General features: G+C 46.6%; 60 protein-coding genes (2 of these 60 running past the window's edge). 26 read left to right on the top strand and 34 right to left on the bottom strand.

Going from position 1 to position 57,671, the window contains the following annotated elements:
* Positions 1–51 carry the beginning of a hypothetical protein gene (locus K6Y21_RS06790; protein WP_233071026.1) on the bottom strand. It extends 264 nt beyond the left edge of the window, so 51 of the gene's 315 nt are visible here — the first part of the coding sequence; the start codon lies at positions 49–51; its stop codon lies off the left edge, out of view.
* Positions 52–66: 15 nt separating this feature from the next.
* Entirely contained in the window at positions 67–870 is an 804-nt protein-coding gene (locus K6Y21_RS06795; protein ID WP_233071027.1) for a PhzF family phenazine biosynthesis protein, read from the bottom strand.
* 292 nt (positions 871–1,162) lie between these two features.
* On the opposite strand from K6Y21_RS06795, the gene K6Y21_RS06800 reads away from it, so the two are divergent.
* Positions 1,163–2,542, top strand: a complete 1,380-nt coding sequence (locus tag K6Y21_RS06800; RefSeq protein ID WP_233071028.1) for a winged helix-turn-helix domain-containing protein — start codon at positions 1,163–1,165, stop codon at positions 2,540–2,542.
* A gap of 125 nt (positions 2,543–2,667) precedes the next feature.
* Positions 2,668–3,834, top strand: a complete 1,167-nt coding sequence (locus K6Y21_RS06805) for a PQQ-binding-like beta-propeller repeat protein (RefSeq protein WP_233071029.1) — start codon at positions 2,668–2,670, stop codon at positions 3,832–3,834.
* Positions 3,835–4,037: 203 nt separating this feature from the next.
* On the opposite strand, the gene K6Y21_RS06810 is transcribed toward K6Y21_RS06805, so the two are convergent.
* From K6Y21_RS06810 to K6Y21_RS06830, 5 genes are all read right to left on the bottom strand, one after another.
* Positions 4,038–4,535: a GNAT family N-acetyltransferase gene (locus K6Y21_RS06810; protein ID WP_233071030.1), complete on the bottom strand. Its 498-nt coding sequence runs from the start codon at positions 4,533–4,535 to the stop codon at positions 4,038–4,040.
* Between the two features lie 110 nt (positions 4,536–4,645).
* Positions 4,646–5,146 (bottom strand): hypothetical protein, encoded by a 501-nt coding sequence (locus K6Y21_RS06815; RefSeq protein WP_233071031.1) that lies wholly within the window; start codon positions 5,144–5,146, stop codon positions 4,646–4,648.
* Positions 5,147–5,376: 230 nt separating this feature from the next.
* A complete protein-coding gene (locus K6Y21_RS06820; RefSeq protein WP_233071032.1) occupies positions 5,377–5,583 on the bottom strand; it encodes a 2-hydroxymuconate tautomerase family protein in 207 nt (68 codons plus the stop codon).
* 9 nt (positions 5,584–5,592) lie between these two features.
* Positions 5,593–5,976, bottom strand: a complete 384-nt coding sequence (locus K6Y21_RS06825; RefSeq protein WP_233071033.1) for a nuclear transport factor 2 family protein — start codon at positions 5,974–5,976, stop codon at positions 5,593–5,595.
* Positions 5,976–6,578: a glutathione S-transferase family protein gene (locus K6Y21_RS06830; RefSeq protein ID WP_233071034.1), complete on the bottom strand. Its 603-nt coding sequence runs from the start codon at positions 6,576–6,578 to the stop codon at positions 5,976–5,978. The genes K6Y21_RS06825 and K6Y21_RS06830 overlap by 1 nt, the downstream gene beginning before the upstream one ends.
* 112 nt (positions 6,579–6,690) lie before the next feature.
* Here K6Y21_RS06830 and K6Y21_RS06835 point away from each other — a divergent pair, with 112 nt between their 5' ends.
* On the top strand, positions 6,691–7,590 hold the full coding sequence (locus K6Y21_RS06835; RefSeq protein ID WP_233071035.1) for a LysR family transcriptional regulator: 900 nt from the start codon (positions 6,691–6,693) through the stop codon (positions 7,588–7,590).
* Positions 7,591–7,645: 55 nt separating this feature from the next.
* Here the strand turns inward: K6Y21_RS06835 and K6Y21_RS06840 are convergent, their stop codons facing one another.
* From K6Y21_RS06840 to K6Y21_RS06885, 10 genes are all read right to left on the bottom strand, one after another.
* Positions 7,646–8,017: a nuclear transport factor 2 family protein gene (locus K6Y21_RS06840; protein WP_233071036.1), complete on the bottom strand. Its 372-nt coding sequence runs from the start codon at positions 8,015–8,017 to the stop codon at positions 7,646–7,648.
* Between the two features lie 349 nt (positions 8,018–8,366).
* Positions 8,367–8,693 carry a hypothetical protein gene (locus tag K6Y21_RS06845; protein ID WP_233071037.1) on the bottom strand — a complete coding sequence of 109 codons (327 nt, stop codon included), beginning with the start codon at positions 8,691–8,693 and terminating at the stop codon, positions 8,367–8,369.
* Positions 8,694–8,703: 10 nt separating this feature from the next.
* Positions 8,704–16,197: a DUF4347 domain-containing protein gene (locus K6Y21_RS06850; protein WP_233071038.1), complete on the bottom strand. Its 7,494-nt coding sequence runs from the start codon at positions 16,195–16,197 to the stop codon at positions 8,704–8,706.
* Positions 16,198–16,261: 64 nt separating this feature from the next.
* Complete coding sequence (locus tag K6Y21_RS06855; protein ID WP_233071039.1) at positions 16,262–17,086, bottom strand: sulfotransferase family protein; 825 nt, start codon at positions 17,084–17,086, stop codon at positions 16,262–16,264.
* A gap of 71 nt (positions 17,087–17,157) precedes the next feature.
* Positions 17,158–17,772 carry a phage tail protein gene (locus K6Y21_RS06860; RefSeq protein WP_233071040.1) on the bottom strand — a complete coding sequence of 205 codons (615 nt, stop codon included), beginning with the start codon at positions 17,770–17,772 and terminating at the stop codon, positions 17,158–17,160.
* 61 nt (positions 17,773–17,833) lie between these two features.
* Positions 17,834–18,436, bottom strand: a complete 603-nt coding sequence (locus K6Y21_RS06865) for a phage tail protein (RefSeq protein ID WP_233071041.1) — start codon at positions 18,434–18,436, stop codon at positions 17,834–17,836.
* 4 nt (positions 18,437–18,440) lie between these two features.
* Positions 18,441–19,415, bottom strand: a complete 975-nt coding sequence (locus tag K6Y21_RS06870; protein ID WP_233071042.1) for a methionyl-tRNA formyltransferase — start codon at positions 19,413–19,415, stop codon at positions 18,441–18,443.
* Entirely contained in the window at positions 19,408–20,733 is a 1,326-nt protein-coding gene (locus tag K6Y21_RS06875) for an SAM-dependent methyltransferase (RefSeq protein WP_233071043.1), read from the bottom strand. The genes K6Y21_RS06870 and K6Y21_RS06875 overlap by 8 nt, the downstream gene beginning before the upstream one ends.
* Before the next feature lie 49 nt (positions 20,734–20,782).
* Positions 20,783–21,265 carry a GNAT family N-acetyltransferase gene (locus tag K6Y21_RS06880; RefSeq protein ID WP_233071044.1) on the bottom strand — a complete coding sequence of 161 codons (483 nt, stop codon included), beginning with the start codon at positions 21,263–21,265 and terminating at the stop codon, positions 20,783–20,785.
* An 18-nt stretch (positions 21,266–21,283) separates the two neighbouring features.
* The gene (locus K6Y21_RS06885) at positions 21,284–22,255 is read right to left on the bottom strand and encodes an NHL repeat-containing protein (RefSeq protein WP_233071045.1); all 972 of its coding nucleotides are present in this window, start codon (positions 22,253–22,255) and stop codon (positions 21,284–21,286) included.
* A gap of 339 nt (positions 22,256–22,594) precedes the next feature.
* Between K6Y21_RS06885 and K6Y21_RS06890 the strand changes: the two genes are divergently transcribed.
* Positions 22,595–22,822, top strand: coding sequence for a type 2 periplasmic-binding domain-containing protein (locus tag K6Y21_RS06890; protein ID WP_233071046.1), 228 nt, complete (start codon positions 22,595–22,597; stop codon positions 22,820–22,822).
* 69 nt (positions 22,823–22,891) lie between these two features.
* Here K6Y21_RS06890 and K6Y21_RS06895 read toward each other — a convergent pair whose 3' ends face one another.
* From K6Y21_RS06895 to K6Y21_RS06905, 3 genes are all read right to left on the bottom strand, one after another.
* Positions 22,892–23,521, bottom strand: a complete 630-nt coding sequence (locus tag K6Y21_RS06895; RefSeq protein ID WP_233071047.1) for a DUF1294 domain-containing protein — start codon at positions 23,519–23,521, stop codon at positions 22,892–22,894.
* Positions 23,522–23,534: 13 nt separating this feature from the next.
* Positions 23,535–23,879, bottom strand: a complete 345-nt coding sequence (locus tag K6Y21_RS06900; protein WP_233071048.1) for a hypothetical protein — start codon at positions 23,877–23,879, stop codon at positions 23,535–23,537.
* A 945-nt stretch (positions 23,880–24,824) separates the two neighbouring features.
* Positions 24,825–25,205: a DoxX family protein gene (locus K6Y21_RS06905; RefSeq protein WP_233071049.1), complete on the bottom strand. Its 381-nt coding sequence runs from the start codon at positions 25,203–25,205 to the stop codon at positions 24,825–24,827.
* A gap of 124 nt (positions 25,206–25,329) precedes the next feature.
* Between K6Y21_RS06905 and K6Y21_RS06910 the strand changes: the two genes are divergently transcribed.
* The gene (locus tag K6Y21_RS06910; protein WP_233071050.1) at positions 25,330–26,211 is read left to right on the top strand and encodes a LysR family transcriptional regulator; all 882 of its coding nucleotides are present in this window, start codon (positions 25,330–25,332) and stop codon (positions 26,209–26,211) included.
* A gap of 16 nt (positions 26,212–26,227) precedes the next feature.
* On the top strand, positions 26,228–26,542 hold the full coding sequence (locus tag K6Y21_RS06915; RefSeq protein WP_233071051.1) for a hypothetical protein: 315 nt from the start codon (positions 26,228–26,230) through the stop codon (positions 26,540–26,542).
* 34 nt (positions 26,543–26,576) lie between these two features.
* Here the strand turns inward: K6Y21_RS06915 and K6Y21_RS06920 are convergent, their stop codons facing one another.
* Together K6Y21_RS06920 and K6Y21_RS06925 are read right to left on the bottom strand one after the other, a co-directional pair.
* Complete coding sequence (locus K6Y21_RS06920) at positions 26,577–26,849, bottom strand: hypothetical protein (RefSeq protein ID WP_233071052.1); 273 nt, start codon at positions 26,847–26,849, stop codon at positions 26,577–26,579.
* Positions 26,850–28,625, bottom strand: a complete 1,776-nt coding sequence (locus K6Y21_RS06925) for a M61 family metallopeptidase (protein WP_233071053.1) — start codon at positions 28,623–28,625, stop codon at positions 26,850–26,852.
* Positions 28,626–28,757: 132 nt separating this feature from the next.
* On the opposite strand from K6Y21_RS06925, the gene K6Y21_RS06930 reads away from it, so the two are divergent.
* The 7 genes from K6Y21_RS06930 to K6Y21_RS06960 all read left to right on the top strand — a co-directional run bounded on the left by K6Y21_RS06930 (position 28,758) and on the right by K6Y21_RS06960 (position 34,946).
* The gene (locus K6Y21_RS06930) at positions 28,758–29,447 is read left to right on the top strand and encodes an HAD family hydrolase (RefSeq protein WP_349629474.1); all 690 of its coding nucleotides are present in this window, start codon (positions 28,758–28,760) and stop codon (positions 29,445–29,447) included.
* Between the two features lie 204 nt (positions 29,448–29,651).
* Positions 29,652–30,959 (top strand): protein kinase, encoded by a 1,308-nt coding sequence (locus tag K6Y21_RS06935; protein ID WP_233071054.1) that lies wholly within the window; start codon positions 29,652–29,654, stop codon positions 30,957–30,959.
* A 227-nt stretch (positions 30,960–31,186) separates the two neighbouring features.
* Positions 31,187–31,495: a hypothetical protein gene (locus K6Y21_RS06940; RefSeq protein ID WP_233071055.1), complete on the top strand. Its 309-nt coding sequence runs from the start codon at positions 31,187–31,189 to the stop codon at positions 31,493–31,495.
* A gap of 548 nt (positions 31,496–32,043) precedes the next feature.
* On the top strand, positions 32,044–32,841 hold the full coding sequence (locus tag K6Y21_RS06945) for an ABC transporter permease (RefSeq protein ID WP_233071056.1): 798 nt from the start codon (positions 32,044–32,046) through the stop codon (positions 32,839–32,841).
* Between the two features lie 554 nt (positions 32,842–33,395).
* Positions 33,396–33,914, top strand: a complete 519-nt coding sequence (locus K6Y21_RS06950) for a methylated-DNA--[protein]-cysteine S-methyltransferase (protein WP_233071057.1) — start codon at positions 33,396–33,398, stop codon at positions 33,912–33,914.
* Positions 33,915–33,924: 10 nt separating this feature from the next.
* Positions 33,925–34,188 (top strand): nicotinamide mononucleotide transporter, encoded by a 264-nt coding sequence (locus K6Y21_RS06955; RefSeq protein ID WP_233071058.1) that lies wholly within the window; start codon positions 33,925–33,927, stop codon positions 34,186–34,188.
* Between the two features lie 377 nt (positions 34,189–34,565).
* The gene (locus tag K6Y21_RS06960; protein WP_233071059.1) at positions 34,566–34,946 is read left to right on the top strand and encodes an MmcQ/YjbR family DNA-binding protein; all 381 of its coding nucleotides are present in this window, start codon (positions 34,566–34,568) and stop codon (positions 34,944–34,946) included.
* Positions 34,947–34,960: 14 nt separating this feature from the next.
* Here K6Y21_RS06960 and K6Y21_RS06965 read toward each other — a convergent pair whose 3' ends face one another.
* The gene (locus K6Y21_RS06965; protein WP_233071060.1) at positions 34,961–36,937 is read right to left on the bottom strand and encodes an alkaline phosphatase D family protein; all 1,977 of its coding nucleotides are present in this window, start codon (positions 36,935–36,937) and stop codon (positions 34,961–34,963) included.
* A 413-nt stretch (positions 36,938–37,350) separates the two neighbouring features.
* Between K6Y21_RS06965 and K6Y21_RS06970 the strand changes: the two genes are divergently transcribed.
* Entirely contained in the window at positions 37,351–37,992 is a 642-nt protein-coding gene (locus K6Y21_RS06970; protein WP_233071061.1) for a DUF2189 domain-containing protein, read from the top strand.
* A gap of 187 nt (positions 37,993–38,179) precedes the next feature.
* Positions 38,180–38,428, top strand: a complete 249-nt coding sequence (locus K6Y21_RS06975) for an uL4 family ribosomal protein (RefSeq protein WP_233071062.1) — start codon at positions 38,180–38,182, stop codon at positions 38,426–38,428.
* Between the two features lie 62 nt (positions 38,429–38,490).
* Here the strand turns inward: K6Y21_RS06975 and ubiK are convergent, their stop codons facing one another.
* The 3 genes from ubiK to ilvY all read right to left on the bottom strand — a co-directional run bounded on the left by ubiK (position 38,491) and on the right by ilvY (position 40,648).
* A complete protein-coding gene (gene ubiK, locus K6Y21_RS06980) occupies positions 38,491–38,775 on the bottom strand; it encodes a ubiquinone biosynthesis accessory factor UbiK (protein ID WP_233071063.1) in 285 nt (94 codons plus the stop codon).
* 66 nt (positions 38,776–38,841) lie between these two features.
* A complete protein-coding gene (locus K6Y21_RS06985; protein ID WP_233071064.1) occupies positions 38,842–39,663 on the bottom strand; it encodes an AAC(3) family N-acetyltransferase in 822 nt (273 codons plus the stop codon).
* A gap of 106 nt (positions 39,664–39,769) precedes the next feature.
* Positions 39,770–40,648, bottom strand: coding sequence for an HTH-type transcriptional activator IlvY (ilvY, locus tag K6Y21_RS06990; protein WP_233071065.1), 879 nt, complete (start codon positions 40,646–40,648; stop codon positions 39,770–39,772).
* Positions 40,649–40,817: 169 nt separating this feature from the next.
* Here ilvY and ilvC point away from each other — a divergent pair, with 169 nt between their 5' ends.
* Positions 40,818–42,305 carry a ketol-acid reductoisomerase gene (gene ilvC / locus K6Y21_RS06995; RefSeq protein WP_233071066.1) on the top strand — a complete coding sequence of 496 codons (1,488 nt, stop codon included), beginning with the start codon at positions 40,818–40,820 and terminating at the stop codon, positions 42,303–42,305.
* Between the two features lie 173 nt (positions 42,306–42,478).
* Positions 42,479–42,850, top strand: a complete 372-nt coding sequence (locus tag K6Y21_RS07000; RefSeq protein ID WP_233071067.1) for a DUF2799 domain-containing protein — start codon at positions 42,479–42,481, stop codon at positions 42,848–42,850.
* Between the two features lie 35 nt (positions 42,851–42,885).
* Here K6Y21_RS07000 and K6Y21_RS07005 read toward each other — a convergent pair whose 3' ends face one another.
* Complete coding sequence (locus K6Y21_RS07005; protein WP_233071068.1) at positions 42,886–43,728, bottom strand: substrate-binding periplasmic protein; 843 nt, start codon at positions 43,726–43,728, stop codon at positions 42,886–42,888.
* A 297-nt stretch (positions 43,729–44,025) separates the two neighbouring features.
* Between K6Y21_RS07005 and tcdA the strand changes: the two genes are divergently transcribed.
* Positions 44,026–44,829 (top strand): tRNA cyclic N6-threonylcarbamoyladenosine(37) synthase TcdA, encoded by an 804-nt coding sequence (gene tcdA / locus K6Y21_RS07010; RefSeq protein ID WP_233071069.1) that lies wholly within the window; start codon positions 44,026–44,028, stop codon positions 44,827–44,829.
* On the opposite strand, the gene K6Y21_RS07015 is transcribed toward tcdA, so the two are convergent.
* Positions 44,810–45,241, bottom strand: a complete 432-nt coding sequence (locus tag K6Y21_RS07015; protein WP_233071070.1) for a SufE family protein — start codon at positions 45,239–45,241, stop codon at positions 44,810–44,812. The two genes, tcdA and K6Y21_RS07015, sit on opposite strands and share 20 nt — an antisense overlap.
* A complete protein-coding gene (locus tag K6Y21_RS07020; RefSeq protein ID WP_349629476.1) occupies positions 45,241–46,461 on the bottom strand; it encodes an aminotransferase class V-fold PLP-dependent enzyme in 1,221 nt (406 codons plus the stop codon). Before K6Y21_RS07020 ends, K6Y21_RS07015 begins: the two co-directional genes overlap by 1 nt.
* Before the next feature lie 135 nt (positions 46,462–46,596).
* On the opposite strand from K6Y21_RS07020, the gene acuI reads away from it, so the two are divergent.
* A complete protein-coding gene (gene acuI / locus K6Y21_RS07025; RefSeq protein ID WP_233071071.1) occupies positions 46,597–47,583 on the top strand; it encodes an acrylyl-CoA reductase (NADPH) in 987 nt (328 codons plus the stop codon).
* A gap of 235 nt (positions 47,584–47,818) precedes the next feature.
* A complete protein-coding gene (locus K6Y21_RS07030; protein WP_233071072.1) occupies positions 47,819–48,841 on the top strand; it encodes a GGDEF domain-containing protein in 1,023 nt (340 codons plus the stop codon).
* Here K6Y21_RS07030 and K6Y21_RS07035 read toward each other — a convergent pair.
* Both K6Y21_RS07035 and dacB read right to left on the bottom strand, forming a co-directional pair.
* Positions 48,838–49,533, bottom strand: coding sequence for a hypothetical protein (locus K6Y21_RS07035; RefSeq protein ID WP_233071073.1), 696 nt, complete (start codon positions 49,531–49,533; stop codon positions 48,838–48,840). The genes K6Y21_RS07030 and K6Y21_RS07035 overlap by 4 nt on opposite strands.
* A 131-nt stretch (positions 49,534–49,664) precedes the next feature.
* A complete protein-coding gene (gene dacB, locus K6Y21_RS07040; protein ID WP_233071074.1) occupies positions 49,665–51,167 on the bottom strand; it encodes a D-alanyl-D-alanine carboxypeptidase/D-alanyl-D-alanine endopeptidase in 1,503 nt (500 codons plus the stop codon).
* Between the two features lie 190 nt (positions 51,168–51,357).
* Between dacB and K6Y21_RS07045 the strand changes: the two genes are divergently transcribed.
* The 6 genes from K6Y21_RS07045 (at position 51,358) to K6Y21_RS07070 (ending at position 55,017) form a co-directional block, all read left to right on the top strand.
* Positions 51,358–51,912, top strand: coding sequence for a sigma-70 family RNA polymerase sigma factor (locus tag K6Y21_RS07045; protein WP_233071075.1), 555 nt, complete (start codon positions 51,358–51,360; stop codon positions 51,910–51,912).
* Complete coding sequence (locus K6Y21_RS07050; protein WP_233071076.1) at positions 51,902–52,474, top strand: hypothetical protein; 573 nt, start codon at positions 51,902–51,904, stop codon at positions 52,472–52,474. Before K6Y21_RS07045 ends, K6Y21_RS07050 begins: the two co-directional genes overlap by 11 nt.
* Before the next feature lie 8 nt (positions 52,475–52,482).
* Positions 52,483–52,710: a hypothetical protein gene (locus tag K6Y21_RS07055; protein ID WP_233071077.1), complete on the top strand. Its 228-nt coding sequence runs from the start codon at positions 52,483–52,485 to the stop codon at positions 52,708–52,710.
* A gap of 117 nt (positions 52,711–52,827) precedes the next feature.
* Positions 52,828–53,763: an aspartate carbamoyltransferase gene (gene pyrB, locus K6Y21_RS07060; RefSeq protein ID WP_233071078.1), complete on the top strand. Its 936-nt coding sequence runs from the start codon at positions 52,828–52,830 to the stop codon at positions 53,761–53,763.
* Complete coding sequence (gene pyrI, locus K6Y21_RS07065; protein WP_233071079.1) at positions 53,760–54,215, top strand: aspartate carbamoyltransferase regulatory subunit; 456 nt, start codon at positions 53,760–53,762, stop codon at positions 54,213–54,215. The genes pyrB and pyrI overlap by 4 nt, the downstream gene beginning before the upstream one ends.
* A gap of 325 nt (positions 54,216–54,540) precedes the next feature.
* Entirely contained in the window at positions 54,541–55,017 is a 477-nt protein-coding gene (locus K6Y21_RS07070; RefSeq protein WP_233071080.1) for an Lrp/AsnC family transcriptional regulator, read from the top strand.
* 6 nt (positions 55,018–55,023) lie between these two features.
* Here the strand turns inward: K6Y21_RS07070 and cobD are convergent, their stop codons facing one another.
* The 3 genes in view from cobD to prsT are tightly spaced (at most 57 nt apart) and all read right to left on the bottom strand, a layout consistent with a single transcriptional unit that may run on beyond the window.
* Positions 55,024–56,106 (bottom strand): threonine-phosphate decarboxylase CobD, encoded by a 1,083-nt coding sequence (cobD, locus tag K6Y21_RS07075; protein WP_233071081.1) that lies wholly within the window; start codon positions 56,104–56,106, stop codon positions 55,024–55,026.
* Between the two features lie 15 nt (positions 56,107–56,121).
* Complete coding sequence (gene cbiB / locus K6Y21_RS07080) at positions 56,122–57,096, bottom strand: adenosylcobinamide-phosphate synthase CbiB (protein ID WP_285229726.1); 975 nt, start codon at positions 57,094–57,096, stop codon at positions 56,122–56,124.
* 57 nt (positions 57,097–57,153) lie between these two features.
* A protein-coding gene (gene prsT, locus K6Y21_RS07085) for an XrtA/PEP-CTERM system TPR-repeat protein PrsT (protein ID WP_233071083.1) crosses the window boundary here: on the bottom strand, positions 57,154–57,671 show its final stretch. Its footprint extends 2,299 nt past the window's final position; 518 of the gene's 2,817 nt are visible here — the last part of the coding sequence; its start codon lies beyond the right edge, outside the window; its stop codon occupies positions 57,154–57,156.

Genomic DNA, 57,671 nt, shown 5'->3' on the forward strand with positions numbered 1-57,671 from the left:
CTGCGTCGCAGAAAAAATGAATGCGGCGACATAAGTCTTGGATAACTTCATCTGCTCAACTCAATCCTAGCCTTGTGAGACGAATATTTTGCCTTTAAGGTACAACACGCCCTTACCTGATATCACCACTTTATCGCCCATCACCTTGCAGTTAAGTAAGCCGCCACGGGCAGAGGCTTGATAAGCGAGCAAGTTATCCTTACCAAGCTGGCCCGCCCAATAAGGCGCAAGCCCCGAGTGAATAGAGCCGGTTACTGGGTCTTCATCACCGCCATTGGCAGGCCAAAAGTAACGTGAAACAAAATCATATTGCTCAGCTGCCGCAGCCGTCACCACCACATCATAGGGCGCCAACTGCTTTAACAAACTTGAGTCGTACTTAACCTCACGCACCGCTTGCTCATCACTGAGCACGGCAAAATACGCTTGGCGATTACGCAACACATTCACGGGCACAATGGATAACCCCTCAACCAACTGAGCGGGCACATCCACAACCGCTTCGGGCGCTTGATTCGGGAATACCATTTCGATGTCGTTTTGCGCATTGAGCGTCACCTTAAGGCTACCCACCTTAAGGGTCGAAAAGGTAATTTCCTTGCTCACACCCAGTTCATGAAACAGCACATAAGCCGAAGCCAGCGTCGCATGGCCACAAAAATCTATTTCGGTGAGCGGCGAAAACCATCTAATTTCATAAGTGTTATCAGCAATATGCTTGATATAGGCGGTTTCCGATAGGTTATTCTCCGCAGCAATATTTTGCATCAAGGCATCGCTTGGCCACTGCTCAACCGGCACCACGGCGGCAGAATTACCCTTAAATTGCTGATCAGCAAATGCATCAATGACATAAATATCTAATTCCATCTGGTTTCTCCCTTTGGCCTTACACATCGCAATTTGTTGTTAACGAAAGCGATAACCACCATATAGGCGGCCCATAGGGAAATCAACAGAAAGTAAAACAGCGCATTATCATGACTTAACCAATTGTAATGAGGCAAACAAAGCACAGTAAGCAACAAACCGATGGCTTTAGCCATGGCAAGATCGACATCACAAACTCCTCGACCCATTCTTTGCTATCAGACTAAACACTGACTAACTCGGTATAATGCTGACGCATTGGAGAACAACGTCCGTACACAAGGAAGAAATAATGTATCAGGTAGGACGCTGGCAGTTGCTGCCAAATACCAACAGCATTAAATCCACCGACCAAGAAGTCAGGTTAGATCAAAAGCAATTTGAACTACTCAATTACCTGGCCAGTCGAGCCGGTGAAGACATCAGTAAAAACGACATTTTTGACCATGTTTGGGCGGGCAAAGTGGTCACCGAAGACGTGATATACGTTGCCATAAACGGATTACGTAAAGCCCTTGGTGATAAAGCGCGCTCCCCTGAGTATATTAAAACCCTGCCCGGTAAAGGCTATCGCCTGATTGCCGAGGTTGAAATATGCAGCCAATCCATTAAAGAACAAGTAAAGCCTCGAAAGATACTTACTATCTCTGCACTGTTCGCTGTCACTTTTGCCATGGTAATTGGCCTAAGTCTCTGGCCAACACCCAGTAAACCCGAACTTAGCGGTACCCAGCTAGAAAATTTCCAGCGAGCCAAATACCTACTAATGCAAACACCCGAGCACTATCCCGAGGCCATCTCATTACTGCAGGAAATCATCAGCATCGAGCCCGAATTTGGCCCAGCTTATGTGCAGTTAGCCAGTGCTAAAATGCACAAGATCCATCAAAATGATGCCGAACTGGTTGCCAATAAAACGCAAATCGAAGCCATGTTACTCAGGGCTTTAGCTTATGACGACACGGATAAATGGGCCCAACAAAGGCTGGCAAACTTATACTTCTTACTCTTTAAAGACCACAACAAAGCCAAACAGCACTTTGAATTATCTTTGCCAGATGCCACCTCTCATTATTATTACAGCCAGTTTTTGTTGGCCTTGGGCGACATAGCAGGTGCTAAAGATCAGCTCAATGCTTATGTTGATCTTTATCCCGAAGCCTACTCGAAAGAAACCGCGGCATGGATTTATACCATGAGCCGAGACTACCCACGGGCAGAGCAAGAATTAGACAAAATCAGTCAGCTCAATCAAGATAATTTCTACTTTCATGTTTCGCGCCAAGCCATTGCTGAATTAACAGGTGATGAAACCACCGCATTTACCGAGCTACACTGGCTAATGCAAGAAGCGGGTTATCCGGCAGAAGATTTGACACAAGTAAACACGGCATTTCAGCAAGGCGGGCTTAAAGCAGCTTATCATTGGCTGGCCTTTGAAGATAAAAAACACCTTAGCATAGGCCAATATTATCCACCGGTTTCCCTCGCCCGCTATGCCATTGGCGCAGGCGATTATCAGGCTGCGATCGATTGGTTAAAGCAAGCCAATACGGAACATAAAATCGAGCTATTGTGGATTGCCATCGATCCTAAGTATCAAGCCTTGCACTCGATGACCGAATTTAAGCAACTGGTTGCTGAACTTGGACTGGAAATTAAAAGCATTTAAATCAATATATTAAAAACATTTAAGAAAGTTTAAGACGCTTTTCAGGACGTAACTGACAGAACTTTATTAGCTTGAGCTTAACGCAGACAGGGCGTCTGCTTAATCAACTAAAAAGGAATCTGTATATGCACAGCCTAATGAAAACCTCACTTATCTCCGCTCTTGTTGCCGGCGCTTTAGGAACAACGACCTTAGCTCAAGCCGCAAGTGGCGACTATTTATGGAGCTTTAAAACACAAGGGCAAATCTGGTCATCGATTAAGGTTAACCAGCAAATCGCCTTCTTTGGCAGTGACGATGGTTATTTCTATGCCATGGATACCGAGCGCACTAAGCTAAAGTGGAAATTCAAAACCGATGGCATGGTTCGCTCAACCCCTGCGTTTCATCATCACAAAGTGTATATCACCAGTGACGATGGCTTTTTGTATGCCATTAATCGCTGGAGCGGCCAGCTATTGTGGAAACAAGATCTCCATGACGGCGATGCCATCCGCAACTTACCCGCCAACCAGCCGCCATGGGATTTTGATTACACTAAGTCCTCACCGGTAACTAATGGCAACTTGGTCTATGTGGGTAGCGCCGACCAACATTTTTACGCCTTTAATGCCAGAACGGGTGAGCTGGTATGGAAATTTAAAACCGGTGGCAGCATTCGCTCTACCGCGGATGTTGAAGGCAATATGGTCTACATCAGCTCTTGGGATGGTAAAACCTATGGCCTCAATAAGCACACAGGTGAGCTAATCTGGTCCCATACCAGTGGCGCGCCGATCGTGTCCGATCCCCTGGTTATCGACGACAAGGTGATCATTGGCTCTCGCGATGCCCACCTCTACGCATTAGATGCCGCCACGGGCGCCGTGAGTTGGGATTATCCGTTCCAAGATTGGTCATGGATAGAGTCTTCGGCCATTGAAGGCGAAAACGATGATGTCTTTTACATTGCCAGCTCAGATTCAAAACGTCTGATCAAGTTTGACGCCGACTCAGGCCAAGAGATCTGGAGCTTTGACACTAAGGGCTGGTCATGGGGCACACCAAAACTGGAAGATGGAGTGGTTTATATTGGCGCAACAGGCGCGGATGAATATTGGACCCCGGTCAACCGCGGCTTTTATGCTGTGGATGCCGAAACCGGAGAGCAGTTATGGCAATACCAGCCAGACGCCAGCAAACAGCCTTATAAAGACATCGTTCACGGCGGTGTGTATGGCACGGTAGAAGTGAAGCACGGTAAGGTATTTGTACCGGATTTAGACGGCTACATGCACGTATTTGAGCAGTAATCACACCAAGGCATTGGCAGTGGCACAGACCACTGCCTAGCTTGTAAAATTACCCTGCGTCAAAGACAGGTTCACCTCGAACTGCCCTATTGCTTCAAAACTCTCCCCCATAGGCAACCTCCTCAGTGCAGCCAATGCCTCTACATCTTGTGGGGTTAGGTGTTCCAATTTCACGTTTGTTTTCGCCTGCTGTGTTGTCATCATTAGGGTAAAACATACTCAAACATGATCACGCCATTATCATCGGCCTCTTGTGCTACAAAGCCTAATTTTTTTAACAGCTTAGTCGAAGCTAGATTGCCTTGGTCAACGCCACCAACCAACTTGTGCCAAGGGGTTTTTCGCGCTTCAATCATCAAGCCTTGTAGCAATTCAGTGGCTAGCCCTTTACCCCAGCTCGCTTGCCCTAACACATAGCCGATATGCGCCACGTTATCCGCCATATGAATAAATAAAAAGCCAATCACCTCATTAACATTAGTTTGCACCCGCAGTAAGCGGCTTTGCGCCAACATCTGCTCCAGCCAAACCTCAGCCGCCGCTAATGAATTAACGTCATGAAAATAAGGCGGCAACGCAGCAACTACGGTAGGTGTTAAAATTTGGGGGACACAAGCCAACAATTGCGCGCGCTCGTCGCTCGGCATATGCGCGTCAACTTCAACCACGTTTAGCCGTGAGGTGGTAAAGGATAGGGTCATGTTTTGCTCGTGGTTAGTTTGATGTCTGCTCCTGCTTCTTAATGCCGTGTTTTCTAGATCCGCATGAACATCGGCATCACCTTGCTTTGTTGTGGGTGGTTATATTAGCGTTATGCATTGGCCACTTTCTGCATCCTGAGGATGCCTTCTTCGATTTCTTCATCATGATTGACCACAACAACCTTGAAATCACTCGTTACTTTAAGATTTCTAAATACATCGCTAGCAGCTAGTCGATTTCCTACTTTAGAAGCCATAATCATGAAATCTTCTATTGGCCATTCTCCATGATCCCATTCGTCTTCAATCCGCATCATTTTGTCTAAAATGTCCTTTTCATGAACCGACCAAATATCGCTAAAGAATCTATCGTCCTGCTCCAACTCATCGATAATGTCGAAGTATTTCTCCCAGCCACCAACATCCCATCGTGCATCACCATCTGATGCATCCAGAGACTCTATTGAGTTAAAGTGAAGTAAAACCTGCCCATATTCAGCATTCGTATCTATACACATGGCATAGAACGTATCATCATGACTTTGATTGGAGAATCTCTTTATCGATTCAAATACCCCTTGAAAAAGAGCTTCTTCATATTCTTCCCACATGAAAACACCTTTACTTTTAAACACGTTCTCCCTTCATACATAACAGCGCTGTACTTTTAATAATTCAATATAGCAACCTAAGCATAAATTACTTTCTAACTTTTAATTTGCGATTATATATCAATAAACTAGCCAACATGAACAAAGCCAAGCTTTGACCTCTCAATAATGCCAAAAGCCAACCGAGCCCTAAAATTGGGTCTGGGTTGGCTCGATTTTAGCTAAAATTTCTAACTACCCGCTTGCTGGCGCAGGGTGGTGACGGATTCATAGCCGACTCCCCAGTTATCGGTATCGACCTCTTCGATAAGCACAAAGGTAGTAGCGGGATCTTTATTGAGCACTTTTACCAGCAGCTCAGTGGTGCCAGCAATTAGCTGCTGCTTTTGCGCCGCACTCACGCCCTCTTTGGTCACTTTAATATTTACATATGGCATCGTCTTTCCTTACTGTTTAGCTGGACAAAATGGGTTATTGGCATACTGTTTGGAAACAATTTTCCATTGCCCTTGTTCACGTAAAAAGCCTAAAAAATCTAGGTACTGCTCGCCAAGCAGCGGGCAACTTAGCTTGGCAAAGGCTTGCTCACCACTAAGCTCAATTGACAAGATTTGATAGCTAAATGGATGGCCCAGTTCCTGCGGCACGGGGCGACTAGCGACCAACTCAAGCCACTGCACCTTACTGCGACGAATGCCCGGTGCAAATAGGGTGACATTGTCATCAAACAAGCTGTCTAGCAGCTCGGTATCTGCGCTATGTAAGCCCTTAAAATAGTTAGTAATCATGGCTTCGATGATGGCAGAATCAGAATAAGTGTCTGCCATCATCAAGCAGCCTCTTGTTCAGCTGCAAGGGCAGCGATATAACTGCTGCGTTGACGCACTTGCTGCAAGAGCGCTTGGGTTTTTGGCCCAATTTGAATGTCTACATTGAAATATTGGCCCCACGTTTCATACACGCTTAGCAGTATGTCCGCTGGCGTCAGGCACTCGCCAGCAAGGTAAGGTTGATGTTGTAAGTTGCGCTCAACCAGAGCCCATAGCTTATTGATCCCCTCCGCTGCGGCCTGCAGAGCCGTGCTTTGCGCTTCGCCTTCGGGTAAGGCTGCGGCTAGAAAAAACAACTTGCTGTACGCCGGATGCACGGTCGCATTGGCAAATAATAACTGCTCAATGGCGGCTTGCTTGGCAGTGGCATCTTGCGGTAATAAGTCGCTGGGATGGTTTTGCAGTAGATGCAAAATAATCGCCGCGCCTTCGGTGATCACCTGATCGTCATGACCCAGTGCGGGCACGGCGCCAACGGGGTTGATCGCTTGAAAATCAGTAACATGGCTGCGATTGATTAAGGTAAAAGGCTGGTTTAGCTCGCGCAAAATAACCTGAGTAGCCAGAGAACAAGCGCCGGGTGAAAAATAGAGTGTGTACATGGTTAACCTCTGTTTTGCTGTGTGATTGATTTAAATACACTATAAATGGCGCCATTGAAGTGATATATAGCTACAGTGAGTCAAGTCTTATTCCCAAATGGAAACAATCAACATGGATAAGTTAAAAGCGATGCAGCTTTATGTTCGCGTGGTTGAACTGGGCAGTTTTTCCCGCGTGGCCGAGCAATGTGGCAGTAGTAAATCAATGATTAGCAAGCAAATTAGCCAGCTTGAACAAAGCCTAGGGGTACGCTTGTTACAACGTTCGACACGCCGCTTACAAATGACTGAATTGGGTGAAGAATACCTTGAGCGCTGTCGCGAGATTTTAAAACGCCTTGAAGACACCGAAGTGCAACTGCAAGCCTCGCAACACTCTGCTAAGGGGCGATTGCGCATTAACGTGCCGATGGCGCTTGGCTCCACCGTGCTCGCACCCGCCTTGGCGGCGTTTATGCGACAATATCCAGAAATAGAATTAGACATAGAGCTCAGCGATATGGCGCAGGATTTACTTGAGCATAATTTTGACCTTGGCTTGAGAGTAGCCAGCCGCGAGTTTGACTCTGCCTATGTCGGCAAAAAAATTACCGAGTTCAGTTACAGTATTTGCGCAGCCCCAACTTATTTAGCCGCTCATCCCGATATCCAGACGCCACAAGATTTGCAGCAACATCCTTGTTTTGAATACAGTTATTTTCGCCATAAACACCTCTGGCCGGTAGGCGATGCCCCCATTCCTATCGCCGGCCCTCTAAAAGCCAACAGCTCGGTATTTTTGTTGGAAATGGTCAAGCAAGGGCTAGGGATCGGCTATATCCCTAGGTTTATTTGTTACCCCGCCCTGCAAGCAGGTGAGGTGGTCGAAATCCTCAATGATGCCAGCAAACCCTCCATGACCCTATTCGCCCTCTACCCTGTGCGCCAATACACACCACCTAAGGTCAAGTATTTCATAGCGTTTTTGGAGAATTGGTTTGAAGAGCATCCGTATAGGGACTCGGCGCTTTAAGTGGCAGAGAAAGAAAGTCAGAGCGCTTCGCTGCAACTCAATTGTAAGGTGATCTTTATTCCAACATAAAATCGCCGCATGCGGTGCCTTGATGGTATTGCATTTGCCAACGATCACCGACTAACACCCATATCGAAGAACGCTTGGCAAAATGGCTTTGATTGCCAAGCACATCAACCCAAACCGTTTGATACAGCAACATCTGCACCGAAGGCGCTAAAGCAATGCATTGAAAACCTTGAGAATGCACATAACCATCAGATCGCCGCTCCGCCGCCATCATTGCAATGATACTCTGGTAATCATAACTGGTTCCCGACTCCCCTACTTCTTTAAAATCAGGGTGGAGCAAACGTTCAATTTCAGCCTTATTTTGTCGCGTGTCGTATTGGTGTAAGGCAATTTCTTGTTCGATTAAAGTTCTCATTTTTCAATGCTTGTCCTATCCAAATAGCACATATCCTCGGGTTACCCTCGGGCTAATGCCCTTGGGTTAGTCTGCCACCAACATCTTGGTTTGAGTGGAACATCATCTACCACGGTGATCGCACATTCATAGCGAATTTGAGGCATCCGATGATTTAATATACCCACTCTGCCGTGTTTATCACGCTTGAAATCCCGTATAAAATGGCCGCATGCCACTACGTGGACTACCAAATAACTTGTACTAATTTAAACGCCTTGCAGTAATAACCGAAAAATATCTAGCGCTATAAATAAAAACGTTGAGCAAATTTACTCAACGTTTTTAATCGGCTTTGTTTGTCTTAAGGCTATACCGCTTTGGTGTAGCTCATGCTCCCCGCCGTGACGCAAATCTGCTTAGAACCATCCACTGTGTATCTCAAACTGATTTGGGTCTCTGCTTCCAAAGGCTCAACTTCATCGTTTTTAGTGACGGTAAAGCAATCTCCTACACGCTTAATTTGTACCTCAGGTACTGGCTCAGCCGTCGGCAGCGGGGTTGGCTCTGCCGTCGGTTCTGATGTTGGCGGCACTGAAGGCTCAGGGGTTGGAGCCGTTGAGCTACCGCCAGAGCCCCGACAAGCCCCCAGCAACAAAACCAAGGCACCAATGAATATGAGTTTAAAGTTAATCATATATTATTCCTTAAAATATCAACTTCTGATTGATGTCTGTGGTTATGGTAATCACGAGTTCGCCTTGCTCAGATGCCACCGCGACCTTAGCACCTGCTTGATAGTACAAGTCGGTGATAGGCTCTGCTTCTTCTATAACGGTATCCGAGTCTAATAGCTGGAAGAGTACGCGCACGCTGTTGTCTGACGCAACCTCGATTTTGACGCGAGTGGTACTGTTTTCAGGCAGTTCTCTTTGCTCACCGTTAAAGGTAAAGCTGCCTGATACAGAATTTTGCTTCGAGGTAATGATGACCTCACCATTGGCTGCAACGTCTAAGCTCCCCCCTGCTTGCTTCACCTCAACTTGACTTTGCTCTTCTCCTGAGCCAATGGTCACCCGGCTTTGACCTGTCACATCTACTGTCGCCGTGATTGGCAGTCCATTAGGCAGCTGAGATTGCAACTCGGTGTTACCTTGCTTGGAAATAGCAAGCTGACTGTTTGCCAAAGCAACATTCAGCTTACTCACTTCACCCTCAGGGCTTGCCACCTGAACTTTCGCTTCGCCACTACTTAGTGAACTTGTGATCACCGTTTGTTTTGTTTCGCCCTCCACTTCTGACTCGGCTTTGGTGGTGGTTGATAGGGTGCCATCTGCCAGCATTTTGGCCTGAGTATCTATGATCTCAGATTTAAAGCTGGTCGTTTGACCGTTAGCCGAAACTTCACCTCCGACCTCACCGGTATTTGTAATACTCGAACTTAATGAGTTGGTTTCACCCTGATTATTGGTCACCACAACCTCAAGGCTGACTTTATCTTGCTCAACAATTCGAACAGGGATGAGTGACGCGTCAGTACTGATTTCAGCAGCAACACCGTTGCCGTTCTGATTATCAGTGGCTGGCACCGTAATAACCCTCTCCGTTTCATCGGAATCTACTGAAGCGTTATTGTCGACAAAAAAGTCATCAACGGGCTCAATGGTTGGCTCTGGTTCTGCCGTTGGCTCTGGCGTCGGGGCTAGTGTCGGCTCTGACGTCGGTGCTAACGTTGGCTCTGACGTTGGTGCTACCGTTGGCTCTGACGTTGGTGCTACCGTTGGCTCTGACGTCGGTGCTAACGTTGGCTCTGACGTTGGTGCTACCGTTGGCTCTGACGTCGGTGCTAACGTTGGTTCTGGCGTTGGCTCTGGAGTCGGTGCTAACGTTGGATCTGGCGTTGGAACAGGCGTCGGCGGCGTGATCACCGGAGTCGGACTTGGTGTTGGCGTTGGCGTTGGCACAATATAGCTAACCGTTGCCACATTAACCGTTACTGATGTGTTTTCAACCACATCTTGCGCATTAACAACAAAGTTATTAGCGCCAGAGTTGAGTGGCACGGAATCAAAGCTCCAAGCATTTGCCGTTACGTTAGCAGAAGCAAGGGCCGTGCTGGAATCAGCGACACCATTGTTATCAGTATCAGCGTAAAGCTTCACTGTTACCCCATTTTCCGTGTGAGTGCCTGCAATACTGGTCGTGCCGCTTGAAACCGTCACATCGGTCACCGGAGTTGTCACAACAGGCGATTCAGGTGCGGTGGAGTCTTCGGTAATGGTCGCCACATTGATCTGCGCTGATTCTTGTGCATTACCAAAGTCAGCAATCACCACGTAGTTAAACACGGTGTCATCCGTTAATGTGGCATCAATGGACCAAACTCCAGAGGCCACAACAGACGTTGCCACCGCTGCGCCGCCATCAGCAACGCCGTCATTGTTAGCATCTTCAAATAGGGATATCGTGACACCATCTGTGGTATAGGTCCCCTCTATCGTTTGCGTCGTTGCATTAACCATGACGGCTGATGCTGGGCTGGATACTTTAGGTGCGACCTTAGACACTGTGATGGTATTGCCCGTTGTATCACTGGTATCACCCGCGGTTTTATTGCTGATAAAGTCGTCTGCTGCTGATAGGTTATACGTTTGAGCATCTGACGCCATGGTTCCCGTTTTATCCAGCAGAGCATCCACCGCGGTTTTATCTGAATCTGATAAGATCACGGTAAACTGAGTCGCTGAATCCAGCTCAACATCTGCGCTATCGGTTAACGTATAGCTAGCACCGTCGCCTCCTAAGCCAACAAAGGTCAACGTCGACACATCAACATCGTTATCGGCACCGGATTGAGTTTCGAAGTTAGTTCCTGTAACGACTAAACTGCCGGATTTAGCATCGTAGGTTGCCGAGGTTACCGTAGGCACTGGGATGTTGATCGCTGTAGTGGTATTGCCTGTAATATCAGAAATATCCGCACTACTGGCCGCCCCCGTCATCCAGTTATCTGCGGCAGCAATATTGTAACTTGTACCGCCATCAGAGCTAGCACCATTAATGTTTAGCAAAGCATTAACATTGGTTAGATCTGCTCCCGATAGGGTGAAGCTAAAGCTGGTCTCAGAAGTAATCTCCACATCTGTAGCGCTGGTTAGGGTGTAAGTCGCACCTCCCTCACCGGTAAAGGTAAGTCTAGATAAATCAATATCGTTATTGGCACCCGGTTTAGACACAAAATTTGCGCCCGTCACCGTCACCGTCCCAGTGGCCGCATCATAAGTAATAGACGTAATCGTCGGATTCACCACATCACTGACGGTCACCGCAGTGGTCACGTCACTTATGTCTGTTGCTGCTAACACACTTGGCATCCAATTATCCGCTGCCGCTAAATTGTATGCTGTTGCGTCATCTGCACTCAGACCATTTTTATTCAGTAAGCCGTTAACGTGGACTTTATCCGCTTCACCTAACACCAAGGTGAATTGAGTCGCGGAGCTGATTTCAATGTCGTTTGTGTTGGCAAGCGAGTAAGTTGACCCGCCCTCTCCTGTTAACGTCAAGAGAGATACATCAAGGTCATTATCAGTCCCAGCTATTTTTCTGAAATGAGTACCTGTTACCTGCAAGGTACCGGTAGCGTAATTGTACGCAGCAGAGGTAATGATCGGAACAGTAACGTTGCTGACGGTCACCGCGTTTCCTGTTGCGTCTTGAATATCGGCCGAAGGCGCAGCGCCCACCGCCCAGTTGTCTGCTGCCGCTAGATTATAAGTTGTCCCTGAATCTGAGCTTGTACCCACTTTATTGAATAAACCATCCACGTTTAGCTTGTCAGCAGCATTAAGTGTCAAGGTGAAACTGGTATCAGAAGTCACTTCAACATTCGTACTGGTTAATGTGTAAACGTCATTATTGTCGCCAGTTACCGACAACTGACTCACATCAATGTCATCCCCGCTGGCACGCACCAACTCAGTTCCCGTCACAACCAGCACCCCTGTCGTCGCATCGTAAGTAGCAGAAGTAATAGTTGGCGACGCTACATTGCTGACTGACACACCGTTTAAGGTTAAGTCCGCAATATCCGACGAATCTGCTGCCCCACTCAACCAGTTATCGGCCAGTGCCAGGTTATAAGTTGTACCTGAATCGGCAGAGGTACCGTTTTTATTGAGCAAGCCATTGACGATCAATTTGTCAGCGGCATTAAGAGTCACACTGAAACTGGTTGCATCGGTCACCTCAACACTGTTTGAAGTCAGGGAATAAGTGCTGCCACCTTCACCCGTTAAGGTTAGCTTGCTAACATCAACGTCATTACTTGCGCCAAGCTGTTTGCTAAAGTTGGCACCTGTGACCGCTAATACCCCTGTGCTTGCATCAAACGTGGCAGAGGTTACTGTGGGCATGGCTACATTGCTGACATTAATGGTTGCCGCTCCATCCAAAATATCAAGACTACTCGCTGCGCCCGCCATCCAGTCTTCTGCAGCAGCAAGATTGTAGGCTTGACCACTGTCAGATGTAGCGCCGTTTTTATCCAGCAAGCCATTTACATTTAGCTTATCTTCTGCGCTTAACGTGATGGTAAATTCAGTGTCTGACGTGACGTCTATATTAGTTGCATTGGTTAACGTATAAGTTCCCCCACCGTCGCCGGTAAAGGTAAATGCATTAACGACAACGTCATTATTGGCGCCTGAAACACTGCTAAACCCGCTCCCTGTTACCACTAAATCACCCGTGCTGGCATCGTAGGAGGCGGAGGTGATGGCCGGATTGGTATAATTACTAACTGTGATACCGTTACCTGTCGCATCCTCTGTATCCCCAACAGTCACATTAGCGATAAAGTCATCAGCAGCGGCTAGATTAAAGGTGGTCCCATTTTGAGCGCTCGTACCGTCTTTGTTTAACAATGCCGCCACTAACAGGCGATCAACTGTATTTAACGTCACGCTAAAGGAAGTGGCATTGGTGATTTCTACATCACCTGTGGTTAGCGTATAGGTTGCCCCGCCTTCGCCAGTTAAGGTGAGCTTATTAACCGCCACGTCATTGGATGCACCTGATTTCGCTTCAAAGCCACTGCCTGTGACCGTTAATACGCCCGTTGAGAAATCATAAGTCGCCGAGGTAATAATCGGCACAGGAACATTACTGACCGTAATGCCGTTACCGCTTGCATCGACAACATTAGCAGACGCAGCCGCTCCAGCCATCCAATCTTCTGCTGCATTTAAATTATAAGTCACCGCATCTGAAGATTGAGTGCCATTAGTATCCAATAAGGCATTGATCGCCGCTTTATCGGCACTGTTTAACGTGACACTAAAGCTGGTTCCACTGGTAATTTCGACATTGGTTGTGGTCAAGGTGCGTGTGCCACTGCCCAGCCCAGTGACTGTTAACTTGGTCAAATCGACATCATTGGTCGCACCCGGCTTTTTAACCATGTTGCTGCCGGTCACCGCTAACACACCGGAAACATAATCATAGGTGGCCGAGGTGATGGTTGGAAGTGTGGTACCACTGGTCGTGACGCCGTTGCCTGTGGTGTCGGCAATAGTCGCATTGCTTGCTGCACCGGCCTGCCAATCTTCGGCACCGGCAAGATTGTAGGTGGTATTATCACCCGAAGTGGTCCCGTCTTTATTCAACAAACCATTGACATTCAGCCTGTCAAAAGCATTTAACGTAACGGTAAATTGGGTTTCTGAATCGATTTCAACATTGGTCGAGGTTAAGGTGTAGCTATTACCGCCTTCCCCATCCAACCTTAATTTCGTGACATCAATGTCATTGGCCGCACCAAACTTATTTGCAAAGCCAGTGCCTGTTACGACCAAGGTGCCGGTCGAGGCATTGTAGGTAGCCAAGGCAATACTCGGCACCTGAACATTGCTGACGGTAATTCCGGTGGTGGCATCAGCAATATTCGTGGCTGGGTCCACGGCGGCCATATAGTCCTCAGCGGCATTGAGGTTATAGTTAGTCGCGCCATCATCGGCCTGAGTACCGTCTTTATTCAGTAAGCCATTTACCGCCAACTTATCGGCCGCATTTAACGTGACACTAAAACTGGTGGCGTCTGTGATGTCAACGCTACCTGAGGTCAAGGTGTACCCATTGCCGCCTTCCCCCGTTAAGGTCAATTTAGTCACATCAATATCGTTATTCGCGCCGACTTTATTAACAAAGTTGGTGCCGGTTACTGTTAGCGCCCCTGCTCCGGCATTGTACGCAACACTTGTAACAGTGGGCGCCGTTACATTGCTGGTGTTGATAGTGGCTGCTGCGTCTGCGATATTTTGATTGGCCGCCCCGCCAGCCATCCAGTTATCGGCAGCGGCTAAGTTATAGGACTGCCCACTGGCTGCATTTCCGCCATTCTTGTTTAAAATACCATTAACGTGGTATTTGTCGGTTGCACTTAAGTTAAAGGTAAAGGTCGTCGCATTAGCCACATCAACATTGGGCGTGTCCGTTAAGGTATAAGTATCACCGCCATCGCCGGTAAAGGTAAAAGTATTGGCAACAACATCGTTACCTGCACCGCTAATGGTACTAAAGCCAGTGCCCGTTACGACTAAAGCCCCCGTACTGGCATCATAGGTCGATGAAGTAATTGTTGGATTGGCGTAATTACTAACGGTAATGCCATTGGTAGCAATGGCTGTATCTCCAGCGGTGATGTTAGTAACAAAATCGTCGGCGGCTGCGAGATTGTATGTTGTGCCATCATCTGCTGTGGTGCTGTTTTTATTAAGTAAAGCAGCTACTCTAAGTTTATCGGCAGTATTTAGCACAACTGTAAACTGGTTCGCACTATCTATTTCTACATCGGGCGAGGTCAGAGTATAAGCCGAACCGCCCCCCCCTTCGCCAGTGATGCTAAGATCACTAACATCGATATCTGCCCCAGCACCATTAGCCTCAAAGTTAGTACCAGTTACAACTAAGTTACCATTACTTGAGTCATAGGTGACATTAGAGATTGTGGGGGTCGCTGCAGGAGCCATGTGATTAGATAAGGTAAAAGTTGATATACCGTGATTACCCTGCCCACTGTCGGCCCCTCCAGAACAGACAGTAACCGTGAATCTATTTATCGCTTTACCAGTTATATTTGTGATAGATAGTGCGCCGTTATTTGCATCTGTCTTACTGGTCGTATTAGTGCCTGTTGAGGCATTGTTTGAGGCATAAAAACCTTCGATAGTAACATCACAGGCAGCGGCACCACCATAGGTAGTCATTGACAAACTATCAAGCTGAAAACTATAAAGTGCATTGGTGTCATATATTGTAAAAGTAAATGTTGCTTCTGCGTCGTCACCCGTAATATACAGCGCCGTTGTCGAATAATCCGATACTTGATAAGGTGCATTTAACGATAAATCGCCATAATTAACAGGGGTAGTACAGTAGCCTGTATCACAAAACTTATGACCAGGATAATTTGTAGTAAAAGCCAGCACGTGATTAAAATCTTTTAATGCCAATTCACTAAAGGGATGGTTACTTTTTATGTCACCTCGCTGAATTTCAAGATCCCAGTCAGCCAATTGCTGAGCATTACCGGTTTTGTTACTAGAGGCAGCTACATCAACATTGGCACTGCCGGATATAAGTTCAAGTAAACCCTCTCCCTTTGCCGTTTTGGCCAGATCACAACCGTAGATGAGTACATCGGCACCATCTTTCATGGCGTTATCTAATGCGGCTAGTGTTTCAACTTCTTTCTTTAATTGCTGCTCAGTAACACTGCTATTACCTAAATAAAGCACGCCATCATCGGCGTGAGAGACAAGGTGAAGAGCCTCTAAACTTTTGTACTCATTAAGAATAACTTTTAGTTGAGCTAGCCCATCTTCGTCAATGCTGATCTCTCTAATATCAACACCGGGCTTTTGCTGCCGATAGAAAGTTGATTTATCAGGAACAGCCTGATCTATAATCACCAACTCTTTAATAGAGCCTGAAGCTTCCAATACCAACTCAGTAGTTTCTACCGATTGAGGGCTTTTAGCCGAAACAATATTATTGTCGCTTGCAAAATGAACATTTAGTGGTTCTGCGACATATGCTTTCAACTGGTTGCGCTGGTAACTTCCGTATGCCTGCGGGGGGGCTGCATATAAGCCTAAAGGCACCAATAAAGAAGTTATTCCATTAAAGAGGTGGCTATTCATAATAATCCTGTTTTTGTTATTTTGCTCTATAACTAACTGGCACAGCCTGAAAGTACTTTATAAATTAAATGATTGTTTTCGGGGCGATAATGCTAGCCGAGGTTCCTGCCTTATCTTGCCAAAAAGCCATTTCGCTGTATTTTTGAAACAAATCCGGAGGCAGTATAGTTCGCCTTGGTTGATACTCTACTTTACGTTTTACCTTATGAAGCCCTTTCACCCCTAGAGTATGATCAAATTCACTCTCCTGATAATCGAGCTGTTCAAAGTTATGTGAATAGGCTGGCAAACCAATAAACTTATATACAAGATCCAACGTCCGCTCAGGGTGTTGTGCCAGAAGATCATAGTCAATCAGTAATAGTCGTTCAGACTGGTCACCGTAATAAGCTTCTTTTAGCGCACTCCAGGCACTTCCCACAACACCAGCTCCATTGGCCAAGGACTCACAGCGTGAATAAACTGTTTGCCTGTTTTGTGGATTAAACATACGACTATAATCAAAGGGGTTTTTACGGTAAATTTGTTCAAAGCTATCCATGATCCAAGCAGGATTTCGCACACAACAAAGCACCTTAAAATCACCAAATAACTCTTCCAGCTGATGTAAACGCGCCGTCCATAGTCGATTGGTATCGAATACAATTTGATGATCGGATTTGTCCTTGTAATACGCATCAAATATCGCCTGACACATGTGCTTTCGTTTCTCTTCATCGAAGAAAGTATAAAACTCTCCACCTGCACCTATTTGCTCCAGACAGCTATTAATTAATCCAGCAACAGGGCTAGACATGGCTGCATGAAAAGCCGGATTCTGCCGCAATATGCCGGCCAATAAGGTAGAGCCGGAGCGAGGTAAACCTGAAATAAAGTGAACTTGTTGCATTTTTAGTATACTTTTAACCATCCAAAGTTATTTTTTGGTTGCCATTGTAAGCAACCAAGCCATCATTACAATTAACTCCGTGGCGGATAGAGACCTATCGTAGCTATACAATAATTAAGTGCCAATACAGGTTGTATAATAGAAAATTGGGAATTGTTTCCTGTAGTACCAATAGTAACTGTCCCCCCACCACTACCACCACCGGAAACCCCACCCAATGCAACCGTACCAGTACCGGCATTCTCACGGTAAATCTCCTCTCCAGCAAGCCGACCATTTTTATTAACCGCTAGATAAGAGCCTGCTAACGGGGCATTTTGGGTGGCTTTATCCGTAGATACCAATACTTGAGCTGCAGTTCCGCCACCAGTGGAAGTAAATGTGGCGGTGTGACTATGACTTGGCATTTCAGAAATAGTTAAGGCATGGCTTTCCGTCCCTGCAGCTGTACCAATTCGCCAATCAAAGGCACTACCCGGATGCCTGCCTTTACTCATCGCCGAGCGACCTCGTAAATCGGGTAAAGCGAAAGTGGTACGACCATCCCCTCCATAGATAGTGCCTAACAATGAAAATAACGTACTATTTTGGGCGATCGACATTAATGCACCGGCACAAAATGCCCAGCCCTTGGGATTAAAATTAAAACCGTACAGCCTTACTTCACCAATAAAAGGATCTGACATAAATAATTCCTTAATTCTTTGCTTATACCCATCAATACAACAACTTAAATTATTAGTTTATTTAGTTTCGCGAAGGGAAAATTCCCTGCATGGCAATACAATAATTCAGTACCTGAATTGGCTCCATAATGCTAAATGCTCTATTACTTCCAGTAGGCAATACGGTAACAGTACCTTCAGGTTTCCCCCCACCGCCTCCCGATATGCCACCTAATGAAACAGGAGCGGTTCCGCTATTAGCTCCATAGAATGACTGGGCAGCATTTGCCGCAAGATAACTTCCCGCTGTAGGGACATTTTGCGTAGCTGCATCAGTAGACACCTGAATATCAACTGCACTGCCACCACTCGCGGTAAAACTAGCCACATGCGCATGCTCAGCCATTTCTTGTACCGTCAATGTGTGGGTTTCCGATCCCCTTTTCTGGCCAACTTTCCAGTTAAACTGACTGCCCGGCATCTCGCCCATACTCACAGCCAATTTTCCCCGTAAGTCAGGTAAGGCAAAAGTACTGCGCCCATCTCCGCCATACATAGTACCAAGTAGTGAATACAGCGCCTGATTCTGACTTATAGGAATAACGGCTCCGGTGCATTCCGCCCAATCTTGTGGTACAAAATTAAACCCGTATAAATCAACCTCGCCTATAAAAGGTACTGGCATCTATTTATCCTCCGTATATACATTTATATTGGTTTGTTATACCCACAGACGAAAATTCCATTCCTGCATTAACACCAAATCGATCAGTAAAGCTCAGTCCACTAAAAACGCCGTCAGCATTTGACAGAATATCCAGCCTTAACGCTCCATTTTTAGTTGCAACTATCACACCCTGAGGCTCACCTATATGGCATATGGTGCCGGGGTTCACACCAAAAGTCGGATGCTTTACAGCTGTCGCCTGTAACAGGTTAATTGGAGTCTGTCCCAATTTGACAATACAACCTCCTAGATGCGCATTTCCTGCTCTGGCTAGCGCGCAAATTTGCTCACTTGTCATAGTTAACCAATCAACATAAAGGTCGGCTTCTTGCACTACGGCAGCCTGACTCCTTTCACCTTGTTGTGGTACTAAGGTTTCACCCTTTTGCACTAACTCTTCAATAAATTGATAGAGCAGTTGCGGCACTTGCTGAGCAACTTTCCCTTGCAGAGATTGCAGTGTATCAAGAGGGTGAATTGGCATATCCAGAGTAGCTCCTATATCAGCTTCCCCCTTTTCAACATTGGCTTTTTGTAACGTCAGCTGCGTTTGTGTTTGGCCATCGCGAATTTGCCAATATAAAGCCATAGGACCTTGATATTTTGGCAACGGCGCGGGATGGAAGTTGTAGAAAGCAGTCATATCCAGCAGCTGCTGAGGCAGCGCCTGGGGAAAACTAAAGTTAATGGCCAAATTAACTTCCCACAGCATTAGCTTTTGCAATAACAAATCTGGTTGAGCAGAGTTGAATCTTAAGAAAGGAAGTTGCATCTCTTGTAACCAGTTTTCCAATTGGTAAGAAAATGCGTCCACTTCTTCTGTCAATACAACCCCTGCCAACTTATTTTGTTGCGCCAGCATATTAATACTTGGTCCTGCTAACGGGCTGGCCGCAAAGACTAATACCTTCACCACTCCAGATGGAAAATTAGTCATAAACAGCAGCTCCCTTCAACTTCAATGTGGCGCTGTTCTCGCCTTCACACCAAGTAGCTAAAAAACCTGGTAGCCCATTTAGCCGATAAAAAAACTGGATCCCATCCCCACTTTTTAGCAACAAGTCTCCCGGCCTATCGTCTTTTGGCACAAAGTTAATGCACACCTGTTGATCGGGAAGTGGATGACTGATGCCGGAGTCATATTCTCTGATATATTCATCATTAAAAACCTGTATCTGAGTACATAAAAGCAAGGTTTGCTCATCACCATTTTTTGGCATCAAGGGAATATTAACTTTGCCACATTCAATCAAAGTGGTATTTTCATCTAACGCTCGTTCAGGCAGGTCTTTTAAGCTCTGCCGTGTCAAAGACAGGATTTCACCCAAATGAGCTCTCTCGGCTTGTATGCTTAAATCCATATTTTGCTGAGACAATTCATCTGCATCTTTCCATTGGTCTACATACTCCCTCTGCGCTCTGTTAAGCACTGCAGAAACACAAATTTTTTCTGGGATCATGTATCCCATTTCACAGACCATAGAGGAAAAATGCTTGGCAATTGAAAAATGCCCTTCGCGACTAAATCCGTGTTGCATGGCTTCAAGTACTAAAATGTCGATGCTCGACTCCGGGGCTTGGTAGGTTAAAGCATCTTGACAGAGGATATCCTGAATATACTCCTCTACCCCCATTTCCAACACTAGAGCCTCTAATGTCTTTACCGCAGCTGCTTGCAAATCAATCAAAGTTACTTTTAATTGGGAGGTAAAAAGGGATTTCTGCTTGTAATAAGCTAGTAAAGGGAAAAGTAAAGGCGCAAACGGCCCACAAGCAGGATAGACCAAATGAATAATATTTTTTTGCTTATCAAACATAGCTCGAATAGCCTGATCTATGCCACGTATATAAGCATTAACTCTTAAATCATCTAATAAAGTGGTGATGCAGTTGTCTGACGAGAGCACTAGCCCACTTTTCGAGATATACTGCAGCTTCCTGCTTTCTTCATCGATATTCAAATTTTGATAAAATTCTTTCTGAAGATAAAATAGCGCACTTAAACTTGAGTGTAGCTCACTGCGGTGGCTCCAGGTTTTGTTTAATATTTTTTCAACTGCAAACACTGCTGCACTAGGAATATTATCTACTTCATTTTCTTTCTCATTAACTTGAGAGATTTCACTTCTGGGAGTAGGCGTTAGCTGCTCTCGTAAAAGTTGATTTAAAACCCCAGCTTGAAACTTTGAGTCTAACTGTTCGACGTGAGCATCAAATATTTTGTTAGCCTCTTTTTTATTTAATTCCCTTTGCACTTTACTCACCTTCTACATTTCGCATTTATTTGTTAGTTGCGCAATAAACCTAATCACTCTGATTTATCATCAATATATAATCTTGTTTCGAATCAAGTTCCATAAACCCCAACCTTTTATACAGCTGCCTACTTGGGTTAAACCTGTTTACATTAAGGGTTATGGCCGTTCCCGCTAGCTTGGATTTTTCTATACAACTACTGATTAAATAACTACCAATGCCTAGACCTCTATGATGTCTCAACAGGGTGATATCGATAATATGAAAAGGCTTACCCTTCTCTTTATTTACAAGCAGCCAGCCTATTTCTTTTTCTTTATATTCAACAATACTGCTAACTGAATTAGGGTTATTTTTTTGATAATACTTAAACTGCAACTCAAATTGCTGACAAAAGAAGTCCCTAACGTAGCTTTCAGGTACGCCTACTTTTTCAAGCTCGTAGTCTCGAGACATACAATATAAGTCACGTAAAAACGGCTTATCTGCATCTTTATAAGCGCGAAGCGAAATATCAGATTTATTTATCACTCAGGCTCCAGCAATAGCTTAAAGATGGATGTGAAGTAAATTTTGGCTGTCGACAGACAAACGCTTGGGTGTCCGCCTTTTAAGTAAATGGTCTCTTGGAGCAAAACTAGCCGAGAGCTTCCCTTGCAGGTTAAATACCCAGACTCGATTATTGACAGGGTCACTTACAAAAAGGTCATCCTCGATAGCAAGGATATCGTTAAAAGAGCGCTCTTTACCTAAGCGTGTTTGCCCATATTGATAAACTAACTCTCCCTGACGATTGAACACTTTGATATGTCGATTGCCCTTATCAAGGATATGCAACCTGTTTTGGCTATCCACTGTTAACTCACTAGGGCCATTAAGCCCCTTATTACCCATGCCAAACTTACCTATGATTCGTATCAGCTCTCCACCAGGAGAAAACATATAGATACGGTGTTTGCCAGAGTCAGCTAGGTAAATATTGTCATCACCATCGATTGCAATGCCGGATAGGAAACCATAGTCTTCAGGAACGCGTAGCTCACCTATCTTCAATCTATTTGTATCAAAAACGATGGCCCCTTTACCCGACTCATAAATAACGTAAAATTGTCCATATGAATTACTGGCAATGGCCATGGGCAGGTAATACAGTCCATTAGAAATCTGAGTTTCTGGCAAGTCTTCAACTGCAGGATCCCAGCTAGCACGACTACTAATGCCGTGTTCTCGGCTGGCTATAAACTCGCCAGCAGGTGTGATAAAGATGTTTCTATTTTCAATGCGGTAATTAATTGAAGATGTGTCTTTGACAGACTCAAAAAAGCGCTCTTCTTTATGGCTTATATCCTGAGTCCATTCAGCAGCTTCCTGGCTTTGCTCCCCTGAAGCTTCACCAGAAGAATCACCCAGCGCACTAAGTTGCTCCGCGCTGACACCTTTGATGCCAAGAATACTGGTAAAAGGTATGCTGCTATATCCCGCCAAAGCAGCGCTGCCTTGCATAAACTCTCTTCTTTTCATTGCCTATCCTCTAGTCATTGTGATTGTAACTTAGTCAAGTACACACTAAGACTTAGCCGAAGGGATGATCGCTAAATAGCTAAACCTGATTTCAAGATTAGACGAAAGAGTTAAACTTTACATTTTTTTCACATAAATAGTGAGGTATGGGTCAACCTTTCACGCCCACATCCAACAGCAAAGGCGGGTAGCTAACTGGGTTAGGCAATAAGAAGCTGATAATAAATAGAAATAATGTCACTGGTGCCAATTGTAGCCTAGTCAAAACAACAAACACCTCTGGCCAGGGGGCGATACACCCGTCCCTATCACCAGCCCTCTAAAAGCGAACAGCTAGGTATGCTTGCTGGAAATGGTCAAGCAAGGGCTAGGATCGGCTATATCCCTAGGTTTATTTGTTACCCCGCCCTGCAAGCAGGTGAGGTGGTCGACATCCTCAATGATGCCAGCAAACCCTCCATGACCCTATTCGCCCTCTACCCTGTGCGCCAATACACACTACCTAAGGTCAAGTATTTCATAGGTTTTTTGGAGACTTGGCTTGAAGGGCATCCGTATCGAGATTAGACTTGAAGCTCAGCAAACCAATCGTAACTAAATTTTTCTCGTTTTAGCATACTATTGAGTCACATTTAGCTAGCGCCCCATCCAAATGGAAGCGATTTGGTGAAGAATAACCATGCCTTGGTCAGTTTGAAGCCAAAACAAACCGCCTAAATTTAATACAACGGTCACCCAATACACTCTTTTAAACTCAACTTTACTCGACTTGTGGCGTAACTTTCGTTGAGCAATAAAAGCGCCTGGCCACCCGCCTAAAGCAGATAACAAATGTAATGTACTCTCTTTCGTTCTCCAACGTCCCTTCTGTGCTGCCGACTTGTCCATTGCATAGGTGACGAACGTTATAAAGCTCATCACCAGATATAAGCTCGTAACAACAATCGCGAGCTTGCCAAAGGTGGCCATTGTAAAAAGCACTAAGCAAAATAAAATGGCAAAAAATGTACCGAGGCTTCCCCTTTCTTTCTTTTTGCTGCGATTTCCTGATACTTTGGCATCCCGAGCAAATTTGACGTTAGTTGCTTTATAACGATCATTTTCTCTCACTAATTCATAAATAATAACTTCACCATCAATGGGTCTTCTTGAACGAGGATTAAAAGCCTTAATATGAACAAATGCTCGGTCTCCGCCTCCGTTCGGCTCAACAAACCCAAACCCTTTATCGTCATTCCAGTTTGCTATTTTTCCTTGGAATCTCATACTCATCCTTAAGCTAATCTGCTACCAACATTTTTGTTTGAGTGACAACATCATCTACCACAGTGATCGCACATTCGTAGCGAAAATAAAACGGCTGATGATTTAATATACCCACTTTGCCGTGTTTATCCCGCTGGTCGAATACCAAAAACGCATGCTGTTCCGCCTGCGCGATCCCATCGCTAACTGGCTTATTTATTTCAACTTGCGAACAGAACCTTTGCAATGGAGAGCGATAATAGCGGTCTAAGCCAAAAGCTAAGCCTGCAAACATAATAACGACCAAAACAAGGGCTAGCGCAACCTTAAACACCAGTAGTATCGCCTTGAAAACATATCCCTTTAGTTTTTCTATCACGCTTTAATTCCAGTATAAAATAGCCGCACGCCACTACTTGGAGATGTTGCAGTGCCAACGAGATAGTACCTAGCAAGTCAACTGTCGCAGTGTAAACAGCAATAAGATCAACAAAGTAAAGATCAAAAACACCCAAGGACTGGCTAATGTATGAGCCTTGGGAGTAAGAGGTTCAGCAAACCTCATCAAGATGATGGCCAAGAAAGCCATGGCGACCATGATTATCAGATAGGGAACAAAACTCTGATAAGCTATGCTAAGCCCCACTGCGAGGGAAAAACTCACCAGCGCAATCAATACAGCCACTAGCTGCCATAACTTACTAACAGCAAAACGATGCCCACAGCTAGCGCAGTTTGAAAGATAAGGGATGCCTACTGCGGCACAGATTAGTCGCCAACTGACGATCCCATGTTCACCGCACGCGGGGCATTTTTTCACCTCTGACAAGATCATTTCTTTTTATTTACGCACCTTGTTTATTTGCTCCTTGGCTAGCTCATAAATGCCTGCCATGGACTGAGTTAAAAAGCCGTAATTATCCAGTGCTTCTAATTGTGGCTAGGCAACCAGTTTGAGCGCCTCTTCAGCCGAACTTGCTTGAATGTAATGATTATTTGCAACTTCAAAGCCTTGTTCTACTAGCTGAGATTTTTCATCGGCAAAGCTCGCAGAGTGGACATCCAAATACGTCAATGAATCGCTGTTATGATGTATAAAAAAATTGAAACGGAGGCATCACTAAACATCCTCTTATAGATTTGAATGGCTACTTGGGATGCTGCCACGCTGCAAAATATGCAAAGAGCATAAGGCATGTGGTAACGAATGTGAACTTTTTATAAAACGGCGAGTACTATTGTGGGGGCGGAATTAATTCCGCGAAACAGCGCGTTATAAGCTAATGATTTCGCAGTTTAAAAACCGCTCCCATCTGGGTCAGATCTAAACTATCTGACTTAGCTGGGCTTGCGAACGTTTACTGAGTGCTATCACAGCGGCAAACACCAGCAGCACTAGGGCAGGAATAGCGGCGACCACAGGGGTGTAAACCAGATGAAAATACACCGCGCCCAGCATGATGATGGCAAGGCCAATGGCGGCGTAAATGGCCGTGCGTTTAAACCAAATGGCAATGGCGCCTGCCAGTTCGGCCGCGCCGATAAAATAGCCAAACCATACCGGCAGTTTCATTGCTGTAAAGGATGCATGTAGCTCGGGCGTGCCCATTAGCTTCATCACCCCAGCACCGGCAAAGGCCAGGGTGGTTAATGCCATCACGGCGTATAACGCCATTTGCTTGGTTTTACTCATCTTGTTACTCATCGCTAGCTTCCTTGTTTGGTTAAATATTTAGCCATGGTAACGCCAGCAAACTTAATTAAAATTGATACTTTTTCAGCTTCTTATTAACTTATAGTTATAAAAATACTTCTGTAGTTAGACCGAGATGACCTTAGATCAATTACAAATCGTAAAAAGCGTGCAAGAGTTGGGCAGCTTAAAGCTGGCCAGCGAGGCCTTACATAAAACCCAGCCCGCGCTGAGCAAAGCCATTAAGAATTTAGAGCAGCAATTTGGCTTTGCGATTTTTGATCGCAGCCAATACCGCTTGGCGCTGACCGCGGAAGGTAAGCAAATATATCAACACGCCCTAAAGGTGCTCGATAGCGCCAGCGCCCTTAAGCAGCTCAGTCGACACTTACAGCAGGGCTTAGAAAACAGCGTCACCCTCGCCTTTGACAGCAACTTTGATAGTCGCCGTTTGGCCCCGGTTATCCGCCAGTGTCAGCAGCGTTATGGCAATACCCAACTGGTGCTAAAACAACACAATGTCACCGGTGCGATTGAAGCCTTGTCAAAACAACAAGCCCAGCTCGCCATCTGCGCCCTGCCTAACCTGCAAATTGAAACCTTAGATTTAGAGGTTGTCGCCATCGATAAGTTAGAGCTAATCAATGTGATCGCCCCTCACCTAGCGGCCCAATTTGCTCCCCTCACCCGTCGTGAGCAGTTAAAACACGAGCTGCAAATAGTGCTACAAGACACGGGCAGCGTATCGGGCAATAAAGATTTGGGAGTCAGCCCAGATCAGCGGCGCTTATACGTCAATAATATGCAGGATAAATATCAGCTGATCAAAGCCGCGGTCGGCTGGGGCCGCCTACCTCACTACCTCATCGAGCAAGATCTGCAACTAGGCCAGTTACAACAACTTGAATTAACAGATGTTCGCAACCAACTGCTGGGCGACATTTTTATCGTAAAAAGGAAAAACCAAGTGCTAGGGCCGGTGGCCGATTTTATTTGGCGGAGTTTGGGAAAAAGTTAAGACTAAAGGAGTGACCATGAAAGCAAAACATTTATTCATCGCAGCTATATTCTTACCTATTGCTTATATGCTGCTTTGGCTGTTGGCATCCTTGCTCGATTTAAAGATTGCAGATCAGTTGTATGATGCACATTTTTTCCTGCTATGGCTAACTCTACCTTGGGGCTTCCTTGGCATAGAGCTAAGCCAAACTTGTAATGAGTTTGCCAACACTTGGATTTGCAATAGCATCAGCTTATTACTGCTGAGCTTAGGGTTGGCCATTAACACCCTTACTTTATGGTGGATTAGCAGTAAGTTATTTGCCGCCATCAAACCGAATAAAAACTAGACTGCACCGCTTTAATGCAGCCTATTTCTCGCTCCTATTTATCCCCTTGCCGCCCACTCGCCTTGGCGAAGCGCTTTTCATTGATCAGCCAGTTAACTAAGCCGACCAATTGCCCGACAAATAGCCAAACGCCTAGGTGAATGGCCACGGCTGTCATGGTGTAGCCTTGGGCAAAGGGTTGATTGACAATAAACGACATCACTACAAACAGCGGCAAGCCGTACATCAGCATACCGTGGATGAGCATATAGCGGTTGCGCCCTTGCTGTCTGAGCTTGGCCCAAGCGGCGTATTGTGTTGGTTTCATTTATTCTCCTTGCGCCAACCATAGTTTGGCTAGTTCAGCATCGCTGATGCTTAGGCTAACGGTGTCTTTCACCGCTTCGGCCACCCGCAGTTCGCCTTGCATTAATTCATCACGACGGAACCAATGTAGCGTGATCACCGCGCCCACTGGGTAGCTTTGTAATTGTTGCTCAAATTGGCTGCCCACTTGTAACTGATCCGCTGCGATGAGTAGGTCTCCCGCGCTGAGGCCAGCCTGATGGGCTGGGCTGCCTTGATTCACGGTTAGTACACGCAAACCAAAACCTTCTGCCTTGGTGCGTGCGCCAAAGCCAATTTTGTCACCTTCTACCCCTGCGCCGCCTTGATCTGCGCTACCTTTGCTGCTGCGCAGTGTCATGGTGACGCCCACTTTTGCCAATAGCTCGGCCAGCGGTAAATCATCGGTATTGTGCAGGTAAGCAAAAATATCGTCACAGCGGCGGCCCAATAGGGCTTCCACTATGCGCTGATGGCTGAGGTTATCTGTGCCCTTGCCCGTGAGACCGTAGTCTTGCCAAAGCTGGCGCATTACATCGTCCAAACTATATTGGCCTTGGCTTTCGCTGCGGATGGTCAGATCAAGATAAAGGGCGAACAAAGCGCCCTTAGTGTAATAGCTGACGATGGCATTAGCGGCGTTTTCATCTTGCTTGTAAAACTTGGTCCAAGCATTAAAGCTGGAATCGGTCAGGCTTTGCTTAAAGCGACCTTGGCCACGATAAACACGGGTGGCAATTTCGCTCAGCATGGTGAGGTATTGGCCTTGATCTACACATCCCGCACGATAGGTCAAAAAATCATCGTAATATGAGGTGATGCCTTCATAGGCCCAAAGCTGCTGGGTGTAAGCCTCTTGCGACAAGTCAAACGGGGTAAATTCTGCCGGCTTAATCCGTTTCACATTCCAGCTATGGAAGTATTCGTGGCTACACAAAGACAAATAAGTACGATAGCCCTTTTCTGCTGGGAAGCTTAAATCTGCCGAGGTGGGCAGATCGCCACGAGAACACATCAGCGCCGTTGAGGCCTTATGCTCTAAGCCGCCAAAACCATTGCTCAGCACGGTGGTCATAAACACATAACGCTCAAAGGGTGCAAGGGTGCCAAACAGCTTGATTTGGTATTCACAAATGGCGCCCAGATCTTGCTTTAGCCGCGCCATATTACAACGGTGTTTACCACTTAAGACGATGTCGTGAGGCACGCCGCAGGCCATAAAAGTTTCGATGGTGAGATCGCCCATTTCCACCGGATGATCGATTAAGTCATCGTAATCAGGGGCACTAAACTCGCCAAAGCCAAATTGCTCACCCGCAGTGCGCGTCATGCTGGTTGCCACTTTCCAATCGGCTAATTCGGCCAAGGCTGGCGCGGCAATGGTGACATAATGCGGAGCTTGCTCTAAGCCCTTGGCCGCCAAAAACACGCTGCTGCCATTGAAAAAACCATGGTTGGTGTCTAAATGGGCGGTGCGTACCGATAAATCCCACGCATACACGTGATAACTCACTTGTACCTGCCCGCTAGCATTGTTTAGCTGCCAAGTTTGCTTATCGAGTTGGGTTAACGCCAGCGTATGTCCATTGCCATCTTGCGCCGCTAGGCCTATGAGGTTTTTTGCAAAATCACGGATCATATAACTGCCCGGCAACCACGCAGGTAAGTACAACACTTGTTGTGCTTGAGCCGCGTCTATGGTCAGGGTAACGGCAAATAAATGCGCTTTAGGATCGATGGCATGAATATGATAATGCATGAAAACTCCGTGTCTTAGGCAGGTTACTAGGGCGTCATGCTGCCAAAAAGCGCCGGCCTTAGCAATGGCCTAGCGCAGCGTCTCATTAGATGGCCTGTATCTACTCATGCCTATACCCTAAGGCTGTTAATTATGGGACGATATGCCTCTGCATTCACCAAGATGACAAAGCCAATGAATTTTAAAGCCGCGATTTTTGATATGGATGGATTACTGCTAGATACCGAGCGCGTATGTATGCGGGTATTTCAGCAAGCGTGTCAGCACTTGCAAGTGCCGTTTGATCAAACCACTTACCTTTCCATTATTGGTCGTAATGCGGCGGGAATTGAGCAAATTTTGCGTGATTTTTACGGTGCAGATTACCCAGCGGTGCATCAAGCTTGGCGCGAGCGCTATAACGCCATTGTGCTGCATCAAGCGATTCCGGTTAAAACCGGCGTCATCGAGCTCCTTGAATGGCTTAAATCCAATCAAATCCCCATCGCGGTGGCGACCTCTACCCGCAAAGAAGTGGCTCAAGTTAAGCTGCAGTTGGCACAGCTCGACCATTATTTTGACCAAGTGACAACGGGTTGCGAAGTAGTGCACGGCAAACCCGCTCCGGATATCTACTTGTTAGCGGCGCAGCGACTGGGCATCGCCCCCGAGCATTGTTTGGCCTTTGAAGATTCAAACAACGGAGTACGCGCCGCCGTGGCGGCCAACATGATGGCGTATCAAATTCCCGATTTAACCCAGCCCGATGCCAACACCTTATCTCTTGGCCATCAAGTCGCGCCTTCATTGCAGCAGGTGTTGGTGGTATTAAAGCAAAATTAATTAGTTACAGTATTGGTTTTGCGGGAAGATGGGGCTTAATGGAGCTTTGTGGGAGCGGAATTTATTCCGCGAAAGGCTATCAATTAATCGCCGCATAACTGCGGCTCCCACAACAACATTTGCACCACAATACCCACCTCTCCTACACCCCATCCCCAACTTCGGCTATCATGGCGCCCTTTTACAGTTAAGGGATCATGTTCGGTGCACACATTAGCGCAACTCAAATCAGGTCAACTCATTGGCTGCAAACGCCTGCAACTCACCGAAGGCTTAACCGAGTTTCCACGTGAAATATTCACCCTAGCCGACAGCTTAGAAATTCTCGATCTCTCCAATAATCAGCTATCTAGCTTGCCAGATGATCTCGACCAGCTGCATCAACTCAAGATTATCTTTGCCTCTAATAACTGTTTCGACCATTTACCCGAAGTACTAGGTCGCTGCCCTAAACTTGAAATGATTGGATTTAAGTCCAATCAGATCAAACAAGTATCTGGCGCATCCTTACCATTGCAAACGCGCTGGTTAATTTTAACCGACAACCAAATTGAACTGCTGCCAGCGCGTATGGGCGAGTTGCATCAGCTACAAAAACTAGCGCTTGCAGGCAATCAGCTCACCGAACTGCCCGCTACCATGGCCAATTGCCATAATTTAGAGTTAGTGCGCCTGTCGGCCAACCGTTTAGTTGCCCTGCCTAATTGGTTGTTAACCTTGCCAAAGCTGGCTTGGCTGGCGTTCTCGGGTAACCCCTTTAGCCATGTCGAACATTGCCAAAGCGCGAGCGTACCCAATATCAGCCCAGCGCAATACCAATTAGGCGAAGTGCTCGGGCAAGGCGCATCCGGTGTTATTTATCGCGCTCAACTAAATCAACAGCCGAGCAAAGAGGTCGCGGTTAAGGTATTTAAGGGCGGCATTACCAGTGACGGCTACCCCAGTGACGAACTAGATTGCTGCCTCACTACCGGTATTCATCCTAATTTAATCAAGGTGTTGGCTCAGGTTGATGAGACAGAGCAGCTGGCATTAGTGATGGAGTTGATCCCCGCCAACTATACCAACTTAGGTTCACCGCCCTCATTACAAAGCTGTACCCGTGACACCTTTGCCGATGGCACCCAGTTTACGCCAAGCCAAATTCACCTTATCGGCCAACAAATGGCCGACACCCTTGCCCATATGCACCAACAAGGCGTCAGCCACGGCGACATCTATGCCCATAACATCTTAATTAATGAGCAAAATCAGGTGTTATTTGGTGATTTTGGCGCCGCCACTCACCTTAACCACATCACCCCAGAGCAACAAACCGCGATGGAAGCCATAGAGGTGCGCGCATTTGGTTGTCTATTGGATGATTTATTGGGGTTAGTGACAGCAGAAGCTCCGATCTTAACAGGCAAATTACGTGCGCTAGCCGCGCAGTGTGTTAGCAATCAAGTTGAACAGAGACCAAATTTCTCTACATTGAAGACCTTGCTCTATGACCTAACGCAAAATGAATAGCAAGCATGGTATTACCGCAGGAAAGAAGGCTGTGACTACCAAATTGAACATTACATAACTTCCTTCCTGATGCCAAACCAAAGAGATAACTGAGATCACGGCAACAAAACGCTTTTCGGACCTTCAGTAATAGGCATAAAAGGAGCAATTTAAATGGCAGGAAAGATATAGTATAGACTTGATTTATATCGCAACTTATTCACTTGCATTTAGTCGAGAAAGAAAATATGAAGATTTTCTATGAGCGCATAGAAACGGAAACCGAAATCAAAATTATTACTAAGCCTCATGCCTTGTATATATTTATTGGCCTCAGTTTGCTCTATGCGGTGATTGACCATTTCATTTCCATTCCAGGTGAGGTGACGCTGTCCGATTATGCAGGAATGACGATAATTGCTTTGCTATTTTTACGACTGATTGTAATGAGAAAGGTGCGAAAAGAACTGTTTACAGCAATGAAAACAAAACAAGTAAAATTCACTGGCTCACGGCTTAGTTTCACCAACCCAATTGTAGCGACGATTCCAAAATAATGGATTTGTTTCTCAGCTTAGTGGCTCTGTTGGTCGAGGCATGCCTCTTCATTGTTTCCGCTGTAAGCAGACCATTAAAATACCTACTGTCTAGCACTTACCGCCAGCAGCTAAGAATGCAATGGCAATACACACCAGCCATGATTATGCTACATATATTTGGCAAACTTGCACTATTAATACTGATAGGGGTAATGGTTGTGTTGGTCGGCCATTTTGTCCTAAACCCAGCAGAGCCAGCGATTAGCCCACACCTTTTGAATAAAGACCAAATCGATAGCTGGTTGAATAGTCAATCATAATGACAATGAGTGTGAAAAAGACTGATTATGTTGGCTGTCCATACAACTTGGCATGACTGCGGCCACGAGTCATTGCGCGTGGGTAGAAGCGATATTTATATCGCGAAAGAGTGATTAACACACCGAAATGCATGCTCATTCGCGGTTTAAAAACCGCTCATACTCAGGAATGAATAAGCTGATACCAGATTCAGCCATCTGTTGTTATGCTTGTTTTATCTTCTTGAACGCATGACAACTTAGACCATGTCACAACACTCTATTGATATCGCTTGGTGGCAGCTGGGGTTGTTTAGTCTAACCTTGCTGCTCCCTTTTGCCATCAACTGGCAATACCAATTGCGCATAGGCAAGGAAGCCATGGTGGCGCTGCTGCGTATGACGGTGCAGTTAGTACTAGTTGGGGCCTATCTAGCCTTTTTATTTGAAATTAATAGCTTGTGGTTAAACTTACTGTGGCTCGGGGTGATGCTACTGGTGGGCTGTAGTGCCATTATTGATAAAGCCAAGTTGCCGCTTAAACCGCTGTTTTTCCCTGTCGTTAGCGCTTTGATGGTGGCGCTTTTGCCGCTACTTGCCCTGCTGTCGTTTGCGATTATTGAGCCCTCCCCTTATTACGACGCGCAATACCTTATCCCGATTGCGGGCATGCTACTGGGAAACAGCATGACGGCCAACATCATTTGCTTGCAGCACTTTTTTACCTCCTTTGAAAATCGCTGGTCTGAGTATGAAGGGGCCTTAGCTCTAGGGGCAACGCCCAAACAAGCATCCAAGAGCTTTGTTCAAAGCGCATTACAAAAGGCCTTGGCTCCCATTTTAGCCACCATGGCTACAACGGGCTTAGTCTCTTTACCCGGTATGATGACGGGGCAAATCTTGGGCGGCGCTAGCCCTATGGTCGCGATCAAGTATCAGTTGCTAATTATGATAGCCATTTGGGTAATGATGAGTATTTCTACCAGCTTATGTTTGTTGTTACTGGTGCATAGATGCATCAATCGGCAGGGGCGAGTAATGATTTCAACTCAGGACAAAAGCTAAAAAAATGGCGGCTGGTTAAGCCGCCAAAAAAGTGGGTTCGTGCTCTGGGTCTTCAAGCCATTCCCAAGACAGTCCAAGCGCTCAGTGCTCAAAAGTGTAACGTCAGAGCTGTAACGCTTGGTGTGACAAGTGGTTAAGAGCATATGATTAATGAGCCAAGTGACACAACCCCGACAAAACCACGAAATCGATTGTATCGATTCTCATAAAAGACATTTAAAAACATACAATTAAGTCGATAATTGAATTGCGGGCAGTTAATGCCAAAGCATTAAAAAGCTAGGTCGCATGTGTTAATTATATGATGAATAGTGAAAAACTATCATTTCAGGCTTTTATTGGGCCACTAATCCGAAATTACTCAGAATGTGAAATCGAACGAAAATGGAACCGTTTTCACTCTAGTGGATAATTTTACTTATCTGTTCTCATACATAATGTTAGTTTTATTAATTAGTTATACTCTGGGTCACATAATGCTAACGCGCTCCACCTCATTCAGGCGAGCCTTAGGCCGCTACACTCATGACCAACAGCGCTAAAGATGAGCTAACATGAATCACAATCAGATCAGTATTCAATATTACAAACATCCTTACGCTGAATTCGTCATCGGCGTATATCAAGGCCAACTTTGCTTATGTGACTTTCGTTATCGAAAAATGCGCGAGTCCGTTGATAGTCGGCTCAGGAAGCACCTTAAGGCTGACTTTGTTGAGCAAGACGATCCTGTTATTAATCAAACAATTGAGCAACTGGAGGAATACTTTCTTGGTCAGCGCAGTGAATTTGATTTACCTCTGCTTTTAGTGGGCAGTGATTTTCAGCAGGCCGTTTGGCAAGCCTTGATGCAAGTGAAATACGGCGTTACGGCCAGTTACTTGGATTTAGCTCAGGCCATCAATAATCCAAATGCTGTGCGGGCGGTGGGTACAGCCAATGGCGCAAACAGTTTAGCCATTATCGTGCCCTGCCATCGCATTATTGGCCGCAATGGCGAACTCGTTGGCTATGGCGGCGGCTTAACTATGAAGAAAAAGCTATTAGAGCTCGAACAGAACTTATTTATATAACAGGAAGATAATGGATATTTGGCAGTATCACGGCATTGATTGGCTTGCTTTAGTGTTGACCTTTTTAGCCATTTGGCAAATCGGTAACAAGAATAAAATAGGGTTCATCTTAATGATGTGTGGCAATACTTCTTGGATCGCGATTGGCTTTCTCAGTGATAGTATGGCGATGATGATGGCCAATGTGATTTTTTTCACCATGAATGTACGGGCGCTGGTAAAGTGGTCACAGCCGGAAGTTTCCATCAATAAGTGTGAAACTGAAAATAAGTGATTCCAAGTTATCGGTATTTGGTGGCTCGCCAACCGTTTTGAATGCATTTAAACCATAGAGATGAGGGTAATAAAATAAACAACTTAACTACAATCGCCCCCATTTTGATTGCGTTTGGCCTAATTTTCGATCTACTCACCTTGCTCTATGGCACGATTGGTTGGGTAAAGAAACAATACCGCTCTGGTTTTCCTGTCATAGGTGGAGCGTGTTACCTCTTAGCCATTTTATGTTCATGGTTTTGGCCTAATGAAGCGGCAAGACTCTCGACATCAGCCCTAATTCTTACTTTGTTAACCATACACTTACTCTGCCAAGGCCCATGTTTTATGCTGGCGCGCAGGTATCGTAATCCATGAATTCAAGAAGATAAAGATATGAATAGGGATGAATTTAACCAATTTTGTGCCGCGATGCCCGCAACGAGTCATGTAGTGCAATGGGGTGGTGCCGATGTTTGGAAGGTGGGCGGCAAGGTGTTTGCAATTGGTGGCTGGGGGCCAAAACGCGATGATGGCAGTGAGTTACCCGCTTATGTGTTCAAAACCTCGGATTTGAATTTTGATTTTTTAAGTCATAGCGAAGGTTATCGCCCTGCGCCTTATATGGCCTCTCGTGGCATGAAGTGGATCCAACAAATTGATGATGCGCCAGAAAAAGATGAGGCGTTGACTTACTACCTTAAGGAGTCCTACCGCTTGGTTTCCCTTGGGCTGACCAAGAAGAAACAACGTGAGTTAGGCTTAAATCAAGATTGAGTATAAACCGCTAACTATTCCCACCTCGCTTCGGTTTCATCTAACTCGAAGGCGATATCTTTACCGTCACTGCACAGCTGCTTGACCTTTGCGGGCGAACCATCTGGATGCAATGCCACATAACCTATCCCCGCAGCATTCACCAAACGCTCACCTTTAGCGCCATGCTTGGGACGATGGGGCACAACTTTCATCCGGCGACGACGCGTAAACCAGTTTAAGGGAGAATACGGTGCGTATAGCCAGCGATTCAACCTGTCTAACACGTCTAACAATTTGGCTGGAAATTCGTTTTTGATACCGCTGCTGGTAATTTGCCAAATATCGGGGCCACCTTGACGCCCTCGTAACTGCACTTGATACGCAAAAGAGTAATGCACATCACCCGATATGATGACAAAGTGTTGCGGGGTTTTGGAATGGCGAAAAAGATTGAGTAAGACATTAGCTGCCCCGGGGTGGGCCATCCAGTTTTCTGCGTCCACCATCAAAGGCTTGCCTAGCCAAGTGAATACTTTCTGGATCACCTCGATGAGTTTGACACCAAACATGGGAGCCGGAGAGACTAAAATCACCGCTTCTTTACCGAGCAAGGATTGCTGTAAATCGGTCAACGCCTCCCAATCCATTAGCCCAGACGGCGCATTAAGGTTGCGCTCTGACCGCCATCTATGGGTGCGGGTATCCAGCACCACCAGCGCCGGTTGGGTGGGCCACTGATAATGCCAACGGTCAAAATCCAGCAAGGATTGAATTAACTTATCGTGTTGGCTTGTGCCGGGCCGACGACAGACCTGCTGAACTTGCTGCATTAAGGGTTCGCTAAACTGCTCTGGTGCATTACCCCAACCTTGGCAAATCAAATAGCCGAGTAGCGCATTACCCACAATGCGTTTAGAGAAAGGATGGCCATAGGCCGCTTGCTCCCAAGCCGCGGTTAAATTCCAATCATCGGTGACATCATGATCATCAAACATCATGGCGCAAGGCAAGTGCGCCAATAATCTTTGCACCTTGGCTAACCCGGCCACAAAGCCGCGGAGCGTGTCACGCTCTACTGTATAAGCTTGTTGCTGCGCATCATCTAGCCCTTGCGGCATAGCCATATCGACCAACCGCCAAGGCGTCGGGGACCACACCAGCAGATACATGGCCAGCACCTCAGCCAATGAAATAAGATGGTTATGGGCCGTATCCGAGGTAAAAATTGGCTTTTTCACGGCTTTAAACAGCGCGGCAATTGCGTCATCCGCATGGGTATCGTCAAGGTCGGGCAAGAGCTGCTCGCGCTTGAGGTAATGGGCTTGGTCGCCATGTAACAGCCTAGCATCACCAACGGCAGCATGGGTGAAAGGCTCATTGAATATACCTAAGCGGCGGATCAACTGATGACAAGCCACCAGCATAGGTGTGGCCACGTCATCGGCATAAATTTGGTCACCACTGAGCATCAATAGTGACGGCCATGCCACCACATCAACTTGGCCAGCTTGCTGTGTGACAAAGCATTGCGCTAGCTGATTATCTGCTGCCAGCAAACCATCGCCACTCGGATGATGGGGTTTACGACATGAGCCATGCAACAAACCTGTGACCTTAGGCTTAATCATAAAACCGGGATAGCGCTGGCCGGGATAAACTAAGCTTTTCGCCCAATCTTGCCAAGGGTGAGAGCCGGTTGCTGAGATCAGCTTAAGGTCATATTCAACCCAGACTCGTTCGGGTAGTGTAGAGGGTAGCTTAAGGTCAATAAGGTAAAAATATAAATGCTCGCCCGCGGTGATCACCTGGCTAGCTTGCCCCATTTGCTCGCGATTAAGATGAAGCGGGTTATGACCACAAGGCAGCAAACACAGCGACATATCCACACGCTCGGTCGTGGCCAACCAGAGCGTGATGCGCTCAGGGGTGACTCTTCTGATCACGGGGCCCGCTAACACCAGCGGGATAGACGTTTCTGCCATCGCTACCTCAACATTATTGATGAGCATGATCTAGCTTACGCATTAACCAAGGTATTTAGCCAATCTGTTTGCATTTCTTTACTCAATGCTCACCCCAAACTTGATATGATGTTGTTAGGGCCTGTTGACCTTTGGTGGTTAATTTTTGTTCGAGATAAAAGCGTTTTGGGCAAGGCGAGTAGTGTGTAGCTTAGCATTCTAAGTAAATACTGCTCAACGACGCACAAAACACTTTTAGCCGAATCCATAGGACAGCGTTTGTTGGTCATTTCTACTGCGTTAGCGCCTTTTTGCATAGTTGACTATGCTACAAAGTCTCTGCCTTGTATAAATACCCAACAAATCGCTGCAAAAACAAGCTCAAAAGGTAAACAGGCCCTAGTTTATAGACCTTGTCATGCTACGAATGCTGGTCAGATCGCGCTTAAGGAACGAACTAAATGGGATTTTTTAATCAAATTAACTTGGGGGAGACAAATGAGTCTCCTTCACCGCAACCAACTTCGGCTAATGCATCAATCGATCAGCAAGTGAGCTGGGCACCATTATGCGCTGGTGGCAGCAACTTTAAATCTGCGAAATTGGTGCAACAGGGGCAACGTTTAATGGTGAAGAAATCCTTTGCGGGGCTATTTTTTGCGCTGATATTTTTTATCCCTGGGTTATTGGTATTAGGCATTGGTGCCCCCTATGTCTTTTTTAATGGTGAACCCATCGCGGCTATTTTCTTAATCGTGTGGGGGGCAGCCTTTGCTGGGGTGGGCTGGTTTCTATTAGGAGTGAATCGGCGTTTAGTTATGGATCTGGAACAAGGCATTTATTATCGTGGTAAATGGCAACCGGATCTCACTGACGAGGGTAAACAAGGTTACCTTAAAGAGGTCGCAGCGCTGCAAGTGTTAACCGAGCTGGTGAGCTCCACCAGCGAAGGACGCACCTCGCGCTTTTACAGCTACGAGTTAAATTTGGTTTTACGCAACGCTCAGCGCGTTAACATCATGGATCATGGTAATAAAAAAGCGCTCGATAACGACGCTTACACTGTGGCCAAGGAGTTAGGCCTTCCCGTACTTCGGCGTTAGGCGGCGAGTCTGGCCACAGCAAAGGGGCATTGGCCTGCCCTAACTACTGAAAACAAACTATCCTCATATTGCCGATAGCCATACAGTTCCTATATAGTGTCAAGGCAGTTAATTAAAAATACTTATAAAGTAGCGAGTTAGGGCTATCATCAAGCTCAATATTGTAAACTGACAAAAGGAAAAACCCATGAAAAAACTCATCACTGTGGCTGCCATGGCCATCGCGCTTTCAGCCTGTGCTAGCAATGACAAGGTTGAAACTGCGTCAGACATTACACCTGAAATGATCAAAACGCTGCCAGAGCGCGAACTGTGTGAGGTATTGGTAAATAAAGGCAGCAGCGACGAGCAAGTGCTGTTAGCACACGAAGAACTGATTCACCGCGATGTCAACCCAACCCTATGTCGCAGCGTGCTCACGCCATCTGAAATGTAAGAAGATGAGTAAAAGCCATCGAGCATGATGTCGATGGCTGGACGCAAGACCGGATTAGGCCCTTACTCTTGGTCTTGCTGTTGCACCGCTTGCTTATCTTGAGAGCCAAGCTGCGCTTCTAGTTGTGCCAGCTTCTGCTCCATCGCCAACAGCTTCTCTCGAGTGCGAAGTAGCACTTGGGTTTGTACCTCAAACTCTTCACGATTCACTAAATCTAATTTATTTAGCTGCGCTTGTAGTACTTGCTTAACCTTGCGCTCAGCTTCTTCACCTATGGTTTTGACACCCGGTGGCAGCGCTTCAGAGACTTGCTTGGCAATTTCTTCTAATTTCTTTGGATTAATCATAATAACTCCTTCAATACTGCTGTCATTCTAGCCCCTTTAGCGCGCAAAAACAGCCCCCTTCCGGGTTTAGCGAGTTGCACTGGCGATGGCATCTTGGCAACGCAAACAATTCACATCGCTGCAGTGGGTAATGGCTTGCTGTTGTTGGATCGCGCGTTTGCAGCGAGTAATTAAAGGCTGCAGCGGATATAAGGTCCAATCACTGGCACCCACTTTAAGCTCGCGCGCAATAGGTTGCACATAGGGCTGCAGCTTATCAAAGCCATTTGAACAGCTGCCGATGGCTACCAGGTTGGTATCTACCTCACCCGTACTTGGATTAACTTGCTGAGCCCAGCGCTGAAACAGCTTACGCCCCGCTTGTTGTTCACCATAATGAATGGGAGTCACGCTGGTTAGGCTCACTCCCATGGTTAATACCCACGCCTGTGGCTGGTTATCATATAAGCCATACACATGCTGTAAGGTTTGCTGGGCCAAAATCGACTCGGCTAATGGCCCGATACCGACAAAGGAATTAATGGGATGCTGGCTCCGCACTCGCCCTGGCTTATTTAATAGTGCCCTAGGTATTGCTCCCATGCTCGGCTCAATTTCATTAGCGCGATAATCATAAGGGCGCGTAGGTGGCAGTAGCCATTCGCCGCGATGGCCACCGTAAGCGGTATCTGCCATGGCAGGCGCGCCAGCTGGTGGGGAACATAAAGGATCATAGGTAAAGCTTGGCATGATCACGGTACAACCCGCTGCAATGAGCGGATCGAGTAAGGTGTCGGGGCCGCCTTCAAGCTGGCCAAAAGATTTTATGGCGCTGTGAATAAACAAGGTTTTACCCCCTAGCGACAAGGCGGCGATGGCTTGTTCAATTTCTTGCCTAGTGGTGATCATATTGGATTCCTAACCTGAGCCGAACAAACGGGCTGACTCAGGCAAAATACAACAAAAATAGGCACATACCTATCAAAGCACGGACACTTTTTGATAAAACTGTGAGCTAATTCAACGCCATCAGAAAAGCATTAATCAAAGGCTCTGTGACCCGTTTTTTCAACCCGACAACCCCAAGATCAAACGGCTCTAATAACTTCTCAGTTTTGATACGCTGCACCCTGTCTCGCACCGGGCTGTTTTCCACCACCACATCGGGCACGATACCCACACCACATCCCAATGCCACCATGCTGACCAAGGCTTCATGACCTGTGACATTGGCGTAGATATGGGGTTTGCGAATGTGCATTTGGCGAAACCAAGAATTGATTCGCCTGCGCGCGGGGCCGTGCTCCGGCAAGATAAACGGCAACTGCTGCCAAGGCACAGCGGGCATGCTCACTTGCTGCTGCACACTGCAGTTAATCACAGGTGCAATCACCGACAGTGGGATTTCGGCTAAACTGTGAAATTTCAACTGACTGGATAAGTTATCGGGGCAAGCGGCAATGGCCACATCGACTTGCTCCGACTGCACCCGCTCCACGGCTTGCGCCGCATCGCCGGTGGCCAACACAATTTCAACTTGGGGATGATGCAAACGAAAACGGTCGAGTATTTGCGGTAAATGGCTATAAGCGGCGGTAACAGAGCAATATATGCTGAGTTTTCCTTCCAATTGCGCATTATTGCCTTGCAGATCGGCTTTCAATATTTGCCAGCTATCCAATTGCTGCTGGGCAAATCCAAGTAGCTTTTCCCCTGCTGGGGTAAGTGCCACGCTGCGGTTATCACGTTGCAGCAAGCGACTACCCACTTCTTGCTCCAACCGTTGAATGATCCGACTTAAGGTTGACGGGCTCAAATGCAGGGCTTCAGCCGATTTAGCAAAGTGGTGGCTATTGGCCAAATGGATAAAAGCTTGCAGTGATTTCAGGTCCATAAATAACGCTCTTGGGCTCAAGTTGATGTTGCAAAAAGTGCAACATAAGTTTGCAAATATATCATTTTGAGCAATGTAGATCTTGTTATATAGTGCTTTTCGTCGAGTGGCTTTTAGATTTTTATCCTAAGTCACCAAGAATTCTAAAATATATGCAAAGGGAAAACTCATGGCTAACAATTACTTTAATACGTTGAACTTGCGTCAACAGTTAGAACAATTAGGCAAGTGTCGTTTCATGGACCGTAGCGAGTTCGCAAACGGCTGTGAATTTATCAAGGGCTGGAAAATTGTAATTGTTGGCTGTGGTGCACAAGGCCTAAACCAAGGTCTAAACATGCGTGACTCTGGCCTAGACATCTCTTACGCCCTACGTGAAGCGGCAATCAAAGAGCAACGTCAATCTTACAAGAACGCCAAAGAAAACGGCTTTAACGTTGATACTTACGAAAACCTTATCCCAACAGCAGATCTCGTATTAAACCTGACGCCAGATAAGCAACACACTAGCGTAGTAAACGCGGTTATGCCGTTAATGAAGCAAGGCGCGACGCTAGCTTACTCACACGGTTTCAACATCGTTGAAGAAGGCATGAAGATCCGTGAAGACATCACTGTTATCATGGTTGCGCCTAAGTGTCCAGGTTCTGAAGTACGTGAAGAATACAAGCGTGGCTTTGGTGTACCAACCCTTATCGCTGTTCACCCTGAAAACGACCCTAAAGGCGAAGGCTTTGAAATTGCTAAAGCTTACGCAAGCGCAACCGGTGGTGACCGTGCGGGCGTACTAGAGTCTTCTTTTGTTGCTGAAGTTAAATCTGACCTGATGGGTGAGCAAACTATCCTATGTGGTATGTTGCAAACCGGTGCTATCTTGGCATACGACAAGATGGTTGCTGACGGTATCGACGCAGGTTACGCGGCTAAACTAATCCAGTACGGTTGGGAAACAGTAACCGAAGGTCTAAAATACGGCGGCATCACTAACATGATGGATCGTCTATCTAACCCAGCTAAAATCAAAGCATTCGATATGGCTGCTGAACTAAAAGAGACCATGCGTCCACTGTTCAACAAGCACATGGATGACATCATCACAGGTCACTTCTCTAAGACCATGATGGAAGACTGGGCGAACGACGACAAAAACCTACTAACATGGCGTGAAGAAACAGCTGAAACTGGCTTTGAAAAAGAAGGCCCTTCTGATGTTGTTATCGACGAGCAAGAATTCTACGACAACGGTATTCTACTAGTAGCTATGGTTAAAGCGGGCGTTGAGCTAGCGTTTGAAGCCATGACAGCATCTGGCATCATCGAAGAGTCAGCTTACTACGAGTCGCTACACGAGACGCCACTCATCGCTAACACCATCGCACGTAAGAAACTTTACGAAATGAACGTGGTTATCTCTGACACAGCGGAATACGGTTGTTACCTATTCGCTCACGCAGCAGTGCCACTCATCAAAGATTACGTTAACGGTCTAAGCACTGAAGTTATCGGTAAAGGTCTAAACCTGAAAACCAACTCGGTAGACAACAAACGTCTAATCGAAGTGAACGAAGCCATTCGCACTCACCCTGTAGAAATCGTAGGTAAGAAACTACGTGGCTACATGAGCGACATGAAAGCGATTGTTGAAGCAGCACAATAAGTTTCACTTATTTTTCGCTGATTAGAAAAACCAAGGCATTTTGCCTTGGTTTTTTTTTATTATCACGGTAACGTAAGCCTCACATCATTTTTATCTAAAGCTGATAGCTAAATTGACAGTTTTGTTTGCTTAGCCGTTCATACTTACATGATCCGTTAAAACAGAGGTTCCTTATGAAAGCAATGATTATCACCGCCTTAGTTGCCGCACTAGCTGGCTGTGCATCTAATTCACCCGTTGCCAACCTAGTTCAGGCGAACAATTGGGCTGGGCTTGGCGCTGCCGATGTCGAGAAGGGCCTGGTAAAAAGAGATCAAAGTGCACTAAATAAAGTGAGCGCCAAATTTTCAGGTAGCAATGCTGACTATCAAGCTTATTCAGAAGCTTATGACGCTGGCTTACCCACTTATTGCGATATCAAAAATGCATACGTAGTGGGGTTTGCCCAACAAGAATATCACGGTATTTGTGATGACTTGCCACAAGGTGAGAAGTTTAGAAATACTTACAAACAAGCCCGTTATACTGGCAAAGACGGCCTCTAAGCAGTCACTATTAAAGGGCTTCTTCATGAAGCCCTTTAATCCGCCGCCATCAAATCCGCTAAACTCGCGCCGTAATAATCCTTATATAAGGTATTGGTAAAGCCACTATCAGCTAACTCTTTTAATGCAAGGCGAAACTTATCTGCCACCGTACCAGACACGGTTTGAGTGGGATAATTTTGCCAATACAGAGGTTTGCTTGCATCATAATGGGGATTCGTTTCGCTGGCGAAATGGGGCGATTGTTTTGAAAAGCCCAAGGTTAACTGCGTCATGCCACCGCAGCAATTCATATGAAACATCAACTCGGTTTGCCTTGGATGTTGCACTAGGTAGTAATACAAGGTACCAAAATCATCCATATAAAAGTCAGCTTGGTTAGCTAAGATCAAGTCAATGGCCCGCTCAAAGGTGAGTTCCGGTGGGCGTTTAAAATCGATATGCGGATTATCTGTTTGTGGACCGGGGGATCCCAGCGCAACCAGCACCACTTTATGTGCTAGCTGATCGTAGTTTTTAATCTTGTCCTTACCTATTCGAGTTAAGCCGACATCGGCAGCGGGAATACCATTAGGATAAAAGAAATAGAATTCTGAGCGCGCTTCGGTAAAGGTTAAGCCAGGGTAAAAGTCGATAGAGCCGTCTTTTAGCCCACGTAAGATACGATTTTTGGGAGAGCGGACCACAACCAGTTCGCAGCCTATTTTGTCTGCAGCCGCCTTATATAAATCATAATAGAGGCCCGTATTATTGGGTTTAGCATTGATGTTAGGCATGCGTGCTGTGGTGCGATAGCCCATTTTGAGTTCACAAGCTTGTAGCTGCATAGAAACCAAGTAAATACTTGCACAGACCATCAGCCCTAACCATTTCAACATATCACCCTCACTCGCTCGGAGCTTGTCATGACTAGAGTATAGAAATTGAGGGGGATGTCTTAGATCAAATTTCCATCATTGCAGTGGGAGGGGACAACTTACAGTCTTTTCGCCGAACGAGCTCGCCTCCCACCAAGCAAACCGTCCTCTGCGGCAGCGATTTTTTAATCGCGAATATTTACCCGCCGCACACGCATTCGGGGAATAAGTTCCGACCCTACTCGCAAGGTGTGGGATCGTGCATCTTTAAGTAGCTTGGGTATAATGCGCACCTAGTCAGTTTTGGGGGAAATAGCTATGTCATCCTTTGATCATAGATTTGGCGGTATCGCTCGCTTATATGGCGCTAGCGCGCTACAAGGTTTTAAGCAGGCACATGTTTGCGTTATCGGCATAGGTGGCGTGGGCAGTTGGGCCGCAGAAGCCCTTGCCCGCTCAGGCATTGGCCAAATCAGCTTAATTGACATGGATGATATCTGCACCACCAATACTAACCGCCAAATTCATGCCCTGACTCATACCGTCGGCCAGCAAAAAATTGATGCCATGGCGGAGCGTATTTTGGCTATCAACCCTGAATGTCAGGTGCATTGCATCGATGATTTTGTTAGCAAAGAAAACCTATTTGAGGTTATTAATAACGACTTTGATTATGTGATTGATGCCATCGACAGTGTGCGTGCTAAAGCCGCGCTGATTGCTCACTGTAAACGTAACAAGGTACCTATCATCACCATAGGTGGCGCTGGCGGTCAAATCGACCCGACTCAAATCCAACTAGGCGATCTCGCCAAAACCATTCAAGACCCGCTAGCCGCTAAGGTGCGTTCGGATTTGCGCCGTTTCTACAACTTTACCAAAAATCCCAAGCGCAAATTTAGCGTGGATTGCGTCTTTTCTACCGAGCAATTAATTTACCCCGATTTAGACGGTGGTGTTTGTCACGCCAAGGCGCAAAGTGATGGCAATATGAAGATGGACTGTAGCTCGGGATTTGGCGCGGCAACTCATGTTACCGCTAGCTTTGCATTCGTTGCCGTTGGCCGGGTATTGAAGAAACTCGCCGAGAAAGCCAACAAGGCTAAAGAGTCAGACGCTTGATCTCAGCAACTACGGCATGCAGCCCATTGCTACGAGATGGACTAAGCTGCTTGGTTAACCCCAGCTCAGCAAAGTATTCTTCGATATCAAATTCTTGAATTTTCTCACTGGATTGACCGTTATAGGCCGCTAAGACGATGGCTAATAAGCCATTGACGATACGGGTATCACTGGCAACATAAAATTGCCAGCTGTCATCTTGCTGCCTTGCCACTAACCAAGCCGCACTTTCACACCCATCCACCTGATGTTCTTCAATTTTAAATAAATCGGGTAGCGCAGCGAGCTGCTTACCAAGCAGGATGATTTGGCGATAGCGCGCTTCCCAACCACTTTGCTGCGCAAACAAATCCAGCACATCATCGCTGCTTATTTCGTTACCAAAAACGTTGTTGATCAACTGATTCGACATTATAAAAACTCCAATGTTTTTTGCAGTGCAGTAATGAAGGCATCAACATCTTGCTTGGTAGTATAACAGCCAAAAGACAGCCTTAAGGTGCCGTTTAAGCCAAGGGCGTCCATCAAGGGCATGGCGCAATGGTGACCGGCTCGGATGGCAATCCCTTGTTGGTCGAGCAAGGTGGCAATGTCGCTGTGGTGTTCACCCTTAACCACAAAGCTAATCACCGCCATTTGCTCCTGTGGCGATCCGATCAGGGTGATTTCGCTGAGCTGTTCAAGCTGCTGTTTGGCATAAGCCAATAAGACTTGCTCTTGGTTGTGTATTGCTACTCGGTCGAGACTCGTTAGAAACTCGATTGCAGCACCTAGGCCAATTACACCGGAAATGTTAGGGGTGCCGGGCTCGAATTTAAACGGCAATGCATTAAAGGTGGTGCCACTAAAGCTGACTTTTTTAATCATCTCACCACCGGTTTGCCAAACCGGCATGGCATTGAGCAGCTCGGTTTTACCGTACAGCACGCCGATACCTGTCGGGCCATACATTTTATGGCCAGAGAACACATAAAAATCACAATCAAGGGCCTGCACATCAACTGGCATATGAGCGACGGCTTGCGAGCCATCTACTAGCACCTTGGCCCCGACTTGATGACTCATCTTCACCAGTTGCGCAATGGGGTTCACCGACCCTAGCACATTGGAAACATGAGTGATGGCGACGATACGCGTGCGCTCCGTTAACAGCTCGCTCACTGCGTTCATATCCAACTCACCATTGGCGGTCAGTGGAATAACCCTGATCACCAGATCGCGCTGCTGTGCCAATTGTTGCCAAGGCACGATATTGGCGTGGTGCTCCATGGTCGAAAGCAAGATTTCATCGCCAAGATTGAGCAAGCTGCCGTAACTTTGTGCCACTAGGTTGATGGCCTCGGTCGCGCCCTTGGTCCAGATAACTTGTTCACGACTCGGCGCATTGATGAACTGGGCGACGAGATCACGAGCGTGTTCAAACTTTTGCGTAGCGCGCGCACTTAAACAATGAGCGGCGCGGTGCACATTGGCATTATCTTGTTGATAATAAACATTTATCGCCTCAATCACAGGATCAGGCTTTTGTGTGGTCGCCGCACTGTCCAAATAAACCAGTGGATAACCATTGGCTTGTTGTTGTAATACAGGAAATTGTGCTCGCATTGCTGCGTTATTCTGTTCTTGGTTCAAGTTCGTCACCTTTTTAAGCATCGCGCCTATGATCCACTTTTACGCCCCCCCTTACAAGTTAGGGGTTTATACCGATTGCAGAGCAAGTTATTCAAGCTTATGCTTAATTTTTATCATTCCTGTAAGGAGTTAAGCATGTTCAATGCCCTGATCCTGCGCCAACAAGATAAGCAAACGTTAGCTAGCGTCGAGCCCATCGATGAAACCCAGCTGCCAGAAGGTGAAGTATTAGTCGCAGTGGATTATTCCTCTCTTAACTATAAAGACGCATTAGCCATTACTGGCAAAGGCAAAATCGTGCGCCAATTTCCCATGGTGCCGGGCATTGACTTCACAGGCAAAGTGATTCAATCAAGTGACCTGCGCTACCAAACAGGTCAACAAGTGGTACTAACCGGTTGGGGCGTAGGTGAAAACCATTGGGGCGGATTAGCCGAAAAAGCACAGGTAAAAGCAGATTGGTTAGTGCCTCTCCATGAAGATTTAACCGCTAAAGAATCCATGCAACTAGGCACCGCAGGCTTAACCGCCGCATTGTGTGTTCAAGCATTGCAACAAGCTGGCATCACACCGGAGCAAGGCGAAATCATAGTGACGGGCGCCAGCGGTGGCGTGGGGAGTGTCGCCGTTGCTTTGCTGCACGCCTTAGGCTATGAAGTCGCAGCCGTTACAGGTCGAGCGGAAAATCGTGATTGGCTCACGGCACTCGGCGCCAGTCGCATTGTAAGCCGCGAAGAAATGTTAAGCCCGAACCGCCCACTTGATAAACAGCAATGGGCAGGTGCGGTTGATACCGTAGGCGGCCATGTGCTAGCTAAGGTATTGAGCCAAATAAACTACAACGGCGCCGTCGCCGCTTGTGGCCTAGCCGGAGGCTTTGAATTACCGACCACCGTCATGCCTTTTATATTGCGTGGGGTAAATTTATTGGGCGTGGACTCGGTCAACTGCCCATTTGAACAACGACAAAAAGCGTGGCACTTGTTAGCCACAGGATTGCCGCATTCTTATTATCAGAACGCGTGCCAGACCATTAATCTTGAACAGGCAGCCAGCTATGCTGCTCAGTTACTTGATGGCAAGGTAACGGGGCGCGTATTAGTCGATATCACCGCCAATTAATCGCCTTGAAGGGCCTCAATGGATCGCAGCGGTATCGCTGTGATCCTCACACGGCCGAGCCTTAACCCAACAAATACCCCAAGTTTCAATGACCTTAGGTGTGGCTTAAGTCGCAAATTATGCGATACCTGTTTGCCCCAAAGCAAGCAATCTCATTTTTAACGAGAAACCTAAGCCAATTTCAGCTAACTTTAGCAAAACGCCTCTTTTTATGTTTCAGTTGGCACAGGTAATAATGAGTAAAAAACTATTTCAGCAATCCACCGAGAACCTGCGTAAAGCGGTTCCGTTAATGATTAAAAACCAAGTGCCTACCACGCCAACCAATTATGCACTTTGGTACACTTATGTGGATAACAGTGTGCCGCAAATGAACAAAGAGCTCGACCAAGCGATCACTGACTATGGCATGTGCCCACCTGCCACAGGGGAAAACTTATACCGCACTTACATTGCCAGTAAAACCGAAACCGATATTCGCCAACTGCGCACCAGTTTAGAGCTATTACTCAATGAGGTGGCTCACTCTATGACGGACACCTTGGCCGACACTCAAGACTTTCAAACCATGATAGACAAAAATTTTGATTGCTTATCTCGGGTTGAAGATGAAGGCTTATCATTTGAAGAGGTCATGGAGTTAGTGCGAGGCCTGATTTCCGAATCAAAGGAGATTCGCCACTCGACGCGTTTTTTGAACAATCAGTTAAATAATGCCAGTTCGGAAGTCGCGCGATTAAAAGCGCAATTGGAACAAGTTCAACAAGATGCGCTTTATGATGGCTTGTCTGGATTACTTAACCGACGAGCATTGGATAATGACTTGGCCAGCCTATGCGCAGCCAACCAGCCTTTTGGTTTTATCTTGGTCGATATTGATCATTTTAAAAATTTTAATGATCAATACGGCCACCTATTTGGCGACACGGTGATTAAAGCCATTGCCCGTCGCTTACAATTAAGCTGCCGAGATGGGATCGCCGCTTATCGCTTTGGTGGAGAGGAGTTTGCATTACTGGTGCCAGCCAAAAACTTAAGGGTCACGCGCCAACTTGCGGAGTCGATACGTCGCGCGGTGGAAAAAGTATCCGTCAAAGATAAGCGCAGCAATCAACAGGTCGACAACATTACCGCATCATTTGGCGTGGCCGAATTCACCCCTGGCGACAGCCCTAGCCAAGTGATCGATCGCGCAGATAAACAACTCTATGAGGCAAAACGGCTGGGTCGCAATCGAGTCCTTCCCATGTCAGTTTAAGCTCCGAGCCCAATGCTTAACGGCTGCATGGCTTGCAATAAACGTTTGCGAGCTGGCCGACTATCTGCGCCGAGATCGTGTTGCAAGCGCGTTAGCCCATTAAGATCGATCACACGATAACCCGCGACCAAATCTGTCATGGCTAAGCCATGTTGTAAGCAAGCGAACTGAAGTTGCTCCACCCCCCCCGGCGCGTGCCACTCTATGGGGGACAAATCCGGCCATGGCTGAGTGTTACCCAATAATGTGAAACCATTCGCTGGAGTGCGCTCATGAGCCGCAATAACGGGGTAATTTTGCAATAATAAGATGGCCTTACGATAATGATCACCCGACAACACTGGGCTATCCGCGGCGATGTAGATAAACTGCTGCAACCCTTGCTGGCGCAACTGGTTGTCTAGTTCAACGAGGTGATGACTGATGCCATGGCCTTGATAGCCCACCACCTGCCAAGGTTGCTTTTGTTGATGGGTATCGGCAAGAAATTCCGCCCAATTAAGATCTTGCTCTGGCACGGCTAGCACAACCTTTCCCGGCCAAACTTTGGCGTCTTCTAAGGCACATTCAATAAATAGCTGACTCAGCTGCATCGCTCGTTTCGCGCCTAACTCCGCGGTCAACCCCAAACGACACTGCCCCAAACGAGGCCGCTCCAGCAACACCACTAAGCAGGGAATAAATCGTCTCATGCACACCTCACAGCAGCCGGATCCACGAGCTTGTTACCAGGCTGTTAATAAACAACATAAATATCAACAGCATCCACTATACCAAATATTCCAAGCCAGCCTATTTGTATGCTCCGAATATGAAACTAGTGTCACTGTTTTTTCTGCAATTGCCCCGTTGTTAACAACTCGGTAAAAAAATCACGTTCAAACTGACGAATAGGATTTAATTTGTTTTTATACTTTTTGGCGTGCCTTGGTGGCAAGTTATAACCCGAAACCAAGTAGGCAAATAATCTAGGCCCTTGCACCGTGTCGATAACGCCGACCATGTTAACAACGCTCTTTAACGATCCCGTCTTACCCCTGACTTTGCCTTTTAATGCATCAACGCGCAGTGACGTGCGCCACTTTAAGGTGCCATCAACACCTGACGTGGCTAAGGAGTCTAATAGCTTCAACTTCGTTTCGTGGTTGTAAACATATTGCATCACTTGCAGCAGTTGATCGACCGTGACTAGGTTGTGACGTGATAAACCCGATCCATCCGCCATGATCGCATCATACAAGTCCAACTTGGCTTGTTTCTTCAAGATGGCTTTGACCGCAGCCTCACCACTACGGTAGCTACCTGCCTGATTATAATATTCTGCACCAAGGGTTTTAAACACCACATCGGCAATCAGGTTATCCGAATCCTTTAGCATTTTTTTCAGTAAGTAATTCAAGGAAGCCGAGCGCTGCCTGACGAGCACGTCACCTTCAGGCTCCACCGTCGATTCCTTTAAAATTTGCCCCGTATGCTTAATACCAGCCGCCTTCAAGTCAGCCGTTAAAATGCTGGCAAAGTACGTCACAGGATCATTGACTGAAAACTTCATCGGGATGGCTTCCTTGCGCTCGACAAAGCAGCCCACCAGTTCATAATGGTTGGCATCACCACGGTGTAGCTCTAAACCACAATGGCGATCTCGCATTTCACGCCATGTTTTTAGCGCATAAGTGCTGTTGGCGACACGAATGGGCTCATGAGGCGGAATGAAAACACGAGTTTCCCCTTGCTTTGTCACGGAAAGATTACCTTGTACACAGTTACGGTTGATGATCACCGCACTGGCGGGAGAGGTATAACAAACGCCCAGATCATTCCAAGATTGGCCATTACTCCAATAGTAGCCATCAAATCGCGCAACATTGATCAAGATGTCACCGGATAGTTTAGTCACCCCACTTTGGCGTAAGGTTTTTAACATTTCGCGTAATTGCTTGCGGGTAAAGTCAGGGGCACCTGACAGACGAAACCGGATATCTTGGCTGATGGTGCCTTGCTTTAAGGTGGCTTTAGTCGCCGTTTCTATCTGCGTGTTGAAACGATAGCTTCCGCCCAAAAACAACTTGGCGGCGGTGGCAGTAATCAACTTTTGCGTACTGGCCGGCGCGGCATTCAGGTAGCGGTTTTGTTGGTTAATCACGGTGCCGTCTGGTTTCGCCACCACATAAGCCAGCATCGGCTTTGATTCCATCTCTTCAAATTGCGCTCCTGCCCATGCCGAAGCCGATAACCAAAATAACATTAACCCAAGACCACGCACCATGATGGCAACCCCTCCTCTAATTTGAGTCAATAGCTTAGGACTTTCATCTAAAAAAAGCATCAACTTTCAACCTGTTTAACCCATTTATCAATATCTTTGGTTGATATGTCTGAAGACGTGCAACAAGCATTATCGAAGGGTTACTTACGCTCACCAACCAAGCCCGCTAGAAATATCCGGGCAAAACTTGAGCGTGATGCGGGGCTAAGGTATGTTGGAGCCATCTAGTTTTTGTTGCGGTGGAATGCGCTTGAGTAATTCAGAACCATTATCCGATGAACAGCTAATGCTGAACTACGGACAAGGCGATGCAGCGGCTTTCGAGCAGTTGTATCAAAAACACAAAGGTGGCGTATATCGCTATTTTCTACGTCACTGTAGCCGTGCTGATGTGGCAGAAGAGCTGCATCATGATATATGGATGAAGCTGATTAATGCCCGAGAAACGTATCAGCCAACGGCAAAATTTACGACCTGGTTATACACCTTGGCTCATAACCATTTAGTGAATTACTACCGTAAAAATAACAAGGCACAACTACTGGATTTTGATGATGTAGCTGAGCCAGAAGACGAGCTACCTGAGTTAGATAAGCAGCTCACCCATAGCCGCCAAGCTGCTGATTTAATCAGTCAAGTTGAGAGTTTGCCCGCGCAACAAAAAGAGGTTTTTTTATTGCGCCATGAAGCCGGATTTAGTTTAGAAGAAATAGCCAACTTAACTAAATCAAGTTTTGAAGCGACAAAAAGCCGCTTGCGCTACGCCATGGCCAAGCTGAAAAAAGGGGTTTCATATGAGCAATAAATCAAACATCCATGATGATGCCATTGGCCAAGCATATCAGCAGCAAAGTAACGAACTGCCAAGCAGCGCCTTAGATCAGCAAATTTTGGCCGCGTCACGCAAGGCCGTTGCCGCTAAACCAACACCGGTAGGTAAAACGCGCAGTTGGCGCAATATGCCATTTATTCCGGCAATTGCCGCCTCCTTTTTTGTGGTGGCGGTGTTTTGGGCGCAACAGGAGCCTGATAATGAAACACGGATGCCACAAGCGGAGGTGGCCCCTATGTCAATATCTGCCCCGGCATTATTGAAAAGCGCTGCGCCACAAATGGCCGCTCAGTCTGAGCCAGAAGTGGCCATGCTGGCAGACATGGCGACGCCAGAGACACTTAGCCCACTACAAGGTGTGATAACACAGCGCGCTCAGGCTTGGTGGCTTATCACGCAAGAGCAAGAGGTGTTAATCCACACGCCGCCGAGCAACATTGCCGACTTTGCCCAGCAGCCAGTCACTGTGCAAGGTGTGCTGAGCCAACGTAATGGCGTGACAGAATTAACCATCAAAGATATTAAATTAGATTAGGAGACCCTATGGCATCTCAAGGTTCAGCCGGTAATGTCATTGCCGCTATTTGTAGCTTTTTTATCCCCGGCCTTGGCCAATTAGTGCAGGGGCGTATCTTAGCTGCGCTGTTGTTTTTCCTATTCGTTTCTGCGGGTCACGGTATTGCAGGAATGACATTCGGTATTTTCTTTATTATTTCGGTGCCGCTTCACATCTGGTGTATCGTTGACGCCGCTCTGTATAAAGGCGATTAACGAACCCCATGCCCAAGCCAGGCTTGGGCGCAATCCGACCGATAAAACATAAGCATCGCACCACAAGGGGTGTTATAATCTTGTTCCGGTTGTTCCACGCACCCGGCAGGAAGAAAAATGACAAACCCCTTATATCAGAAAGACATCATCTCAATCGCTGATTTATCTCGCAGTGAACTAGAGTTAATCGTAGCCACAGCAAAAAAACTCAAACACCAACCTCAGCCAGAACTGCTCAAAAACAAGATAGTCGCCAGTTGCTTCTTTGAAGCCTCGACCCGAACGCGGCTTTCATTTGAAACGGCCGTGCAGCGTCTGGGTGGTTCAGTGATCGGCTTTGACAGCGGCGGTAATACTTCCCTTGCACAAAAAGGGGAAACCTTATCCGACTCGGTCAAAGTCATCTCGTCTTATGCTGATGGCTTCTTTATGCGTCACCCTCAAGAAGGGGCTGCACGCCTTGCTGCGGAGTTTGCCTCCATTCCGGTGATCAATGGCGGTGATGGCTCGAACCAACACCCCACCCAAACCTTACTTGATTTGTTCACTATTTATGAGACGCAGCAACAACTTGAAGGTCTCAATATCGCCTTTGTTGGCGATTTAAAATATGGCCGCACGGTGCATTCCCTCGCGCAAGCCTTGTCATTGTTCAACTGTAATTTCTTCTTTATTGCACCGAGTGCGCTGGCGATGCCCGATTACATTTTGGAAGAGCTCGATGACGCGGGGATTAAATATTCACTGCACAGCAGCATTGAAGAAGTGATTGCGGATCTCGATATTTTATACATGACCCGCGTGCAAAAAGAGCGTTTTGATGAAACCGAATATCAACACCTTAAGTCAGCATTTGTGCTCAATGGCAGCATGCTTGAAAACGTGCGTGATAACCTGAAAATTTTACACCCGTTACCCCGTATCGATGAAATTACGACCGATGTTGATATCACGCCTTATGCGTATTACTTCCAACAAGCTGAGAATGGCGTTTATGCAAGACAAGCCTTGTTAGCCTTGGTATTAACCAACTTTTTCCAGGAGCAAGCATGAAAAAGAAGTTAGAGGTTCAAGCTATTGAAAACGGCTCGGTGATCGATCATATTGCGGCTGGGCAAGGCGTTAAAATACTTAAGTTTTTTCAACTTACCGACACCAAGCAAAAGATCACCATCGGGTTGAACTTGCCAACCGGTGGCAGCCAAACCAAAGATTTGATCAAGATAGAAAACACGCAGATCACCGATGCGCAAGCGAATCAGTTAGCCTTATTTGCCCCTGACGCCACCATCAATTTAATTGAAAACTACGATGTGGTAAAAAAATTCAAGGTGCATTTACCGGAATCGATCAGTGGTGTATTGGCGTGTCCAAACTCAAACTGTATCAGCCACAGTGAGCCGGTGGATAGCCAATTTTACATTCGCCAAAAGCAACAAATTAAGCTCAAGTGTCACTACTGCGAAAAGAGTTTTGCGACATCCTTCTTCAAAGAATTGGACTAGTCCTTAGCGCTGAATTTCTGCCATAAAAAAAGCGATTCCAATGAATCGCTTTTTTTAATCTCTGCTATGAACTTAGGTATCGTCCAACTTTGCCGGTAAGCTTAGGTGCGAATCTCTCGCCTGAGCGGCTAATCACTTGCGGTAACAAGGTTTTCGCCAAAATAACGGGTCATTATTTAGACTGCTCAGCTGTGCCCCACTGAATAAAATAGTAACTAAACCAATACGCAATAACTTACCTTTTTTAGCTAAGTTTTGTTGTAGATAAGCAATACTATTTCAACTATCCTAATAAATAAGCAATTATTTATGTGTGAGCACCGAGATGGCGAAATTAGACCGCACCGACAAACATATTTTAACCTTGATGCAAGAAAACGGCCGCATCAGTAATTTGGAATTAGCCGAGCAAATAGGCCTTTCAGCCTCCCCTTGCTCTAGGCGTGTGAAGAGCCTCGAAGAAGCGGGCTACGTCGATAAGCACGTCACCTTACTCAACCCGCAAAAACTCGGTCTCAAATTAACCGCGTATATTCATATCAGTATGGATCGGCACACGCCAGATAGGTTTGAGAACTTTGAACGCGAAGTGGCGCAATACCCAGAAATCATAGAATGCTGCTTGATCACAGGCATGGATGCGGATTACCAATTAAAAGTGATGGTGCCCGATATGGAAGCTTACCAAGAATTTCTACTCGGTAAACTCACCCGAATACCCGGTGTCACGGGAGTGAGATCCAGCTTTATGCTACGTAATATTATGCATAATACCGCGCTGCCTCTTAATCACATCAAGTAAACAACATTAAGCATCATAAAAGCTGAGTTGCCTTAAGGTCGTAATGAGGCGCTGATTATCAGCTCTACTCTTGATGGCAAGGCGAATGTAGGACTCATCTAGCCCCTGAAAATTACTGGCATTGCGAATAACAATGCCTTGATCCAATAACACTTCCCGCAGAGCCGTGGCTTGCCAAACGGGGGGGAGCTGACAAAGCACAAAGTTAACCCGAGATGGATAAGTAACCCAGCCGGGTAACTGAGCTAACTCGTCCATAATAAAAGCACGTTCGGCATTTAACCATTGCCATGAAGCCTCCATGTAAGCCGCATCCTGAACCGCCGCAATGGCCGCAACTTCAGCGAGGGCATTGACACTCCAAGGCTCACGAATGTGCAAAATCCGCTCAGTTAAAGCAAGGTCATGGCAAATAGCAAAGCCTAGGCGAATACCAGGCAGAGCAAAAAATTTGGTTAAGGCCCGAATAACAAACACATGAGGCAAACTTAAACTGGCGATACTCGACGCTTCGCCTTGATCGACAAATTCAATAAATGCCTCGTCCACCAGCAGGCGACAATCATTAGCTTGCGCCAACTTGGCCAACTGCGCCATTTGTGCAAGATCGATAAACTGACCCGTTGGATTGTTGGGGTTGCACACGACAAGCACATCATAACGTTTTGCCTGCAACTGCTTGGCTAGCTGGGCAAAACACAAGCTAAACTCACTTTCCCCCTCCAACTGACAAAAATCAACTTCAGCGCCAACCGCCTCTGCCGCTCGCTGATATTCAGCAAACGTCGGGGCAATGATTAACACGTTATTCGGGGAAACGGCCTTAAAATAAAGATAGATAAGCTCAGTAGCCCCATTACCTTGGATGATGCGCTGAATCGGCTGATGGCAATACTCAGCCAACGATTGGCGTAATTGCACATAGTCTGGATCTGGGTATTGCAACAAGCAATCTAATTGCTTTGTTAAGGCATGGCGAACACTTGCCGGCAACCCTAACGGATTTATATTGGCGCTAAAATCTAACCAGCCTTGCTCACCGTATTGACGGACTAAACGATGTACATTACCTCCATGCAGTTCGCGCATATTCTCTCCTTAACATTAAAAGCCCATCGTCCCCGCTAACCCAAGCAGCACAAATAAAGCCGTTAACAGCGAGCTCACATACACTAAATGCACATTTTGCTTAATATGCTCAAGTTGAAAATCCGCTCGCTTATCGCCGATGGTGGGTTTAACTTGTTGCTGACCAAAATACGAGGTTAAGCCCCCAAATTGCACTCCCAGCGCGCCCGCAACAGCGGCTTCGGGATGAGCCGAGTTAGGGCTAGCATGGTTGTGGCGATCACGCCAGAATATACGCCAAGCGCCGCGCCAGTCGTAACCTAATATCCAAGCCGCCATTGGGATAATCAACGCCCCAGTGAAACGAGCTGGCAACCAATTAGCCCAATCATCTAGCCGCGCCGAAAACCAGCCAAGCGCAAGGTAGCGTTCATTTTTATAGCCCCACATAGAATCAAAGGTATTTATGGCCTTGTAGGTCATGGCGACCGCCGCTGTCGCGCCGGGCAACCAGGTGCTGAGCAACGCCCCCAGCAAGATGTAAAACAGCGGAGCCGTAATGGCATCAACAATATTTTCCGACAAGGTTTCCATGGTGCTACGAATCACCTGTTGTTGATCCATTTCACCCGTATCTCGGCTAACCAAATAGCTCAGCTCTTGCCGCGCTAACGCCATGTCTCCTTGCTGTAATATTCGTCGTACCTTGCTACCTTCTTGGCATAAACTACGCGTGGCTAAGCAAGTATAGAGTAGGTAAAGCTCGAGCAACCAATGGCTTTGCGCTAACGTCAGGCTAATGACAAATACCACGACTAGGATCAATAAGTTGGCAAAAATTCCATAAAACTGCGCCGGAATGGTTAGACGTTCATAACCTCGCTCAGCCCCTTTGATCAAGACACCAATGCCCTGCACGGGATGAGGAATACGCTGAGGATCACCAAGAATAAGGTCGGCCAAATAGGCACACAATATGATAGCAGGAGTCAGAAAGCCGCCTGAAAGCAAAATAATGGGGGCGCCTAAGTTAACAAAACTTAGACGCAATAAACAAGAGCGAAATCTCTAACTAATTGACGACAATAACGCTTTAGTCTCGCTCAACCCCGAATAATCAGCAAAATCAGCAATCAACTTTTCTAATACGGCTTTTGCTTGTTCTTTTTTACCATTTTTAAGCATGGCTTGAGCAAGGTGGTGCTGAATTTCAGGGTTATCCGGTGCCGCTTGCACCGCTCTTGTAAGTAGGCGCTCAGCCGTGATACCGTCACCTTGCTGCAACAAAATCACGGCCAACGTATCCATCACGCCGGGATTATCTGGCGCCATATCATGGGCTGACTGCGCATGCTTTAATGCTTGAGGGTAATCACCCTTCTTGTGGTATAACCAAGCTAGGTTGTTTTCAATATGATAATCAGGCTCGACTTGTTCACTCAATTGCTTCAGTGACGCAATGGCGGCCTGATCTTTACCCGCTAACATTTGATAATCGGCTAATACCCTTAGCACCAATACGTCTTGCTGATAGCGCTCCAGCCACTGCGATAGCAGTGAGATAGCCTGCTGCTGTTCATCTGCAG

This window comes from Motilimonas eburnea, assembly GCF_021295345.1.
Lineage (GTDB): Bacteria > Pseudomonadota > Gammaproteobacteria > Enterobacterales > CBDFNC01 > Motilimonas > Motilimonas eburnea.

Coding starts and splice junctions, on each gene's coding strand:
- acuI (WP_233071071.1), top strand. CDS start 46,597: ATGTTCAATGCCCTGATCCTGCGCCAACAAGATAAGCAAACGTTAGCT.
- pyrI (WP_233071079.1), top strand. CDS start 53,760: ATGAAAAAGAAGTTAGAGGTTCAAGCTATTGAAAACGGCTCGGTGATC.
- K6Y21_RS07015 (WP_233071070.1), bottom strand. CDS start 45,241: ATGTCGAATCAGTTGATCAACAACGTTTTTGGTAACGAAATAAGCAGC.
- K6Y21_RS06955 (WP_233071058.1), top strand. CDS start 33,925: ATGGATATTTGGCAGTATCACGGCATTGATTGGCTTGCTTTAGTGTTG.
- K6Y21_RS06975 (WP_233071062.1), top strand. CDS start 38,180: ATGAAAAAACTCATCACTGTGGCTGCCATGGCCATCGCGCTTTCAGCC.
- K6Y21_RS07005 (WP_233071068.1), bottom strand. CDS start 43,728: ATGTTGAAATGGTTAGGGCTGATGGTCTGTGCAAGTATTTACTTGGTT.
- K6Y21_RS06925 (WP_233071053.1), bottom strand. CDS start 28,625: ATGCATTATCATATTCATGCCATCGATCCTAAAGCGCATTTATTTGCC.
- cobD (WP_233071081.1), bottom strand. CDS start 56,106: ATGCGCGAACTGCATGGAGGTAATGTACATCGTTTAGTCCGTCAATAC.
- ubiK (WP_233071063.1), bottom strand. CDS start 38,775: ATGATTAATCCAAAGAAATTAGAAGAAATTGCCAAGCAAGTCTCTGAA.
- K6Y21_RS06805 (WP_233071029.1), top strand. CDS start 2,668: ATGCACAGCCTAATGAAAACCTCACTTATCTCCGCTCTTGTTGCCGGC.
- K6Y21_RS06945 (WP_233071056.1), top strand. CDS start 32,044: ATGTCACAACACTCTATTGATATCGCTTGGTGGCAGCTGGGGTTGTTT.
- K6Y21_RS06810 (WP_233071030.1), bottom strand. CDS start 4,535: ATGACCCTATCCTTTACCACCTCACGGCTAAACGTGGTTGAAGTTGAC.
- K6Y21_RS06840 (WP_233071036.1), bottom strand. CDS start 8,017: ATGAGAACTTTAATCGAACAAGAAATTGCCTTACACCAATACGACACG.
- K6Y21_RS06845 (WP_233071037.1), bottom strand. CDS start 8,693: ATGATTAACTTTAAACTCATATTCATTGGTGCCTTGGTTTTGTTGCTG.
- K6Y21_RS06930 (WP_349629474.1), top strand. CDS start 28,758: ATGGGACGATATGCCTCTGCATTCACCAAGATGACAAAGCCAATGAAT.
- K6Y21_RS06830 (WP_233071034.1), bottom strand. CDS start 6,578: ATGTACACACTCTATTTTTCACCCGGCGCTTGTTCTCTGGCTACTCAG.
- K6Y21_RS06825 (WP_233071033.1), bottom strand. CDS start 5,976: ATGATGGCAGACACTTATTCTGATTCTGCCATCATCGAAGCCATGATT.
- K6Y21_RS06835 (WP_233071035.1), top strand. CDS start 6,691: ATGGATAAGTTAAAAGCGATGCAGCTTTATGTTCGCGTGGTTGAACTG.
- K6Y21_RS06965 (WP_233071060.1), bottom strand. CDS start 36,937: ATGCTCATCAATAATGTTGAGGTAGCGATGGCAGAAACGTCTATCCCG.
- ilvY (WP_233071065.1), bottom strand. CDS start 40,648: ATGGACCTGAAATCACTGCAAGCTTTTATCCATTTGGCCAATAGCCAC.
- K6Y21_RS06985 (WP_233071064.1), bottom strand. CDS start 39,663: ATGATCACCACTAGGCAAGAAATTGAACAAGCCATCGCCGCCTTGTCG.
- K6Y21_RS06885 (WP_233071045.1), bottom strand. CDS start 22,255: ATGAAAAGAAGAGAGTTTATGCAAGGCAGCGCTGCTTTGGCGGGATAT.
- K6Y21_RS06915 (WP_233071051.1), top strand. CDS start 26,228: ATGAAAGCAAAACATTTATTCATCGCAGCTATATTCTTACCTATTGCT.
- K6Y21_RS06800 (WP_233071028.1), top strand. CDS start 1,163: ATGTATCAGGTAGGACGCTGGCAGTTGCTGCCAAATACCAACAGCATT.
- K6Y21_RS07055 (WP_233071077.1), top strand. CDS start 52,483: ATGGCATCTCAAGGTTCAGCCGGTAATGTCATTGCCGCTATTTGTAGC.
- ilvC (WP_233071066.1), top strand. CDS start 40,818: ATGGCTAACAATTACTTTAATACGTTGAACTTGCGTCAACAGTTAGAA.
- pyrB (WP_233071078.1), top strand. CDS start 52,828: ATGACAAACCCCTTATATCAGAAAGACATCATCTCAATCGCTGATTTA.
- K6Y21_RS06960 (WP_233071059.1), top strand. CDS start 34,566: ATGAATAGGGATGAATTTAACCAATTTTGTGCCGCGATGCCCGCAACG.
- dacB (WP_233071074.1), bottom strand. CDS start 51,167: ATGCTTTTTTTAGATGAAAGTCCTAAGCTATTGACTCAAATTAGAGGA.
- K6Y21_RS06860 (WP_233071040.1), bottom strand. CDS start 17,772: ATGTCAGATCCTTTTATTGGTGAAGTAAGGCTGTACGGTTTTAATTTT.
- K6Y21_RS07035 (WP_233071073.1), bottom strand. CDS start 49,533: ATGAGACGATTTATTCCCTGCTTAGTGGTGTTGCTGGAGCGGCCTCGT.
- K6Y21_RS06970 (WP_233071061.1), top strand. CDS start 37,351: ATGGGATTTTTTAATCAAATTAACTTGGGGGAGACAAATGAGTCTCCT.
- K6Y21_RS07070 (WP_233071080.1), top strand. CDS start 54,541: ATGGCGAAATTAGACCGCACCGACAAACATATTTTAACCTTGATGCAA.
- K6Y21_RS06950 (WP_233071057.1), top strand. CDS start 33,396: ATGAATCACAATCAGATCAGTATTCAATATTACAAACATCCTTACGCT.
- K6Y21_RS06920 (WP_233071052.1), bottom strand. CDS start 26,849: ATGAAACCAACACAATACGCCGCTTGGGCCAAGCTCAGACAGCAAGGG.
- K6Y21_RS06895 (WP_233071047.1), bottom strand. CDS start 23,521: ATGAGATTCCAAGGAAAAATAGCAAACTGGAATGACGATAAAGGGTTT.
- K6Y21_RS06815 (WP_233071031.1), bottom strand. CDS start 5,146: ATGTGGGAAGAATATGAAGAAGCTCTTTTTCAAGGGGTATTTGAATCG.
- K6Y21_RS07000 (WP_233071067.1), top strand. CDS start 42,479: ATGAAAGCAATGATTATCACCGCCTTAGTTGCCGCACTAGCTGGCTGT.
- K6Y21_RS06910 (WP_233071050.1), top strand. CDS start 25,330: ATGACCTTAGATCAATTACAAATCGTAAAAAGCGTGCAAGAGTTGGGC.
- K6Y21_RS06890 (WP_233071046.1), top strand. CDS start 22,595: ATGCTTGCTGGAAATGGTCAAGCAAGGGCTAGGATCGGCTATATCCCT.
- K6Y21_RS06865 (WP_233071041.1), bottom strand. CDS start 18,436: ATGCCAGTACCTTTTATAGGCGAGGTTGATTTATACGGGTTTAATTTT.
- K6Y21_RS06850 (WP_233071038.1), bottom strand. CDS start 16,197: ATGAATAGCCACCTCTTTAATGGAATAACTTCTTTATTGGTGCCTTTA.
- K6Y21_RS06855 (WP_233071039.1), bottom strand. CDS start 17,086: ATGCAACAAGTTCACTTTATTTCAGGTTTACCTCGCTCCGGCTCTACC.
- tcdA (WP_233071069.1), top strand. CDS start 44,026: ATGTCATCCTTTGATCATAGATTTGGCGGTATCGCTCGCTTATATGGC.
- K6Y21_RS07030 (WP_233071072.1), top strand. CDS start 47,819: ATGAGTAAAAAACTATTTCAGCAATCCACCGAGAACCTGCGTAAAGCG.
- K6Y21_RS06905 (WP_233071049.1), bottom strand. CDS start 25,205: ATGAGTAACAAGATGAGTAAAACCAAGCAAATGGCGTTATACGCCGTG.
- K6Y21_RS06820 (WP_233071032.1), bottom strand. CDS start 5,583: ATGCCATATGTAAATATTAAAGTGACCAAAGAGGGCGTGAGTGCGGCG.
- K6Y21_RS06940 (WP_233071055.1), top strand. CDS start 31,187: ATGAAGATTTTCTATGAGCGCATAGAAACGGAAACCGAAATCAAAATT.
- K6Y21_RS07050 (WP_233071076.1), top strand. CDS start 51,902: ATGAGCAATAAATCAAACATCCATGATGATGCCATTGGCCAAGCATAT.
- K6Y21_RS06795 (WP_233071027.1), bottom strand. CDS start 870: ATGGAATTAGATATTTATGTCATTGATGCATTTGCTGATCAGCAATTT.
- K6Y21_RS06870 (WP_233071042.1), bottom strand. CDS start 19,415: ATGACTAATTTTCCATCTGGAGTGGTGAAGGTATTAGTCTTTGCGGCC.